Annotated in this window: 52 protein-coding genes, 2 tRNA genes and 1 pseudogene (2 of these 55 running past the window's edge); 29 read left to right on the forward strand and 26 right to left on the reverse strand. The window is 64.7% G+C overall.

All coding sequences use genetic code 11. The features are described 5' to 3' along the window. On the forward strand, positions 1-500 hold the 3' end of the coding sequence (locus tag XI03_RS24115; RefSeq protein WP_271593530.1) for a multidrug effflux MFS transporter. 751 nt of this gene lie to the left of the window's left edge; 500 of the gene's 1,251 nt are visible here — the last part of the coding sequence; its start codon lies beyond the left edge, outside the window; it ends in the stop codon at positions 498-500. A 205-nt stretch (positions 501-705) separates the two neighbouring features. Here XI03_RS24115 and XI03_RS24120 read toward each other — a convergent pair whose 3' ends face one another. After that, positions 706-2,301: a glycosyltransferase family 39 protein gene (locus XI03_RS24120; protein WP_333916511.1), complete on the reverse strand. Its 1,596-nt coding sequence runs from the start codon at positions 2,299-2,301 to the stop codon at positions 706-708. Positions 2,302-2,532: 231 nt separating this feature from the next. After that, complete coding sequence (locus XI03_RS24125) at positions 2,533-4,143, reverse strand: ABC transporter substrate-binding protein (protein WP_028141174.1); 1,611 nt, start codon at positions 4,141-4,143, stop codon at positions 2,533-2,535. A gap of 269 nt (positions 4,144-4,412) precedes the next feature. Between XI03_RS24125 and XI03_RS24130 the strand changes: the two genes are divergently transcribed. The 8 genes from XI03_RS24130 (at position 4,413) to XI03_RS24165 (ending at position 14,800) form a co-directional block, all read left to right on the forward strand. Continuing rightward, complete coding sequence (locus tag XI03_RS24130) at positions 4,413-5,543, forward strand: M20/M25/M40 family metallo-hydrolase (RefSeq protein WP_152102740.1); 1,131 nt, start codon at positions 4,413-4,415, stop codon at positions 5,541-5,543. Between the two features lie 207 nt (positions 5,544-5,750). Continuing rightward, complete coding sequence (locus tag XI03_RS24135; protein ID WP_028141176.1) at positions 5,751-6,692, forward strand: ABC transporter permease; 942 nt, start codon at positions 5,751-5,753, stop codon at positions 6,690-6,692. A 19-nt stretch (positions 6,693-6,711) separates the two neighbouring features. Then, positions 6,712-7,599: an ABC transporter permease gene (locus XI03_RS24140; RefSeq protein WP_028141177.1), complete on the forward strand. Its 888-nt coding sequence runs from the start codon at positions 6,712-6,714 to the stop codon at positions 7,597-7,599. 128 nt (positions 7,600-7,727) lie between these two features. Next, positions 7,728-9,377: an ABC transporter ATP-binding protein gene (locus tag XI03_RS24145; RefSeq protein ID WP_095426169.1), complete on the forward strand. Its 1,650-nt coding sequence runs from the start codon at positions 7,728-7,730 to the stop codon at positions 9,375-9,377. Between the two features lie 267 nt (positions 9,378-9,644). Continuing rightward, the gene (locus XI03_RS24150) at positions 9,645-11,150 is read left to right on the forward strand and encodes a M81 family metallopeptidase (protein WP_271593532.1); all 1,506 of its coding nucleotides are present in this window, start codon (positions 9,645-9,647) and stop codon (positions 11,148-11,150) included. A gap of 13 nt (positions 11,151-11,163) precedes the next feature. Beyond that, positions 11,164-12,327, forward strand: coding sequence for a M20 aminoacylase family protein (locus XI03_RS24155; protein ID WP_038949932.1), 1,164 nt, complete (start codon positions 11,164-11,166; stop codon positions 12,325-12,327). Between the two features lie 2 nt (positions 12,328-12,329). Further along, entirely contained in the window at positions 12,330-13,751 is a 1,422-nt protein-coding gene (locus XI03_RS24160; RefSeq protein ID WP_271593533.1) for an amidase, read from the forward strand. 158 nt (positions 13,752-13,909) lie between these two features. Continuing rightward, entirely contained in the window at positions 13,910-14,800 is an 891-nt protein-coding gene (locus XI03_RS24165; RefSeq protein WP_028141182.1) for a crotonase/enoyl-CoA hydratase family protein, read from the forward strand. 104 nt (positions 14,801-14,904) lie between these two features. Here XI03_RS24165 and XI03_RS24170 read toward each other — a convergent pair whose 3' ends face one another. The 3 genes from XI03_RS24170 to XI03_RS24180 form a co-directional block, all read right to left on the reverse strand. Continuing rightward, complete coding sequence (locus XI03_RS24170; RefSeq protein WP_271593534.1) at positions 14,905-15,882, reverse strand: NADPH:quinone oxidoreductase family protein; 978 nt, start codon at positions 15,880-15,882, stop codon at positions 14,905-14,907. Beyond that, positions 15,882-16,490 carry a 2-hydroxychromene-2-carboxylate isomerase gene (locus XI03_RS24175; protein ID WP_271593535.1) on the reverse strand — a complete coding sequence of 203 codons (609 nt, stop codon included), beginning with the start codon at positions 16,488-16,490 and terminating at the stop codon, positions 15,882-15,884. Before XI03_RS24175 ends, XI03_RS24170 begins: the two co-directional genes overlap by 1 nt. Positions 16,491-16,646: 156 nt before the next feature. Further along, positions 16,647-17,348, reverse strand: a complete 702-nt coding sequence (locus tag XI03_RS24180; RefSeq protein ID WP_038949935.1) for a glutathione S-transferase N-terminal domain-containing protein — start codon at positions 17,346-17,348, stop codon at positions 16,647-16,649. Between the two features lie 131 nt (positions 17,349-17,479). Between XI03_RS24180 and XI03_RS24185 the strand changes: the two genes are divergently transcribed. Next, entirely contained in the window at positions 17,480-18,502 is a 1,023-nt protein-coding gene (locus XI03_RS24185; protein WP_097668546.1) for a methionine synthase, read from the forward strand. Between the two features lie 25 nt (positions 18,503-18,527). On the opposite strand, the gene XI03_RS24190 is transcribed toward XI03_RS24185, so the two are convergent. The 3 genes from XI03_RS24190 to XI03_RS24200 all read right to left on the reverse strand — a co-directional run bounded on the left by XI03_RS24190 (position 18,528) and on the right by XI03_RS24200 (position 20,554). After that, a complete protein-coding gene (locus tag XI03_RS24190; protein WP_038973674.1) occupies positions 18,528-19,145 on the reverse strand; it encodes a hypothetical protein in 618 nt (205 codons plus the stop codon). Positions 19,146-19,252: 107 nt separating this feature from the next. After that, complete coding sequence (gene gpt, locus XI03_RS24195; protein ID WP_028141188.1) at positions 19,253-19,780, reverse strand: xanthine phosphoribosyltransferase; 528 nt, start codon at positions 19,778-19,780, stop codon at positions 19,253-19,255. Positions 19,781-19,816: 36 nt separating this feature from the next. Further along, positions 19,817-20,554: a competence/damage-inducible protein A gene (locus tag XI03_RS24200; RefSeq protein WP_038949938.1), complete on the reverse strand. Its 738-nt coding sequence runs from the start codon at positions 20,552-20,554 to the stop codon at positions 19,817-19,819. 276 nt (positions 20,555-20,830) lie between these two features. Between XI03_RS24200 and XI03_RS24205 the strand changes: the two genes are divergently transcribed. The 6 genes from XI03_RS24205 (at position 20,831) to XI03_RS24230 (ending at position 26,348) form a co-directional block, all read left to right on the forward strand. Continuing rightward, complete coding sequence (locus tag XI03_RS24205; protein WP_028141190.1) at positions 20,831-22,249, forward strand: circularly permuted type 2 ATP-grasp protein; 1,419 nt, start codon at positions 20,831-20,833, stop codon at positions 22,247-22,249. A 4-nt stretch (positions 22,250-22,253) separates the two neighbouring features. Next, positions 22,254-23,198: an alpha-E domain-containing protein gene (locus XI03_RS24210; RefSeq protein ID WP_028141191.1), complete on the forward strand. Its 945-nt coding sequence runs from the start codon at positions 22,254-22,256 to the stop codon at positions 23,196-23,198. Between the two features lie 168 nt (positions 23,199-23,366). Beyond that, positions 23,367-24,215 carry a transglutaminase family protein gene (locus XI03_RS24215; RefSeq protein WP_271593536.1) on the forward strand — a complete coding sequence of 283 codons (849 nt, stop codon included), beginning with the start codon at positions 23,367-23,369 and terminating at the stop codon, positions 24,213-24,215. Between the two features lie 69 nt (positions 24,216-24,284). Then, positions 24,285-24,692 (forward strand): carboxymuconolactone decarboxylase family protein, encoded by a 408-nt coding sequence (locus XI03_RS24220; RefSeq protein ID WP_028141193.1) that lies wholly within the window; start codon positions 24,285-24,287, stop codon positions 24,690-24,692. Positions 24,693-24,806: 114 nt separating this feature from the next. Then, on the forward strand, positions 24,807-25,565 hold the full coding sequence (locus tag XI03_RS24225) for a proteasome-type protease (protein WP_028141194.1): 759 nt from the start codon (positions 24,807-24,809) through the stop codon (positions 25,563-25,565). Between the two features lie 24 nt (positions 25,566-25,589). Further along, positions 25,590-26,348 (forward strand): SDR family oxidoreductase, encoded by a 759-nt coding sequence (locus XI03_RS24230; protein WP_038973676.1) that lies wholly within the window; start codon positions 25,590-25,592, stop codon positions 26,346-26,348. Between the two features lie 234 nt (positions 26,349-26,582). On the opposite strand, the gene XI03_RS24235 is transcribed toward XI03_RS24230, so the two are convergent. Beyond that, the gene (locus tag XI03_RS24235; RefSeq protein ID WP_271593537.1) at positions 26,583-27,821 is read right to left on the reverse strand and encodes an MFS transporter; all 1,239 of its coding nucleotides are present in this window, start codon (positions 27,819-27,821) and stop codon (positions 26,583-26,585) included. Positions 27,822-27,981: 160 nt separating this feature from the next. Between XI03_RS24235 and XI03_RS24240 the strand changes: the two genes are divergently transcribed. Continuing rightward, the gene (locus tag XI03_RS24240) at positions 27,982-29,232 is read left to right on the forward strand and encodes a NupC/NupG family nucleoside CNT transporter (RefSeq protein ID WP_038949944.1); all 1,251 of its coding nucleotides are present in this window, start codon (positions 27,982-27,984) and stop codon (positions 29,230-29,232) included. Positions 29,233-29,255: 23 nt separating this feature from the next. Here the strand turns inward: XI03_RS24240 and XI03_RS24245 are convergent, their stop codons facing one another. After that, positions 29,256-30,473: a rhomboid family intramembrane serine protease gene (locus XI03_RS24245; protein WP_038973679.1), complete on the reverse strand. Its 1,218-nt coding sequence runs from the start codon at positions 30,471-30,473 to the stop codon at positions 29,256-29,258. Positions 30,474-30,745: 272 nt separating this feature from the next. Next, a complete protein-coding gene (locus XI03_RS24250; protein WP_028141199.1) occupies positions 30,746-31,273 on the reverse strand; it encodes a cupin domain-containing protein in 528 nt (175 codons plus the stop codon). 218 nt (positions 31,274-31,491) lie between these two features. Here XI03_RS24250 and XI03_RS24255 point away from each other — a divergent pair, with 218 nt between their 5' ends. Continuing rightward, complete coding sequence (locus tag XI03_RS24255) at positions 31,492-33,621, forward strand: O-linked N-acetylglucosamine transferase, SPINDLY family protein (protein WP_212428682.1); 2,130 nt, start codon at positions 31,492-31,494, stop codon at positions 33,619-33,621. A 199-nt stretch (positions 33,622-33,820) separates the two neighbouring features. Here the strand turns inward: XI03_RS24255 and XI03_RS24260 are convergent, their stop codons facing one another. After that, positions 33,821-34,108 carry an usg protein gene (locus XI03_RS24260; protein ID WP_028141201.1) on the reverse strand — a complete coding sequence of 96 codons (288 nt, stop codon included), beginning with the start codon at positions 34,106-34,108 and terminating at the stop codon, positions 33,821-33,823. A gap of 377 nt (positions 34,109-34,485) precedes the next feature. Here XI03_RS24260 and XI03_RS24265 point away from each other — a divergent pair, with 377 nt between their 5' ends. The 3 genes and pseudogenes from XI03_RS24265 (at position 34,486) to XI03_RS24275 (ending at position 36,918) form a co-directional block, all read left to right on the forward strand. Further along, the gene (locus tag XI03_RS24265; RefSeq protein ID WP_014494241.1) at positions 34,486-34,800 is read left to right on the forward strand and encodes a co-chaperone GroES; all 315 of its coding nucleotides are present in this window, start codon (positions 34,486-34,488) and stop codon (positions 34,798-34,800) included. A gap of 42 nt (positions 34,801-34,842) precedes the next feature. Then, on the forward strand, positions 34,843-36,483 hold the full coding sequence (gene groL, locus XI03_RS24270; RefSeq protein WP_095426158.1) for a chaperonin GroEL: 1,641 nt from the start codon (positions 34,843-34,845) through the stop codon (positions 36,481-36,483). A 147-nt stretch (positions 36,484-36,630) separates the two neighbouring features. Next, positions 36,631-36,918 (forward strand): annotated as a pseudogene (locus XI03_RS24275) (GIY-YIG nuclease family protein). A 97-nt stretch (positions 36,919-37,015) separates the two neighbouring features. Here the strand turns inward: XI03_RS24275 and lepB are convergent. The 5 genes from lepB to XI03_RS24300 form a co-directional block, all read right to left on the reverse strand. Further along, a complete protein-coding gene (gene lepB, locus XI03_RS24280) occupies positions 37,016-37,765 on the reverse strand; it encodes a signal peptidase I (protein WP_271593538.1) in 750 nt (249 codons plus the stop codon). 161 nt (positions 37,766-37,926) lie between these two features. Continuing rightward, a complete protein-coding gene (locus XI03_RS24285) occupies positions 37,927-39,090 on the reverse strand; it encodes a slipin family protein (protein ID WP_038948003.1) in 1,164 nt (387 codons plus the stop codon). Positions 39,091-39,422: 332 nt separating this feature from the next. Then, positions 39,423-39,488: transfer RNA gene (locus tag XI03_RS24290), tRNA-Lys, on the reverse strand. A 7-nt stretch (positions 39,489-39,495) separates the two neighbouring features. Beyond that, positions 39,496-39,567: transfer RNA gene (locus XI03_RS24295), tRNA-Leu, on the reverse strand. 188 nt (positions 39,568-39,755) lie between these two features. Then, a complete protein-coding gene (locus tag XI03_RS24300; RefSeq protein ID WP_271593589.1) occupies positions 39,756-40,595 on the reverse strand; it encodes a LysR family transcriptional regulator in 840 nt (279 codons plus the stop codon). Between the two features lie 130 nt (positions 40,596-40,725). On the opposite strand from XI03_RS24300, the gene XI03_RS24305 reads away from it, so the two are divergent. From XI03_RS24305 to XI03_RS24315, 3 genes are all read left to right on the forward strand, one after another. Beyond that, positions 40,726-41,319: a cysteine hydrolase family protein gene (locus tag XI03_RS24305; protein ID WP_028142930.1), complete on the forward strand. Its 594-nt coding sequence runs from the start codon at positions 40,726-40,728 to the stop codon at positions 41,317-41,319. 11 nt (positions 41,320-41,330) lie between these two features. Continuing rightward, positions 41,331-41,960 carry a glutathione binding-like protein gene (locus XI03_RS24310; protein ID WP_271593539.1) on the forward strand — a complete coding sequence of 210 codons (630 nt, stop codon included), beginning with the start codon at positions 41,331-41,333 and terminating at the stop codon, positions 41,958-41,960. 111 nt (positions 41,961-42,071) lie between these two features. Continuing rightward, positions 42,072-43,421, forward strand: a complete 1,350-nt coding sequence (locus XI03_RS24315; protein ID WP_271593540.1) for a caspase family protein — start codon at positions 42,072-42,074, stop codon at positions 43,419-43,421. Positions 43,422-43,457: 36 nt separating this feature from the next. Here XI03_RS24315 and XI03_RS24320 read toward each other — a convergent pair whose 3' ends face one another. Continuing rightward, entirely contained in the window at positions 43,458-44,549 is a 1,092-nt protein-coding gene (locus tag XI03_RS24320) for a DUF2778 domain-containing protein (protein WP_028142927.1), read from the reverse strand. A 660-nt stretch (positions 44,550-45,209) separates the two neighbouring features. Here XI03_RS24320 and XI03_RS24325 point away from each other — a divergent pair. Both XI03_RS24325 and XI03_RS24330 read left to right on the forward strand, forming a co-directional pair. Continuing rightward, positions 45,210-45,728, forward strand: coding sequence for a FecR domain-containing protein (locus tag XI03_RS24325; RefSeq protein ID WP_271593541.1), 519 nt, complete (start codon positions 45,210-45,212; stop codon positions 45,726-45,728). A 61-nt stretch (positions 45,729-45,789) separates the two neighbouring features. Then, complete coding sequence (locus XI03_RS24330; protein ID WP_271593542.1) at positions 45,790-47,676, forward strand: CHASE2 domain-containing protein; 1,887 nt, start codon at positions 45,790-45,792, stop codon at positions 47,674-47,676. Between the two features lie 193 nt (positions 47,677-47,869). On the opposite strand, the gene XI03_RS24335 is transcribed toward XI03_RS24330, so the two are convergent. The 4 genes from XI03_RS24335 to XI03_RS24350 all read right to left on the reverse strand — a co-directional run bounded on the left by XI03_RS24335 (position 47,870) and on the right by XI03_RS24350 (position 51,467). After that, positions 47,870-49,372 carry a glycosyltransferase family 39 protein gene (locus XI03_RS24335; protein WP_097668928.1) on the reverse strand — a complete coding sequence of 501 codons (1,503 nt, stop codon included), beginning with the start codon at positions 49,370-49,372 and terminating at the stop codon, positions 47,870-47,872. A 6-nt stretch (positions 49,373-49,378) separates the two neighbouring features. Continuing rightward, on the reverse strand, positions 49,379-50,512 hold the full coding sequence (locus tag XI03_RS24340) for a glycosyltransferase family 2 protein (protein ID WP_028142923.1): 1,134 nt from the start codon (positions 50,510-50,512) through the stop codon (positions 49,379-49,381). A 242-nt stretch (positions 50,513-50,754) separates the two neighbouring features. Next, entirely contained in the window at positions 50,755-50,958 is a 204-nt protein-coding gene (locus XI03_RS24345) for a hypothetical protein (protein ID WP_028142922.1), read from the reverse strand. Positions 50,959-51,086: 128 nt separating this feature from the next. Continuing rightward, on the reverse strand, positions 51,087-51,467 hold the full coding sequence (locus tag XI03_RS24350; protein ID WP_271593543.1) for a hypothetical protein: 381 nt from the start codon (positions 51,465-51,467) through the stop codon (positions 51,087-51,089). On the opposite strand from XI03_RS24350, the gene XI03_RS24355 reads away from it, so the two are divergent. Genes XI03_RS24355 through XI03_RS24365 form a run of 3 tightly spaced genes read left to right on the forward strand, consistent with a single transcriptional unit; the run spans position 51,415 to position 52,877 of the window. Further along, on the forward strand, positions 51,415-51,546 hold the full coding sequence (locus tag XI03_RS24355) for a hypothetical protein (RefSeq protein ID WP_256375077.1): 132 nt from the start codon (positions 51,415-51,417) through the stop codon (positions 51,544-51,546). The two genes, XI03_RS24350 and XI03_RS24355, sit on opposite strands and share 53 nt — an antisense overlap. A 24-nt stretch (positions 51,547-51,570) precedes the next feature. After that, the gene (locus XI03_RS24360) at positions 51,571-52,407 is read left to right on the forward strand and encodes a DUF72 domain-containing protein (protein WP_085967720.1); all 837 of its coding nucleotides are present in this window, start codon (positions 51,571-51,573) and stop codon (positions 52,405-52,407) included. 8 nt (positions 52,408-52,415) lie between these two features. After that, positions 52,416-52,877, forward strand: a complete 462-nt coding sequence (locus XI03_RS24365; protein WP_271593544.1) for a DUF488 domain-containing protein — start codon at positions 52,416-52,418, stop codon at positions 52,875-52,877. A 132-nt stretch (positions 52,878-53,009) separates the two neighbouring features. On the opposite strand, the gene XI03_RS24370 is transcribed toward XI03_RS24365, so the two are convergent. From XI03_RS24370 to XI03_RS24385, 4 genes are all read right to left on the reverse strand, one after another. Continuing rightward, positions 53,010-53,924 (reverse strand): PhzF family phenazine biosynthesis protein, encoded by a 915-nt coding sequence (locus tag XI03_RS24370; protein ID WP_271593545.1) that lies wholly within the window; start codon positions 53,922-53,924, stop codon positions 53,010-53,012. A gap of 184 nt (positions 53,925-54,108) precedes the next feature. Then, positions 54,109-55,416, reverse strand: coding sequence for an adenylate/guanylate cyclase domain-containing protein (locus tag XI03_RS24375; protein ID WP_028142917.1), 1,308 nt, complete (start codon positions 55,414-55,416; stop codon positions 54,109-54,111). A gap of 30 nt (positions 55,417-55,446) precedes the next feature. Beyond that, entirely contained in the window at positions 55,447-56,610 is a 1,164-nt protein-coding gene (locus XI03_RS24380; protein WP_038948008.1) for an ABC transporter permease, read from the reverse strand. Further along, positions 56,607-56,770: the 3' end of an ABC transporter ATP-binding protein gene (locus XI03_RS24385; protein WP_028142915.1), read on the reverse strand. 769 nt of this gene lie beyond the right edge of the window; the window shows 164 of its 933 coding nt (coding positions 770-933); its start codon lies beyond the right edge, outside the window; its stop codon occupies positions 56,607-56,609. The genes XI03_RS24380 and XI03_RS24385 overlap by 4 nt, the downstream gene beginning before the upstream one ends.

Raw genomic sequence — 56,770 nt, forward strand, 5'->3', positions numbered from 1 at the left:
TCTTCACCGACATCTATCACCTCGGCCATTACTTCCCACTCGCCTTTGCCGCGATTGCAGCCGGCACGGCCGTCGCCGGCTTCCTCAATGCGAGACTGGTCGGGCGACTCGGCATGCGCGTGATCTCGCATGGCGCGCTGACGCTCTACACAATCGTAGCTGCCGTGATGCTGCTGACGGAAATGCTCGGCATCCTGCCGCTTGCCCTGTTCATGGTGCTCTCGGCTCTGATGATGTTCTCGTTCGGCATGATGGTTGCCAACTTCACGGCGCTCGCGATGGAGCCGCAGGGCCACATCGCCGGGACCGCCTCCTCGCTCTACGGCTCGATCACGACGCTGATCGGAATCGTGGTCGGCATGGCGATCGGACAGAGCTTCGACGGAACGCTATTGCCGTTCTCGATCGGCTTCTTCCTGTCGACGCTCGCTGCGCTCGCGATCGTGCTGGTGGTGGAAAAGGGCCGGCTGTTCAAGCCGCATCATCGTCCCGTCGCTTAAGGAACTTCCCGATCGCCTCGATGTTGTCCTGCAGCAATTCGAGAGGTCACATTCAATGGAACCGGAACACCGGGACGACCACCACGACGTCGAACGGCGGAAGACGGAACGTTCGGAGCCGAGCGCAGAGCAGGCCACGTTGACGACGCCTTTGGCGAGCGAGGGCCTCGAGCAGATCCGCGACAGTCATTGCTGAGCGCGGAGCCTATTCCGAACCGCGCCTGCTGGCGCTGAAATCATCCGCAGCGCTCTTGGGTATCATCCGCATTCCCCGGGGCCGCACGATCAGAGCAACCACCTCCCGCGAGAGACCGGGCCGCCCCCACAGGGTGGCCCGCACGGTGAACTCGCGCCTGACGAAGTGCCCGGTCTGCGAGGACGCCCACGCCATCCACCGCGTGCAAGATTCCTGGTCGCGGAAACACAGCGCGGCCCAGCCGCGGTCGAGCGACGTCTTGCGCGGCAAGCCCAAGGTCTGTTCGTACTCGAAGGGCGCCGCATGACGTGGATGGTCGGGGCTGTAGAACGCGGAGGCGAAGGCCAGCGAACCATCACCACTCACCGCGCTCAGCGGCACGCCGGTCTGCTCCCGCCACTCGCGCGTCAATTCACTAGCCGCCTGGGCGTAAAGATTCCGGCCCTCCTCATACCCGTGATCATTGCGATAGACGGCATGGATCGGCGCGGCGATCAGGACGGCCGCGAGCGCGACGCCGGCCACGATCACGGTGAGGTTGACCGTGTAGAAGCGCTCGATCGGGTAGCTCGTCCCGCAGACCACGAGAACGGTGAAGAGGAACAGTCCCTGCAGCGCCCATAGCGACGGCAGATCGGTGCCCATCACGAGCGACGTCACCACCGGCAGCACGATCGTGCCCATCGTGACGTAGAACAAGAGCCGCAGGCCCGGGCCCATTGCGGCGAAGTCCGCGGGAAACCGCTTCAAGCGCGTTCCTGCGACGAGCACCCAGAACACGGCCGACATGCTCATCGCCGCCGCCAGCCCCAGCAGAAAGTTTCTCGCCTCGCCGAGTGAGGTCGCAGCGTTGCCGCCGGTGTGCGCCAGCGCGTAGGTGAAGGTCGACGCGCCCGTCGTCGCGAGCCAATAGACGTGAGGTGACAGCGCCGCGAGCCCGACGACGACCGAGATCCAGGGCGAAGCGGAGGTGAAATAAGCGCGCCGCGCCGGGTGCGCCAGCGCGGCAAACGCGAAGCTCGTGACGAGAAAGATCGAATAATATTTGCCGACCATCGCCAGCGCCGTCGTGCATCCCATTGCGACCGCCCACAGCGGGGCGCGCGTCTCGAATGCGCGCAGGAAGCACCAGGTCGCCAGCGGCCAGACCGCCAGCAGCACCGAATTGGCATTGAAGCGCTGGGCATGGAATTGATAGACCGGCGTCAGCATCAGGAGCAAAAGCACCAGGATGCGCTTGTGCCCGGTCACGAATTGCCGCGCGATCCGATCAACAAAGATCAGCGCAAGCCCGGCATTGGCCATCGCCATCAATTGCAACGACCAATCGCTGAGCGGAAAGACAGAGGTCCAGCTGGCGGCAATCCAACCGGTCAAGGGCGGATGCTTGTGATAGCCCCAGGCGAAATGCTGCCCCAGCATCCAGGCCTCGAGCGTATCAGGGTGCAGGCCGCCGCCGGCATAGGCGATCGCCAGATAGAGCGTCCAGATCGCGACGAAGCAGCCGATGAGGAGCGGAACGGCCCAGCCCGCCTCGACGCCATCGAGCCAATGCAGGAAAGGCCGCCGCCAACGTGCCGGCGCGCGATCGGACCGTTCGGCCATCGCCTGGAATGCAAAATCGATCGGCACGGGAACCAGGTTGAGGAGGGAAAGTGATGCGTAAGGACGACGCATCTATTTCAAGATTGAAACAAATAGCAATGACTGGAAACTGGAAAGGTTAAAAGCCGCAACGCCTTTTCCGCCGTCGCAAGACCACAAAAGACAACGGCGCCGCTGATGACAGCGGCGCCGCGTGGTGAAGACGACGAAGGCTACGTGAATTCGCCTCCCTTACTCCGACTTGTCGACGTTCCAGAACAGCGGCGTCGCCGGGCCGTCGAGCACGCCGGTCAGCGATTTGCGCCAGCCGCTCGGCAGCAGGTATTGCCCCAGCGGGATGTAGATCACCTGCTCATAGGCTTCCTTCTGGATGTCGGCGGCGATCTTCTTCTGCTCGTCGATCGACGGCGCGCGGACGAACGCGTCCTTGAGCTGCTCGATCTTGGCGCTTTCCGCCCAACCGAACCAGCCGCCCTTCTTGCCCTGGCCGCCGATCGAGAGATTGGCGATCGGGTTGGAGACGTCGGCCGCGACCCAGTTGGTGAAGAACATGTTCCAGCCACCCTCCTTCGGCGGCTTCTGACTGGCACGGCGGCTCACCACCGTCTGCCAATCGGTCGCTTGCAGATCGACCTTGAAGCCGGCTTCGCGCAGCAGCTGGGCCGCGACGATGGGCTGGGCCTTGAGCGTGGTGACGTCGCCGGGCGCCATCACCACGACCGGGGTGCCGTCATAGCCTGACTCGGCGAGCGCCTTCTTGGCTTCCGCCATGCCATTGCCCTTCACCAGGGTCTCGGCGCCGACCTCGGTCGCGAACGGCGTATCGCAAACGAAGAACGCACCGCAGATCTTCTGGTACTTGGCATTGCCGACCAGCGCGTCGAGAACGTCCTTCTGGTTCATCGCCAGAAGAGCGGCACGTCGCACCTTCACGTTGTCGAACGGCGGATAGAGGAAGTTCATCCGGCCGAGCGTCTGAAAGCCGAACTTGTTCGAGACCTCGATCGTGATCTCCTTGTTTGCCTCCAGCACCGGCAGCATGTCGTAGGGCAGGTTTTCCATGAAGTCGATGTCGCCCGACTGCAGCGCGTTCACGGCGGTCTGCGAGTCCGGCATGGTGATCCATTCGACGCGGTCGACCTTCGCCACCTTGCCGCCGGAGGTCCAGCTCGCCGGCTCCTTGCGCGGCACGTAGTCGGTGTTCTTGACGTAGACGGCCTTCACGCCGGGCTGGAATTCCGATGCCACGAACTTGAAGGGGCCCGAGCCGATCTGCTCGGGGATCTGCTTGTCCGGCGGCGTCTCGGCGAGGCGCTTCGGCATCATGAAGGCGACGCGCGAGGACGGCTTGCCGATGGAATCGAGCACGAGGCCGTAGGGCTCCTTCAGCTTCAGCGTGATGGTCTTGGCGTCGGTCGCCTCGATGCTCGCGGTGAAGTCCAGGAGCTTCTGGCCCATGCCGTCGACCGCGGCCCAGCGCTTCAGCGAGGCGACGCAATCTTCCGCCGTCACCGGCGCACCGTCATGCCACTTCAGGCCGTCGCGCAGCGTGAAGGTGTAGGTGAGCTTGTCGTCGGAGATCTTCCAGTCCGCCATCTGCGGCTGGATCTTGAAGCTCGAATCGGGAGCCACCAGCGTGTCGTAGACCATGTAGCCATGGTCACGCGTGATGTAGGCCGTGGTGAAGATCGGATCGATGATGCGCAGATCCGAATGCATCACCGCCGTAATGGTCTTGCCGGCTGCAAGCACTGGCGAGGCAAGCGCCGTCGAAAGCGCAACGACAGACAGCGCAAGTTTGGAGGCAAACGCGCGAGGCCCCCGGCGCATGAAGTGGAACATAAAAAGTTTCTCCTGACGTGAAACTGTTCAAAGGCAGGTTATTGGTTAAGCATGCGGCTCGTTCCTTGGGCGAACTAACCTCATGCAATGCCTTTATCTTTCGAGACTTGCAGACAGTGCCGAGCGCGTCAATCCGGTTTCGCTGCAAGCCCTGGCGGCGCGGGCACGGGCTCCACAAGGATCGGTTTGGCTCTACAACACTCTCCACTCGTCCTGCCCCGCAGCAATGCAATGCGCATTCCATCTTTCGAAGCTTGAGAGACATTGAGATGAATCCAGCCAATCTTCCTTTCGATTCCGAGGCGATGCTCCAGGGTCTGCGCGGCTGGGTCGAATGCGAAAGCCCGACCTGGGACGCCGGTGCGGTGAATCGCATGCTCGATATCGCAGCGCGGGATATGGCGATCATGGGTGCGACGATCGAGCGCATCGCCGGCCGGCAAGGTTTCGGCGGCGTGATCCGCGCGCGCTTTCCGCATCCGAAACAGGGCGAGCCGGGCATCCTGATCGCCGGCCATATGGATACCGTCCACCCGGTCGGTACCATCGAGAAGCTGAAATGGCGGCGCGAGGGCAACCGGTGCTACGGCCCCGGCATCTACGACATGAAGGGTGGCAACTACCTCTCGCTGGAAGCGATCCGGCAACTGGCGCGTGCATCCTTCACCACGCCGCTGCCGATCACCGTGCTATTCACGCCGGACGAGGAGGTCGGCACGCCCTCGACGCGCGACATCATCGAGGCCGAGGCTGCGCGCAACAAATATGTCCTGGTGCCCGAGCCCGGCCGTGCCGACAACGGCGTCACCACCGGACGTTACGCCATCGCGCGCTTCAATCTCGAGGCGACGGGCCGGCCGAGCCACGCCGGCGCGACGCTGTCGGCGGGACGCTCGGCGATCCGCGAGATGGCGCGGCAGATTCTCGCTATCGACGCGATGACGACGGAGGACTGCACCTTCTCGGTCGGCGTCGTGCATGGCGGGCAATGGGTCAACTGCGTTGCCACGACCGCCACCGGCGAAGCGCTCTCCATGGCCAAGCGGCAGGCCGATCTCGATCGCGGCGTCGAGCGGATGCTGGCGCTGTCGGGCACGGCCAACGATGTCGCCTTCAAGGTGACGCGCGGGGTGACGCGTCCGGTGTGGGAGCCGGATGCCGGCACCATGGCGTTGTATGAGAAGGCGCGCGGCATCGCCAAGTCGCTTGGCGCCGAGCTGCCGCATGCGAGTTCCGGCGGCGGCTCCGACGGCAATTTCACCGGTGCGATGGGAATCCCGACGCTCGACGGCCTGGGCGTGCGCGGAGCCAATGGCCACACGTTAGAGGAGTATATCGAAGTCGAGAGTCTCGTTGAGCGCGGCCGGCTGATGGCCGGGCTGCTTGCGACGTTGGAGTGACCGGATTGGATGAGCGCGCCTGGCGCGCGGCGATATTTCGTCTGGCGGGCACGCTCCGCTGGCCCCCTTGAAGAGGGGTCGCCAAAACAGCTGACCGCACTGCAAAAACTGTGGCCCTGATGGCACGGGAATTGCTGAAATGTTAGGCTGGTGGCAGAACAGGCTATGACCGCTGCCGCCGATTTACTCTAATCTGACGGATCCAACTTGCTCGGATATCTCCTTCGCCGAATCTTCGCCGCCGTGCCCGTGATGGGCGTCGTCGCGCTGTTCGTCTTCCTCCTGCTCCGCCTCACCCCCGGCGATCCCGCCGCGATCCTCGCCGGCGACAATGCAACGCCGGAACGGCTCGAGCGCATCCGCACCTCGCTAGGCCTCAACGAGCCTTTGATCGTGCAGTTCATCACCTGGGTGAACAAGCTGCTGCACGGCGATCTCGGGACCTCGCTGATCTCCAATCTGCCTGTCATGAAGATGATCGGCCAGCGCGTCGAGCCGTCGATCTCGATTGCGCTGTGTACCATCATCCTCGCCGTGATCGTGGCGGTTCCCCTCGGCGTGATCGCCGCGTGGAAGCACGGCACCTGGATCGATCGCTTCGTGATGGGGCTTTCCGTGCTCGGCTTCTCGGTGCCGGTGTTCGTGGTCGGCTACATCCTGATCCAGATCTTCGCGATCGAACTGCGCTGGGTGCCGGTGCAGGGCTTCCGCAGCATCTTTAACGGCTTCGGACCGTTTTTCGAGCGCATGATCCTGCCGACCTGCGCGCTCTCCTTCATCTACATCGCGCTGATCGCGCGCATGACGCGCGCGGCGATGCTCGACGTGCTCGGCGAGGACTATGTGCGCACGGCGCGCGCCAAGGGCATCAACGAGGTCGCCGTGATGATGCGCCATGCGCTGCGCAATGCCGCCGTGCCCGTCATCACCGTGATCGGCACCGGCTTTGCGCTGCTGATCTCCGGCGTCGTCGTCACCGAGAGCGTGTTCAACATTCCCGGCATCGGCCGCCTCACCGTGGATGCGGTGCTGGCGCGCGACTATCCGGTGATCCAGGCGATGATCCTGCTGACGTCGCTGATTTATGTCGTCGTCAACCTTCTCATCGACGTCGCCTACACCCTGCTCGATCCCCGGATCCGGTACTGAGGCAAGGATAAGGACAAACATGTCGGTCGATACCCTTCCCCAGTCCTCCATTCCGATCACGTCGCCGCTGCGGCCGCGCTTCGGCTTCCTCACCTCGACGCCGATCATCGCCACGGCGACAGTCTTGCTCGCACTGATCATCCTGATCTCGATCCTGGCGCCGCTGATCGCGCCGCATGATCCGATCCAGCTCGCGCCGTCGCAACGGCTCAAGCCGTCGTCCGCGCAATTCCTGCTCGGCACCGATGCCTATGGTCGTGACCTGTTGTCGCGCGTCGTCTATGGCGGCCGCATCTCGCTGCTGATCGGTATCGGCTCGGCGATCCTGTCGATCGTCATCGGCCTTGCGATCGGCCTCGTCTCCGGCTTCTTCAAGCTGGTCGATGCCGTGCTGATGCGGGTCATGGACGGCCTGATGGCGATGCCGAGCATCCTGCTCGCGATCGCCGTGGTGTCGCTGTCCGGTGCCAGCCTCTGGACCGTGCTGATCGCGATCACGATCCCCGAGATTCCGCGCGTGGCGCGCCTGGTCCGCTCGGTCGTGCTGTCGGCGCGCGAGGAGCCTTACGTCGAGGCGGCGATCTCGGTCGGCTCGTCCTTGCCGAAGATCATGTGGCGGCATCTGATGCCGAACACGGTGGCGCCGCTGATCGTCCAGGGCACCTATATCTGCGCCAGCGCCATCCTCACCGAGGCGATCCTCTCCTTCCTCGGCGCCGGCATCTCGCCGGAGACGCCGACCTGGGGCAACATCATGGCCGAGGGCCGCCAGTACTTCCAGATCAAGCCGTCGCTGATCTTCTGGCCGGGCCTTCTGCTCTCGATCGCCATCCTCAGCATCAATCTGATCGGCGACGCCGCCCGCGACGCACTCGATCCGCGCATGAAGCAGCGGGAAGGCAAGTGATTTGTCTCGCCGGCCCTGCCCCTTATTCCGTCATTGCGAGCGAAGCCAAGCAATCCAGTCTGCATCCGCGGAAGGACTTCTGGATTGCTTCGTCGCTTCGCTCCTCGCCATGACGATGGAGTGACCTGATGACCAACACCGTCCTCGACATCAACAACCTCGTCGTCTCCGTCGGCAAGAAGCCGGGTGGCCCAAAGATCATCGACGGCATCTCGATCCAGGTCCGCGAGCGCGAGACGCTGTGCCTCGTCGGCGAAAGCGGCTCGGGCAAGTCGGTGACCTCGCTGACCACGATGGGCCTCTTGCCGAAGGGCACGCTGGTTCCGACCAGCGGCAGCATCAAGCTGGTCGGCGAAGAGCTGCTCACCGCGACCGACCGCCGCTTGCGGCAGCTCCGCGCCACGCAGATGGCGATGATCTTCCAGGAACCGATGACCGCGCTCAATCCGGTGGTGCCGGTCGGCCGCCAGATCGACGAGGTGCTGCGCGCGCATACCAATCTCGACGCCAGGGCCCGCAAGAAGCGCATCCTCGACATGATGGAGCAGGTCCACCTGCCCCAGGTCGAGCGCATCTTCGCCTCCTACCCGCACCGCCTTTCCGGCGGCCAGCGCCAGCGCATCATGATCGCGATGGCGCTGGTGCTGGAGCCGAAGCTCTTGATCGCGGACGAGCCGACGACCGCGCTCGACGTCACCACGCAGAAGCAGATCCTGTCCCTGATCCGCGAGCTCCAGCGCGATCACGGCACGGCCGTTCTGTTCATCACCCACGACATGGGCGTGGTCGCCGAGATCGCCGACCGCGTCGCGGTGATGCGGCAGGGCCGGCTGGTCGAAACCGGCCCGCTCGAGACCGTGCTGCGCAATCCGACCATGGAATACACCCGCAATCTGCTCTCGGCGGTGCCGAGCCTGGTGCCGCGGCCGCCGCGCGAGGAGAGCCGCGAACCGGTGGTGCTGGAGGCCAACGATCTCAGCAAGGTCTATAAAGAGCGCGCCTTCTTCGGCAAAGGCCGCGAAGTCGTCGCCGCCGACAAGGTGACGCTGACGCTGCGCAAGGGCCGCACGCTCGGCATCGTCGGCGAAAGCGGCTCCGGCAAGTCGACCGTGGCGCGCTGCATCGTCCGCCTGATCGATCCGACCTCCGGCGGCGTGCGCCTCGCCGGCCGCGAGATCGCCGGCATCTCGCGTCGCCTGCTGCAGCCGCACCGGCAAAAGATCCAGATCGTGTTCCAGGATCCCTATCGCTCGCTCAACCCGCGCGTCACCGTCGGCGAGAGTATTGCGGAGGGCCCGATCAATTACGGCGTCGCGCATGCCGATGCGATGAAACGTGCCCGCGAGCTGCTCGAGCTCGTCGGCCTGCCCGCTGACGCGGTATCGCGCTATCCGCACCAGTTCTCCGGCGGCCAGCGCCAGCGCATCGCCATTGCGCGCGCGCTCGCGCTCGATCCGGACGTGCTGGTCGCAGATGAGGCTGTCTCCGCGCTCGACGTCTCGGTGCAGGCGCAGGTGCTGGAACTCTTCGACGAGATCCAGAAGCGTCTCGGCATCGCGATCCTGTTCATCACCCACGATCTGCGTGTCGCAGCGCAGATCTGCGACGAGGTCGTGGTGATGCAGCACGGCCGCGTCGTCGAGCAGGGCCCGGCTGCCGAGGTGCTGACGCATCCGAAGGAGGCCTACACCAGGGCTCTGCTGGACGCCGCTCCGGGGCGCGACTGGGATTTTGCGAACTTCCGGCCGGTGTCGGAGGGCGTGGCGGCCACGGCGTAGCGACACTTACCGCTGTCATTCCGGGGCATCGCGAAGCGATGAGCTACGGTGCGCAATTGCGCACCTGAGAATCCATCGCGCCTCAGAGTCTGTCGTCGGATGGATTCCGGGCTCGCGCCCAAGCGGGCGCGCCCCGGAATGACGGCGGAGCAGCATTCCCAAAACAGCTTGACCCTATGCGCGGCGCGAGTGCGTCCCACCTTGCTCTCGCCGCAGGGCCAAGGCTAACTTCGCGCCCTCTTGATTGATTGGACTGGACTGAACTGAATGACACGCATCGCCGTCGGCGGCTTCCTGCACGAGACCAACACCTTCGCTCCCACCAAGGCGACCTTCGCCGACTTCCAGCATGGCGGCGGCTGGCCGGCGATGACTGAAGGCGCCGACGTGCTGAAGGTGATGCGGCGCATCAATGTCGGCCTTGCCGGCTTCGTCGACAGCGCCGAGGCCAACGGTTGGGAACTTGTTCCGACGATCGCCTGCGGCGCGAGCCCGTCGGCGCACGTCACCAGGGACGCCTTCGAGCGCATCGTGAAGGTGATGGTCGACGGCATCAAAGCTGCCGGCCCGCTCGATGCGGTCTATCTCGACCTGCACGGCGCGATGGTGACCGAGCATCTGGACGACGGCGAAGGCGAGATACTGGCGCGCGTGCGCCGCGTCATCGGCAAGGACGTTCCGCTGGTCACGAGCCTCGACCTGCACGCCAACGTCACGCCCGAAATGATCGCGCATGCCGACGCGCTGATCGCCTACCGCACCTACCCCCATGTCGACATGGCCGAGACCGGCCGCGCCTCTGCGCGACATCTCGCGCTGCTGCTCAAGTCCAAGCAGCGCTTTGCCAAATCGTTTCGGCAATTGCCGTTCCTGATCCCGATCAGCTGGCAATGCACCAACGACCAGCCGACCAAAGGCATCTACGAGAAGCTCGCCGTGCTGGAGAGCGATGCGGTTCCGACGCTGTCTTTTGCGCCGGGCTTTCCCGCCGCCGATTTCCGCGATTGCGGCCCCAGCGTGTTCGCCTATGGCAGGACGCAAGCGGATGCCGACCGCGCCGCCGATGCGATCGTGAAGCTGATCGAAAGCCATGAGGATGATTTCGACGGCAAGATCTGGTCGCCCGATGACGGCGTGCGCCATGCCATGGAGCTTTCGAAGAGCGCGAGCAAGCCGATCATCATCGCCGACACCCAGGACAATCCCGGTGCCGGCGGCGATTCCGACACCACAGGCATGCTGCGCGCGCTGGTGCGCAACAGAGCGAGCGCCGCGACCGGGGCGATCTACGATCCGGTCTCGGCCAAGGCCGCGCATGATGCCGGCGTCGGCGCCACCGTGACGCTGTCGCTCGGCGGCAAATCCGGCATCCCCGGCGACGAGCCCTATCGCGAGACCTTCGTGGTCGAAAAGCTGTCCGACGGCCGTTTCATCGCGCCGGGCCCTTACTATGGCGGCCGCGAGATGGAGATGGGCCCCTCGGCAGCCTTGCGCATCGGCGACGTCCGCGTCGTCGTCTCCTCGCACAAGGCGCAGCTCGCCGACCAGGCGATGTACCGCTATGTCGGCATCGAGCCGACCGAACAGAAGATTCTGGTCAACAAGAGCTCGGTGCACTTCCGCGCCGATTTCGAGCCGATCGCGGAAAAGCTGATGATCTGCGCCGCGCCCGGCGCGATGCCGGCCGACACCGCCACCCTGCCCTGGACGCGTTTGCGGCCGGGCATTCGCATCAAGCCGAACGGCCCCGTTTTCTCGCCTCCCTCAAGCTAACTGGACAGAACCCATGCCCACGATCGACCGCATCGACGGTTACGCCGACGAGCTCACCGCCATCCGCCGCGACCTGCACGCCCATCCCGAGATCGGATTCGAGGAAGTGCGCACCTCCGGCATCGTCGCCGACAAGCTGAAGAGCTGGGGCATCGAGGTGCATCGCGGTCTCGGCGGCACCGGCGTGATCGGCGTCATCAAGGGCAAGGGTTCGGGCAACAAGCGCATTGGCCTCCGCGCCGACATGGACGCGCTGCCGATGGAAGAGAACACCAATCTGAAGTGGAGCTCGAAAATCCCCGGCCGCTTCCACGGCTGCGGTCATGACGGCCACACCACCATGCTGCTCGGCACCGCGCGCTACCTCGCCGAGACCAAAAACTTCGACGGCACCGTGCATCTGATCTTCCAGCCGGCCGAAGAAGGTCTCGGTGGCGCCCGCGCGATGATCAAGGACGGCCTGTTCGAAAAATTCCCCTGCGACGAGCTTTACGGCCTGCACAACGCGCCCGACCTCAACCACGGCGAGATCGCGATCCTGCCCGGCCCGGCGATGGCCAGCGCCGACTTCTTCGACCTGCGCATCACCGGCTATGGCGCGCATGGCGCGATGCCCGAGCGGTCCAAGGACGCGGTGATCATCGCGACCACGCTGGCGCAGGCGATCCAGACCATCGTCAGCCGCAATGTCGAGCCGCTGCAGGCCGCGGTGGTGTCGATCACCCAGATCCACGCGGGCTCCGCCTACAACGTCATTCCCGGCGACGCGCATCTTTGCGGCACCATCCGCACCTTTTCGAAGGAAGTTCGCACCCTGGTCAGCGAACGCATCCGCACCATCTGCGCCGGCATCGCAAGCGCCTACCAGTGTGTGATCGACGTCGACATCCGCGACACCTTCGGCGTGCTGGTCAACCAGGTCGAGCAGTCCAAGGTGGTCGAGGACGTCGCGCGCACCATCGTCGACCCCGCCAACGTGATCACCCGCGCCCAGCCCAAGATGGGCAGCGAGGATTTCGCCGACATGCTGGAGACCATTCCCGGCGCCTATTTCTGGGTCGGCCATGATGGCAACGTGCCCGTGCACAATCCCGGCTTCGTGCTCGACGACAAGATCCTGCCGATCGGCGCCAGCATGTTCGCCCGGATCATCGAAACGCGCATGCCGGTGGGCTAGCGATGCATAAGAAGAGCGTCGAAGATGCCGTCACCTCGCTGCACGATCTGTCCGCGGTCGATCTGATCGCGGGCTATCGCGCCAAGCAGTTCTCGCCGAGCGAGGTGCTGGAGGATTTGCTCACGCATGTCGCTGCGTGGGAGCCGCATCTGAAGGCGCTCTATGCGTTCGGTCCCGACGACGCACGCGAGGCCGCCAAGGCCTCGACCGCGCGCTGGACCGGCGGCGAGCCGTCCGGCGCGCTCGACGGCGTGCCGGTCACGGTGAAGGACAACATCGCGACCAAGGGCGTGCCGGTGCCGCTGGGCGCCGCCAGCGTCAAGCTCGTGCCGGCCGAGAAGGATGCCCCGCCCGCCGCGCGCCTGCGCGAGGCCGGCGCGGTCATCTTCGCCAAGACCACCATGCCCGATTACGGCATGCTGTCGTCCGGACTCTCCAGTTTCCACGCACTCGCGCGCAATCCTTGGGATCTCTCGAAGAATCCCGGCGGCTCCAGCGCGGGCGCAGGCGCTGCGGCCGCGGCCGGCTACGGTCCGCTGCATCTCGGCACCGATATCGGCGGCTCGGTCCGCCTGCCCGCGGGCTGGTGCGGCCTCGTCGGGTTGAAGCCGAGCTTCGGCCGCGTGCCGATCGACCCCACCTATGTCGGCCGCGTCGCCGGTCCGATGACCCGCACGGTCGACGATTGCGCGCTGATGATGAGCGTGATCGCAAAGCCCGACCGGCGCGACGGCATGAGCCTGCCCGCCGAGCCGCTGAACTGGAAGGGAGCAGAGAAGTCTCCGCGCAAACTCCGCATCGGGTTGATGCTCGATCCCGGCTGCGGCCTGGCGCTGCAGAAACCAGTGCGCGAGGTCGCGGTGAAGGCGGCGAAAGCGTTCGAATCCGCGGGCAGCGTCGTGACCGAGGTCGACGGCATCCTCACCCGCGAGATGCTCGACGGCCTCGACAACTTTTGGCGCGCGCGGATGTGGGATGATCTGGCCAGGTTGACGCCGGCCGAGCAGGCGAAGGTGCTGCCTTATATCTTCAAATGGGGCGCATCCGGCGCAAAGCTGTCGGGCGTGGATGTCATCCGCGGCTTCAACCAGACCATGGCGATCCGCGCGGCGGCGTCGAAGCTTTTCTGCGAGCTCGATTACGTGATCTCCCCGACCGCACCGAACGTGAACTATCCGGCGGACTGGGCCTCGCCGACCAACGACCCCATGAAACCGTTCGAGCACATCGCCTATACCGTGCCATGGAACATGTCGGAGAACCCTGCCATCTCGATCAACGGCGGCTTCGACGCCAAGGGTTTTCCCATCGGCGTGCAGATCGTCGGCCGCCGCTTCGACGACATCGGCGTGCTCGGCATGGCCAAGGCTTTTGAGGGCCTACGCGGGCCGCAACGACCCTGGCCGAAGCCGCCGGCTAACTAATCGCACCGTCGTCATTCCGGGTTGCGCCCTCTTGGCGCAAGCCCGGAATCCATTCATCAGCACTACTGATGCCGAGAGATGGATTCCGGGCTCGCGCTTCGCGCGCCCCGGAATGACGTGGTAGAGAGACCGATAAAGAAACAAGGAAGGAAACCGCCATGGCGTATGAGACGATCAAATACGAGGTCGCCGAGCAGATTCTCACCATCACGCTGAATCGGCCCGACAAGCTCAACGCCTTCAACGCGCAGATGCAAGGAGAGCTGATCGACGCGTTCGACGCCGCCGACAAGGACGACAACGTCCGCGCCATTATCGTCACCGGCGCCGGCCGCGGTTTTTGCGCCGGCGCGGATCTGTCGTCCGGCGCCGACACGTTCGACCGCGACGCGCGGCGCGGCCCCGTCAAACGTTTCGCCGACGGCAAGGTGGACTACAGCGATCCGCAGGTGCGCGACGGCGGCGGCCAGGTGACCTTGCGCATCTTCAAGTGCCTCAAGCCCGTCATCGCCGCAGTGAACGGCCCTGCGGTCGGTATCGGCGTCACCATGCAGCTCGCGATGGACATCCGCATCGCTTCGGATGCCGCGCGGTTCGGCTTCGTGTTCTCCCAGCGCGGCATCGTGCCGGAGGCGGCCTCGAGCTGGTTCCTGCCGCGCATCGTCGGCATCTCGCAGGCGCTGGAATGGTGCTATTCGGGCCGCGTCTTCCCGGCGCAGGAGGCACTGGCGGGTCGTCTCGTCAGCAAGGTCGTCGCCCCTGACGATCTCCTGCCGACCGCCCGCGCGCTCGCCAAGGAATTCGCGGCGAAGACCGCACCGGTGTCGGTCGCGCTGATCCGCCAGATGATGTGGCGCATGATGGGCGCCGACGATCCCATGGAAGCCCACAAGGTCGACAGCCGCGGCATCTACGCCCGCGGCCGCTCCGACGACGTCAAGGAAGGCGTGGTGTCGTTCCTGGAAAAGCGCCCCGCGCAGTTCAAGAACAAGGTGTCCAGCGATATGCCGGACTATTTCCCGTGGTGGACGGAACGGGAGTACAAGTGACGCTCTCGTAGGGTGGGCAAAGCGAAGCGTGCCCACGCACTTTTCGCCATCGAGAGAGATGGTGGGCACGGCGCAAGAGCGCCTTTGCCCACCCTACGGCACTTTCACTCCATCATCAGCGCCACACGCCCGATCGCCTTGCGGTCCATCAAGAGCCGCATTGCCTTCGCGTAACCTTCCAGCGGCAGGCGATGCGAAACGTTGGGGCGCAGCTTGCCCTCCTCCGCCCATTGCAGCAGCGCCTTCAGGCGCGCCTCTCCCAGCGCAGGGTTCTTTCGTACCGCCTCGCCAGCGCGCACGCCGAGCACGCTGGCGCCCTTGATCAGCAGGAGGTTGGTCTTGGCCGAGCCGATGCCGCCGGTGAAGCCGATCACCAGCAGCCGCGCGCCCCAGGCGATGCAGCGCATCGAGTCTTCAAAAACCTGACCGCCGACGGGATCGAACACGACGTCCGCGCCGCGACCGTCGGTGATGCGTTTAACGGCGTCGCGAAACGGCTCGCGGTCATAGCGGACGAGATGATCGGCGCCGCGGGCCTTGGCGATGGCGAGCTTCTCGTCGCTGGACGCCGTCGCGATCACGGTCGCGCCCAGCATCTTGCCGATCTCGACGGCCGCCAGTCCCGTGCCGCCGCCGGCGCCATGCACCAGCAGCACCTCTCCCGGCTCGATCCGCCCGCGATCGATCAGCGCATGATAGGCCGTGCCATGGCCGGCAAGATAAGTCGCAGCCTCGGCGTAGTCGAACGTCGACGGCTTAAGGGTGAGCTGCGACGGCGCGACGATGGCTTCGTCGGTGAATGCGCCGTGCCGCATCTTCACGATGACCTTGTCGCCAACAGAAACGCCCTTCGCCTCCGCACCCAATTCGGTCACGTCACCGGCAGCTTCCATGCCGGGCGTGAACGGCAGCTCCGGCTTGAGCTGATATTGGCCGGCGACCATCAGCACATCGGGAAAATTCAGCCCGGCCGCGCGAATCGCGACCCGCACCTCGCCCGGCTTCAGAGCGCGCGACGGAAACTCTTCCAGCCGCAAGGTTTCGGGCTCGCCGAGCGAGTGGCAGACGACGGCGCGCACCATCAGGCCGCACTCGCCTTGCTGCGCTCGAGCGCCTCGCGGATCAGCGGCAGCCGGTCATTGCCGAAATACATGTCGGTCTTGTTGACGAAAATCGTCGGCGAGCCGAAGCCGCCGCGCGCGACGACCTCTTCCGTATTCGCCTTGAGCTGATCCTTGATCGCTTGCTCGGCGATGCCGGCGAAGAATTTCGGCTCGTCGATGCCGACCTTCCTGCAGATCTCGGCGAGCACGGAGTCCTGCGAGATATCCTTGTCCTCGCCCCAATAGGCCTCGAACACGGCGGTCGCGAACGGCACCATGTCCGCGGCCAACCAGATGCAGCCGCGCATCGCCTTGACGCTGTTCACCGGAAACACCGTCGGGGGCATCTTGATCGCAAGGCCAGCCGACCGCGACCAGTCCTGAAGATCCTTCTTCATGTAGCGCGCCTTCAGCGGCACCGGCGTCTCGCGCTGCGCGTAGACGCTCGGATTGACCGTGTTGAAGATGCCGCCGACCAGGATCGGCCGCCAGACGATCTCGACGCCCAGCTCCTTGGCGAGCGGCCGGATGTTGTGGAAGGCGAGATAGGTCCAGGGGCTGGAGCAGTCGAAGAAGAATTCGATCATGGCGTTTCCTTTGCTCTCGTCATTTCGGGGCGCGCCCTCTTGGGCGCGAGCCCGGAAACCATTCGCTCCTGGCTCTGCGGCCCGATGGATTCTCGGGTGCGCAATTGCGCACCATAGCTCGCGACTTCGTCGCGCCCCGGAATGACGGCGTGGCCGTCACTTCCTTCCCAACACTTCCTTAGCCCTTTGGCCGAACATGATCTTGCGTGATTCCTCGTCGAACGGCTCTTTCACGAATTTTCCGATCGCAAGCCCCGCCTGCACCTGCGGCCTGGCGCGGACCTCGGCATACCAGCGTTTGACGTTCGGATAGTGGTCGAGCGTAAAGCCCTGCGCCTTGTGGGTCATGGTCCAGGGGAAGCAGGCGATGTCGGCAATGGAATAGTCGCCGGCGACATATGCGCCGGTCTTCTCCAGCTGCCGATCGAGCACGCCGTAGAGCCGGGCCGCCTCGTCGCGGTAGCGCTCGATCGCATAGGGGATCTTCTCCGCCGCATAGAGCGCAAAATGCCCGTGCTGGCCGAGCATCGGCCCGAGGCCGGCCATCTGCCACATCACCCATTGAATTGTGGCGGAACGCCCGCGCAAGTCGGCGGCCAGGAAGCGGCCGGTCTTTTCCGCGAGATAAATCAGAATTGCGCCGGTCTCGAACACCGGGAACGGGCTGCCACCGTCGGCGGGTGCGTGATCGACGATCGCGGGGATGCGGTTGTTCGGGGAGATCGCCAGAAACTCGGGACTGAACTGCTCGCCGGCGCGGATGTCGACGGGCTTCACCGTATAGGGAAGTCCGAGCTCTTCCAGCATGATCGAGATTTTCCAGCCGTTCGGCGTCGGCGCGTAATGGAGATCGATCATGACCTTTCCCTCGGCATCCTTTGGCCTTCCCTGTCGATGCCGCCAGCTAAAATAACGACTTTTGTTGTTCTGTACCTCGACGTTAGGACATGGCAGGAAGGGGCGCAACACAACCTGCCGGGAGGGCCGCCATGCTGTTTCCAACCACGATCGCCGGCTCCTTGCCGAAGCCGGAATGGCTTGCCGAACCCAATATGCTCTGGGCGCCCTGGAAGTCGCAGGGCGAGGAGTTGCTCCGCGCCAAGCGCGACGCGACATTGATCTGGCTGAAGATCCAGGAGGACGCCGGAATCGACATCCTCACCGAGGGCGAGCAGGCCCGCCAGCATTTCGTGCACGGTTTTCTGGAGAAGATCGACGGCATCGATTTCGCGCACAAGGTCGAGATGGGCATCCGCAAGGACCGCTACAAGGCGATGGTGCCGCAGGTGGTCGCCCCGCTCCGGCTCAAGGGCCGCGTCCATGCCTTCGAGGCGCGCGCGGCGCGCACGCACACGAAGAGGAAGCTGAAGTTCACCCTGCCCGGCCCGATGACCATCATCGACACCATTGCCGATCGCTACTATGGCGACCGCGTCAAGATGGCGTTTGCCTTTGCCGAGTTGCTCAACGAGGAGGCCCGGGCGCTGCAGGCCGACGGCGTCGATCTCGTGCAGTTCGACGAGCCCGCCTTCAATGTCTACATGGACGAGGTCAACGATTGGGGCATCAAGGCGCTGGAGCGCGCTGCGCAGGGCCTCACCTGCGCCACCGCCGTCCACATCTGCTACGGCTACGGCATCAAGGCCAACACCGACTGGAAGGAAACGCTAGGCAGCCAATGGCGGCAGTATGAGCAGATCTTTCCGGCGATCGACGCCAGCCCGATCCAGCAGGTCGCGATCGAATGCCGCAATTCGAAAGTGCCGCTCGATCTGCTGGCGCTGCTCAAGAACAAGATCGTGCAGGCCGGCGTGATCGACGTTGCCAGCGACACCGTGGAGACCGCAGAGGATGTCGTGAAGGTGATCGACGCGGTGTCGAAATTCGTGCCCAAGAGCAACATCATCGCCACCACCAATTGCGGCATGGCCCCGATGCGGCGCGAGATCGCCGAAGCCAAGCTGATGGCGCTCGGCGCAGGCGCCGCGCTGGCGCGCGAGAAGCTGGGGTGATGGCGGTGATCCGCCGGCCGCCCTGCTAGTCCAGCGCGGTCGGATGCAGCGCCGGTTGATATCCGGCGCGCAACGCATGCAGTGTGGACGGGGGCGTCAGCAGCATTGGGCTGTCCAGCTCGGTCCTTGCGCGGGCATAGCCGGCTGGCGACCATAACAGCGCCCTTCCCTGCACCACCAGAAAGCTCTCCTCGCCCCGTTGAACCATCGCGCCGTCGGGCAATTCTGCCAGCGGCACCGGCACTGCGTGCAGGCGCTTGCGGCCATGATCCAGACGCTCGAGGTGGAGCTGGGCGTCCATCGCCTTCGCACTCACCTTGCTGACGCCATTCCCCGTCTCCCACGCCGCGCGGAAGCGGTTGGCATCCTCGCGCCGGCAGAAGAAGCAGGGCCGGTGACCTGCGGCAAAGGCGGTGGCCTCGTCGAGAAAGAACAGCTCGGTCCAGCTCCGCCGCGCCATCACCGGCCGGCGCCAGCCGCGGAATTCACACAGGCATGTGATCCAGGCCGGCGACGACCAGCGCTTCTTCAGGAGCGTCTTCGTCGCGGGATCGTGGATGATGCCGCGATTGCCGGTGAACGTGCCGCGATGCGGGGTGGCGATGATGTCGCCGAGCGGTGTGACGCGGTTTTGCAGGGGCATGGCCGTCTCTCCCCGTCATTGCGAGGAGCGAAGCGACGAAGCAATCCAGACTGCTTCTGCGGATACATCTCTGGATTGCTTCGCTTCGCTCGCAATGACGACGGCAGTCACGCCGCGCCGTCGCGCAGCGGCGGATGGTAGGACAGCGCGGTGTCCCAGGGGAAGAAGATCCAGGTATCCTGCGAGACTTCCGTGATGAAGGTGTCGACCAGCGGGCGCCCCTTCGGCTTGGCGTAGACCGTGGCGAAGTGCGCGTCGGGCAACATCTCGCGCACCAGCTTGCCGGTCTTGCCGGTGTCGACGAGATCGTCGACGATCAACAGCCCCTTGCCAGTGCCACCACCAAGCTTCATGGCCTGTTCCGAAATACCCTTGAGGACCTGGAGGTCCCCCTGCTTGTCGTGGTCGTAGCTGGCGACGCAGACCGTATCGATGATGCGCACGCCGAGCTCGCGCGCCACGATCGCGGCCGGCACCAAGCCGCCGCGGGTGATCGCGATCACGGCGTGGAACGGGCCGACCTCGTTGAGCCGCCAGGTCAGCGCCCGGCAGTCGCGGTGGAACTGGTCCCACGAGACCGGGAAGGCCCTGCCCGCCCGCTCCTGCGCACTCAGTTCCGGTGCTTCACCTGCCATTGTCGTCTCCTGCTTCGCCTGCCGGCAAATTCCCTGCTAACGAGTGATGTTCAATCCTGCCAGCATTTCCTTCACCGCGCTCATGGCTGCCGCGAGCTTGTCAGCATCGCGCGAGCGCACCACGAGGTTCGTATTCGGCTTCTGCTCTTCGTCCATGAAGGGGTAGCTGCCGATGATGGTGTCGGGATGGGCGGCGGCGATCGCGCGCAAGGGGCTGCCGATGTCGCCTTCCCGCGCATTGGCGCGGACCGATTCGGAGAGCATGCGCACGCCCGATTTCAGCTTGGGCGAGACGATGTCCATCATCGCCTGCATGATCGAGGGCACGCCGGCCATCACGATGACATTGCCGATCTTGAAGCCGGGCGCGAGGATGGTCGCGCTCTGGATCAGCTCGGCACCGTCGGGGATGCGGGCCATGCGCAACCGGGCCTCGTTGAGATCCTGCTCGCTCCAGCGCTCCTTGAAACGGGCGACCACCTCCGGATGGTGGTCGATGCCGACTCCGAACGCCTTGGCGACGCTGTCGGCGGTGATGTCGTCATGGGTCGGCCCGATGCCACCGGTGGTGAAGACGTAGGTGTAGCGATGCCGCAGTGCATCCAAGGCAGCGATGATATCGGACTCGTCATCGGAGACGACCCGGACCTCCTTCAGGTCGATGCCGATATTGGTCAGGTATTCGGCGATGAAGCCGATATTCTTGTCCTTGGTCCGGCCGGACAGGATTTCGTCCCCAATGACCAGAATGCCCGCCGTGACGATCTCGCTCATAACTTAAGTCCCTCACCTGTGGCGCCGACTTTGCCGAGGTAACGCGTTGAAGTCACGCGGTTTTGCTGTCGAAATAAGCAGTCCTCAGCCATTTTTTCAGGCAAGCCGCCGGCCATCCCCGACAAATGCTGCCAGTCCATGCTTATCGCGCTGGCCCGGCCCTTGCTACCACATGAAAGTCATGCACTCTTGCCGCATGGTCAGGACGTTGCGGCTTCACCAGGGCCTGGCGACCTGTCCATTGGCGCAACGCCTTGCGGAGAACAGTCGGCATCTATGGCAGTCGCGTTTGATGAAATGAATATTCCGGGCGGGGACCTTCGCCCCGCCTACCAGGAGCTGGCGCGCTGGCTCAAGGAGACGCCTCCCGAGGCGCTTGAATATCGCCGCCAGGAGGCCGAGCTGCTGTTCCGCCGCATCGGCATCACCTTCGCGGTCTATGGAGAGGCCGAATCCACCGAGCGCCTGATCCCCTTCGACGTGATCCCGCGGATCATGTCGGGCAAGGAATGGGCACTGCTGGAGAAGGGCCTGAAGCAGCGCGTGCGCGCGCTCAACATGTTCCTGCGCGACATCTATCATGGCCGCGACATCCTGCGCGCCGAGATCGTGCCCGACGATCTGATCTTCCAGAACCCGGTGTTCCGGCCCGAGATGAACGGCCAGCAGGTGCCGCACGACGTCTATGTGCACATCGCCGGCATCGACATCGTCCGAGTCGATGCCAACGACTTCATCGTGCTCGAGGACAATGCGCGCACGCCGTCCGGCGTGTCCTACATGCTGGAAAACCGCGAGATCATGATGCGGTTGTTTCCGGATCTGTTCGCCCGCCACAAGGTGGCGCCGGTCGAGCGCTATCCGGACGAATTGCTCTCGGCGCTCCGCTCCGTCGCGCCGCTCAGCGCCTCGGGCGAGCCGACGGTCGCCCTGCTCACCCCCGGCGTCTACAACTCGGCCTATTACGAGCACTCCTTCCTCGCCGACAAGCTCGGCATCGAGCTGGTCGAGGGCCGCGATCTCATCGTCAAGAACAACGAAGTGTTCATGCGGACGACGGAAGGGCTGAAGCGGGTCGACGTGATCTATCGCCGCGTCGACGACGACTTCCTCGATCCCCTCACCTTCCGTCCCGATTCCGCGCTCGGCGTGCCCGGGCTGATGTCGGCCTATGCGGCCGGCAACATCACGCTCGCCAACGCCGTCGGCACCGGGATTGCTGACGACAAGGCGATCTACTCCTACATGCCGGACATCGTGAAATTCTATCTCGGCGAGGAGCCGATCCTGAAGAACGTGCCGACCTGGCGCTGCCGCGAGCCGAAGGACCTCGCCTATGTGCTGGATCATTTGAGCGAGCTCGTCGTCAAGGAGGTGCACGGCTCCGGCGGCTACGGCATGCTAATCGGGCCCGCCGCGACGAAGGCGACGATCGAAGCGTTCCGCGAGAAGCTCAAGCGCGAGCCCGAAGGTTTCATCGCGCAGCCGACGCTCGCGCTCTCGACCTGCCCGACTTGCACCGCAAGCGGCCTCGCCCCGCGCCACGTCGATTTGCGCCCCTTCGTGCTCACCGGCAGCAAGAGCACGACCATCGTGCCGGGCGGCCTGACACGCGTCGCGCTGAAGGAAGGCTCCCTGGTGGTGAATTCGAGCCAGGGCGGCGGCACCAAAGACACCTGGATCCTGGACGAGTAGTCAGATGCTGTCGCGTACCGCCGAAAACCTCTACTGGCTCGCCCGCTACGTCGAACGGGCCGAGTATCTCGCGCGCACCATCGATGCGACGCTGCGCGTCACCGCGCTTCCCGCCGCCTATATCGGCAAGACCAATGAATGGGACTCGGCGCTGCTCACCGCCGGCGTCGCTGCCAGCTTCTATCAGACCTACGAGGAAGCCAACGAGCACAACGTCGTCGACTACCTCTCCTTCTCCGTGGACAACCCATCCTCGATCAGGAACTGCATCGAGGCGGCGCGGCTGAACTCGCGCTCGGTCCGCACCGCGCTGACCAGCGAGATGTGGGACACCATCAACTCGGCCTGGATCGAGCTTCAGGCGGTCTGGAGCAAGGGCACCTCGACGCGCGAGGACCTCGCAAAATTCCTGCGCTTCGTGCAGGAGACCTCGCTGCGCTTCGACGGCTCGGCGTACCGGACCATGCTGCGCAACGACGCCTACTGGTTTTCGCGGATGGGCGTGCATCTGGAGCGCGCCGACAACACCGCGCGCATTCTCGACGTGAAGTATCACGTGCTGCTGCCCGAGGAGGAGCATGTCGGCGGCCCGCTCGATTTCTATCAGTGGAGCTCGATCCTGCGCTCGGTCTCGGCGCTGACGGCCTATCACTGGGTCTATCGCGAGACGCTGAAGCCATGGCTGATCGCGGACCTGCTCATCCTCAACGACACGCTGCCGCGCTCGCTGGCCAGCTGCTATGGCAATCTCGTGCGCAACCTCGACCAGATCGGTGTCGCCTATGGCCGCCAGGGCCCGGCCCAGCGCCACGCCCGCGGCATCCGCAACCGGCTGGAACACAGCAATATGAACGACATTTTCCAGCATGGCGTGCATGAATTCATTCAGGAATTCATCACCGACAATTCCAGGCTGGGCGAAATCATCACGAAGCAGTATTTGATCTGATGTCACCCGGCTGACGACATGGGATACCGTCATGGCCGGGCTTGTCCCGGCCATCCACGTTCTTGCTTTCGCGCGACGAGGAAGAACGTGGATGCCCGGGACAAGCCCGGGCACGACGAGCTTCTTTGCGGCGACAGTCGGGCCTAACCACTAACGACACGGTCCACCATGCGCCTGCGAATCCTGCACACCACGACCTATCGCTACGAGCTGGCGGCCACCAGCGTGATCCAGATCCTGCGCATGACGCCCGGCAGCCATGACGGGCAGTATGTGGCGGAATGGCAGATCGACGTCTCCACGGACACCAAGCTCGACACCCACGAGGACGCCTTCGGCAACGTCACCCATGTGCTGTCCTGCGGGCCTGTCGGCGACATCAAGATCACCGCAGAAGGCCTGATCGAGACCCACGACACCGGCGGCGTGCTGCGCGGGACCGACGAGCGCTTTCCGGCCGGCATGTTCCTGCGCGCCACCGATCTCACCTCGGTCAATCCGGCGATGATGGCGGTTGCGCGCCAGTTGCGCAGCGAGGCCGAGAGCGACACGCTCGGCTTCCTGCATACGCTGATGACCGAGATCGGCGATCACATGACCTTCGACGAGGACCCGACCAACAGCGGAACCTCGGCGGCGGAGGCGTTCACGCTCAAGCGCGGGGTCTGCCAGGACTACGCGCACATCTTCATCGCCTGCGCCCGCACCGGCGGCGTACCGGCGCGCTTCGTCTCCGGCCACTTCCTGCGCTCGGACGGCACGGTGCATCAGGACGCCGGCCATGCCTGGGCTGAAGCCTACGTTCCCGATCTCGGCTGGGTCGGATTCGATCCCGCCAACAGCATCTGCGCCACCGACGCCCATGTCCGCGTCGCGATCGGCCTCGACTATCTCGGCGCAGCCCCGGTGCGTGGCACCCGCTATGGCGGCGGCGCTGAGACGCTGGCCGTGGCCGTGAAGGTCGAGCAGGCCGGCCGCGGCGGGCCGTCGCAATCGCAATCCCAACGGCAGAGCTAGGCGCAGCCGTCCGAACGCATGGGTCGTGCTACACTCGCGGGGATCGAAGCTGCCCCCCGCGAGGTACCAATGGCCACTGTAAAGCTGCTTTCGGACGATGAACTCTCCACCGAAGCGCGCGCCGTCTTCGACGATATCCGCAAGGTGCGGAAGTCGGACTTCGTCAACAATTTCTGGCGCGCGTTGGCGCATGATCCGAAGACGCTGCGCAGGACGTGGGAGAGCATCAAGGAGGTGATGGCTCCCGGCGCACTCGATCCCAAGGTCAAGGAAATGCTTTATGTCGCGGTTTCCATCGCGCATGGCTGCAGCTACTGCATCCATTCGCACACCGCCGCTGCGCGGGCCAAGGGCATGACGGAGGCCGAATATGCCGAGATGCTCGCCATCGTCGGCATGGCCGCGGAGACCAACCGGCTGGTCACGGCGCTCGGCGTGCCGGTCGACGAGGCGTTTCTCGTGGATGCGGCGGATTGAGTGACAGAGCTAGCTGCCGCTCCCCGGAATGACGACCTTCCCATGGGAATCGGGGGTTGGACCGGCCTCCGAAATTGGCTAGTAATTCCGCGCAAACGCGTTCGGGGACTGGAAATGACCTATTGTTGCGGAATCCTGGTTCGGGACGGTCTGGTGATGATCGCCGACACCCGCACCAATGCCGGCCTCGACAACGTCTCGACCTTCCGCAAGCTGCACATCTTCTCGAAGCCCGGCGAGCGCATCATGGCGATCGCCAGCGCCGGCAACCTCGCCATCAGCCAGTCGGTGCTGTCCACGCTGACCGAAGGCCTGGAGGACCCCAACACGGGTGAGGTCGAGACGCTAATGAACGCGCCGACCATGTTCCAGGCCGCCCAGCGCATCGGCCGGGCGATCCGCGCCGTGCACGCCACCGAAGGTCCCGCGCTGAGATCCGAGGACGTCTCGTTCGACGTCTCGTTCCTGTTCGGCGGCCAGATCAAGGGCTCGCGCATGCGCCTGTTCATGATCTACACCGCCGGCAATTTCATCGAGTGCACCACCGATACGCCGTACTTGCAGATCGGCGAGCACAAATACGGCAAGCCCGTGCTCGACCGCGCCATGCATTACGACGTCGAGCTGTACGAGGCGCTGAAGACCGGCCTGATCTCGATGGATTCGACCATGCGCTCCAATCTCGGCGTCGGCCTGCCGATCGACGTGCTGGTGGTGCGCGCCGATGCCTGCGAGGCCGATCTCAACCATCGCATCGAGGCGGGCGAGCCCTATTTCCACGATCTGCGCTCGCGCTGGTCGGCGGCGCTGCGCGCGGCGCACCAGAACATTCCGCGGCCGCCCTACAAGAACGAAAAAGAACCCAAAACCTGACAGCATGAGAAAAGGCAGGAAACAATGAGCGAAGCAAAGAAGATCGCAGTGGTGACGGGCGCCGGCACCGGTGTCGGGCGCGCCGCGTCGCTGGCATTGATGAACACCGGCTTCACCGTGGTGCTGGTCGGGCGCCGGCTCGACATGCTCGAGGAGACGGCAAAGCTCGGCCCCGCCGGCAAAAGCCTGTGCGTCACCGCCGACATGACCAAGCCTGATTCGATCGCGGCACTGTTTGACAAGGTGAAGGCGACCTACGGCCGCCTCGACGTGCTCTTCAACAATGCCGGCATGGGCGCCCCCGCCGTCAACTTCGAGGACCTCGGCCTCGAGCAGTGGCAGGCGGTGGTGAACACCAACCTCACCGGCCCGTTCCTGTGCACCCAACACGCCTTCCGCATCATGAAGGACCAGAGCCCGCGCGGCGGCCGCATCATCAACAACGGCTCGATCTCGGCGCATGCGCCGCGGCCGTTCTCGGCGGCCTACACCTCGACCAAGCACGCCATCACCGGCCTGACCAAGGCCAGCAATCTCGACGGCCGCATGTACGACATCGCCGTCGGCCAGGTCGACATCGGCAACGCCGCGACCCCGATGACCGATCGCATGGTCAACGGCCCCGGCGTGCTGCAGCCTGACGGCACCACCAAGCACGAGCCGCGCATGGATGCGAAAGCGGTCGGCGATGCCGTGGCCTACATGGCCGGCCTGCCGCTCGATGCCAACGTGCTGACCATGACCGTCATGGCGACCAAGATGCCGTTCGTGGGGCGGGGCTGAACTCAAAACTGCGAAAACAACCCCATGCACAGTAGGGATCTCTTTGATTCCTCTGTGCTTTGTCCGAGACTTTCGGGGGGCATCCAGTCCCGTGCCCCGGACGCTGCGCGGCATGCAATGACGCGCTGCTGAGCCGGGGCCAATGCCTCCGCGATCTCGTGCTTGGCCTCCTGGGTCCCGGCTCAGCGGCGCGTCACTTCGTGCCGCACCGCGTCCGGGACACGAGAAATTCCCCTACTCCAAGCTCTCCACCTGCCGCAGGCTCGGAAACAGCTTCATCCACAAAAGCGCCACCGCAACGGTGGCAACGCCGCCGAGCACGGCGGCCGGCATGGCGCCGAGCAGTGCGGCGGCCACTCCGCTTTCGAACTGGCCGAGCTGGTTCGAGGCGTTGATGAAGAGGAAGTTCACCGCGCCGACCCGGCCGCGCATCTCGTCGGGCGTGGACAGCTGCACCAGCGAGAAGCGGATCACGACGCTGATCGTGTCGGCAGCACCGAGCACGGCGAGCGCGAGCACCGACAGCCACATCCAGGAGGACAGCGCGAACACGATGGTGGCGAGGCCGAACACGATCACGGCCTGGAACATGCGCAGGCCCACGTGCCTCGAGATGGCGTGACGTGCCAGCACCATGGTCATAAGGAGCGCACCGACCGCCGGCGCGGCACGGAGCACGCCGAGCCCGACCGGACCGGTCTGCAGGATGTCGCGGGCATAGATCGGCAGCAGCGCGGTGACGCCGCCGAACAGCACCGCGAACAGGTCCAGCGAGATGGTGCCAAGGATCGCCGGATTGCTGCGAATGAAGCGAACGCCGGCAAAGATGTTGTCCGAGTCCATCCCCTGCTTCGCGATCGCCTGCGGACGCGGCCGGATGAAGCCGGTCAGGATCATGCCGAAGATCCAGAACAGCACCATCATGGCATAGGCAAGATGCGGGGCGACCGCATAGGCGAAGCCGCCGAGCGCCGGGCCGGTGATGGTCGCGACCTGCGCCGCCCCGCTGGAGACTGCGGTGGCACGCTGAAGCGAGCCCTGCGGCGCGATCAGCGGCAGCAGCGCCGCCGTGGTCGGGCTCTCGAACGCGCCGGCAATGCCGAGCACGAAGGTCGCGATGAAGATCTGGACTTCGCCGACCGCGCCGAGATAGGTGATGATTGCGAGATAGAGCGCGGTCGCCGCTTCAACGAGCTGGCAGAGCTGGACCACCCGCTTGCGCTCATAGCGGTCGGCGGCGTGGCCGGCGACGAACACCAGGAGCGCGGTGGGCAGGAACTGCACGAGGCCGACCATGCCGAGGTCGAAGGCCGAGCCGGTGAGATCGTAGATCTGCCAGCCGATCGCGACCGCCGCGATCTGGCTGGAAAAGCGCGACAGGCTGCGCGAGAGCAGGAAGAACAGGAACGCGCGGTGGGCGAGGAGCGCGCGGGCGCTGACCGGCGGATGTCCGGAATTTAGCTGCTCTGGCATCGCCTTTTGGGTCACCCTCGGACCGCTCTCCCCCTCACTGTCGAAGGCCCCCGCGTGGCCGAGGTGGCCCCGCTTGTCAACAGTGGGGCGCTTCTGGCGGCTCCCGGCATTGCCTTTGCAGCGCCGGCCCGGCCATAATCATTGAGGGTTTGGGGACATCATGCTGCGTTTGCAATCGGCACTCGGCATTTTCGCATTGCTGTTGATCGCCTTCGCATTGGCGGAGAATCGGCGCGCCGTGTCGCTGCGGCAGGCGGCGATCGGCCTCGTCGCCACGTTCGTCACCGCGATCGTGCTCCTGAAGCTGCCGGTCGTCGCGCACGCCTTCGGCGCCATCAACGATGCGGTCGGCGCGATCTCCGCGGCCTCGCGCGCCGGCTCCGCCTTCGTGTTCGGCTATGTCGGCGGCGGCGCCCTGCCCTTCGACCTCAAGGTGCCTGGCGCCGATTTCATCCTGGCGTTCCAGGCGCTGCCGATCGTGCTGGTCATGAGCGTGCTGACGACGCTGCTGTTCTATTGGCGCGTGCTGCCGCCGATCGTGCGCGGCATGGCCTGGCTGCTGGAGCGGACGCTCGGCGTCGGCGGCGCGGTGGGCCTCTCGACCGCCGCCAATATCTTTCTCGGCATGGTCGAGGCGCCGCTGTTCGTGCGGCCGTATCTGAAGCAGATGACCCGCAGCGAATTGTTCCTGGTGATGACCGGCGGCATGGCGGGCATCGCCGGCACCGTGCTGGTGCTCTATGCGACGCTCCTTGCTCCTCTCATTCCCGACGCGGCCGCGCACTTCGTCATCGCCTCCGTGCTGGGCGCGCCGGCCGCGATCCTCGTCAGCCTGATCATGGTGCCTGAAACCTCCAACACGCGTACCGGCGGCACGCTCGAAGATCCGGAGATGGAAGTCTCCAGCACGATGGATGCGATCGTGAAAGGCACCAGCGCGGGGATCGAGTTGCTGATCAATATCGTCGCCATGCTGCTTGTGCTGGTGGCGCTGGTCTATCTCGTCAACGCCATGCTCGGCCTGCTGCCGAATGTTGGCGGCGCCGCGATCTCGTTGCAGCGCCTGCTCGGTCTCGTGATGGCGCCGGTGTGCTGGCTGATGGGGCTGCCATGGGATCAGGCGGTGACGGCCGGTAGCCTGATGGGCACCAAGACCGTGCTCAACGAATTGATCGCCTATGTCGACTTTGCGAAGCTACCGGGCGATGCGCTCGACCCGCGCTCGCGACTGATCATGCTCTACGCGATGTGCGGCTTCGCTAACTTCGCCAGCCTCGGCATCATGATCGGCGGCTTGGGCGTGATGGCGCCGGAGCGGCGCGAGGAGATCAACGCGCTGGGATTGAAGTCGATCGTATCAGGAACGCTGACGACGTGCTTGATGGGGGCGGTGGTGGGGGTCATCACGTGACCCGTGGTGATGCCGTAGCCTGGTCAACTGCACAATTTCGACTTCTGCAAGATGCGGCGCACCTCGGCCAGCTTGGCACGGCAGGGCTCGACCGCCATGGCCTTCGCCTCGCTCGTTCGTCCCTGCGCCCACAGCAACACCGCCATCAAGCCCTGCGCCCCGGAGCGCACCGGCCCACCCGCCACATCTGAAGCGGCGAGCGACAGGGCGGTTCGCGCTTCCGTCTCGGCGGCACTGAGGTTGGCTTGTTCCAGGAAGAAGACCGCACGGAACACGTGGGCCCGCGCGTCTTTTGGGTAGCGGGTGACGAGATCGAACGACCGGCTGACCATCTCGTCAGCCTTCGCCGGCACTTCCGACGCGCGGATATAGTGCACGGCATCGGCCATGTAGGACGAATAATGAACGGCGGCGAAGCCGGCGCAGATCAGAGATCCGAGGGATGCTGCAAGCAACGTCATGCCGGCGCTCCGCGGCAGGCTGTCATAGGACCAGAAGGCGAGCCACGGCGTGATCGCAAGCGCGGCACCGGCCACCGCACCGCCTGCATGGGCATAATAGTTGACATTGCCCGAGGCGCCGAAGGCCAGCGGCAGCAGTGCGGGAACACCGAAGAAGAGCGACGTCTTCAGTCTCGATATGGTTTGATCGGCGTCCGCTTCGGGCTCGAAGCTCGCGACGAACAGCGCGGCGATGAGCCCGGTGATGGCGCCGGACGCGCCCACGCCCACCGTGCCGGGGCCATTGCCCAGCAGAGAGCCGACCTCGCCCGCCACTGCACTGGCGACGAAGATCAGCGCAAACCAGCCACGGCCGATCAGAGACTCCAGCCTGACGCCGACGATGAACAACCCAATGCAGTTGCTGACGAGGTGCCACCCGCTGCCGTGCAGCAGCGGCGCAAGGCCAATCCTCCACCACTCTCCTCGTCCGACAACGAGATCGTAGCCCGACGCGCCCTGGGCGATCAGCGAGCGGACGTCGAGGTCACCATCCCGCGCAACGTCGATGGCCAGGCTGCGTTGCAGAGCGAAGATCAAAAGCAGACCGAAAATCAGGCCAATGGTGAGGAAAGGGATATCGGCCAGAAGCCTGTTATCGCCAAAAAGCGTCCCTTCGCTGGGCAAGGGCCGAGCGGGGTCGCGCACGATCTCCCGCACGGTCGGCGCGGCGACGGGTTGAAACGACGCTCTTGACGGCGGCGCCGTAACGCCGCGTCGGCCAAAAGTGTTGGTCGCCATGAAAGCACTCCCGCGTTTTCACATCCTTGAGTTGCCGCGAGAGGTATTTTCGATTGGTTAGCGCCCGCCCTGCAGGTCAGCCGAAACCATCCGACTGGTAATTGCCCGGTTTCCCAGATCGCGTGCTTTTTAGCGATCGTGACGGGAACGCTGACGACGTGTTTGATGGGCGGTGTGGGGGCTGGAGTCGCGACGGTCCTGCAGCCCGGATGGAATGCAGCGCAATCCCGGCTACGTACCCGTCACAGCAATGACGAAGGAGAGAGATCGGCCTACGCCTTCAACTCCACCGTCCTGAACTCCGCCGGCAGGATCACCTCCAGCAGTTCGACGTCATCCGAATAATCCAGGATCATGTGCTTGATCTTCGGCGGCTGGGTCCAGGCGCTGCCTTCTTTCATCAACGTCTCGCCCTGCCCGTCCATATAAGTCTTCACCCAGCCCTTGAGCACGTAGACCATCTGGAAGTCGACGTCGTGAAAATGCAGCTTTGACACCTCGGCCGGATCGCAAGGACCTTGCAACCGGATCACGTGCGCTTGCGCGAGGCCATGGCTAGCGTCGGCGATGCCGAGGTCGCGGTATTTCGCGTAAGCGCGCAGGCCATCGGCCTTGAAGTCTTCCTCGCGGTGATGGCTGATCGCGATGCGCTGCCTGGGACGTGCGGGCTTCTTCGGTACGGCAGTGCGAGCCTTTGCCTTCACCGCCTTGCGTGCCGAGGATCGCGCCGCCGCTTTGGCGCCGCTCCGCTTCTTCACTGCGGTCTTCGTTGCGGGTCTTGATGCCTTTTGCTTGGCCATTGTCTGCCTCCCTGATCTGAGCGCGCCCGCCGGACGGGTACAACCCGAGCACAGATTATCCAGTCTTGGATGAGGCGGCAATTGCCGGGCGCAAGGCTAGCGGCTCGATGAGCCGATCGGTCGTAGCTTGTCCCAAGCTGTCGTGGCGAACGGCCGTCGTCTCGTATTCGTTCTCCCGCTGAATTAATCTCGAAGAGAGATTCTGGGGGATTGAAGCCATGGGCAACAGCGTAGGTCAGCGTGCATTTCAAAATGCCCGGCTTCAGAAACGGCAAAAGGCCGAAGTGCTGCCGTTGCTCGGGCATGCGCTCCAGCTACACAAGATGGGGCTTCTCGCCGAGGCCCAGGCTGCCTATCGGCAACTCCTGCAGCTCGCGCCCAACCAATTCATGGCGCTGCACATGCTCGGTGCTTTGGAGTCCGACGCCAAGAATTTTCAGCAAGCCGAAATCCTGCTGAGCCGGGCGGTCGCCGTGGATCCGCAATCTGCCGATGCTCATATGAGGCTGGGCGTCGCGCTCAACGGGCTGCGGCGTCACGACGAGGCCTGCGCGAGCTATCGAAAGGCCCTCGCCTTGCGGCCCAACCACGCCGCAACCCTCTCCAATCTCGGTAACGCGAGCGTGGCCCTCGATCTTCACGAGGAGGCACTTCACAGCTACGACAAGGCGATCGCACTCGACGCAAGCCTTGCCGAAGCCCACAACGGCCGGGGTTGGGCGCTGTGCCGTCAACGCAATTATGACGAGGCCGTCGCAAGCTTGAACCGCGCGCTGTCGATCAAGCCCGACTATGCCGCGGCGCTGGCGAACCGTGCCACGGCTTTACGGGAACTTCAGCGATTTGACGAAGCGCTGGCAGACGGCAATCAGGCAATTGCGCTGGCACCCGACGACGCGAATGGGTGGCTCGCGCGGGCCAGTGTCCTGCTCCAGATCCAGCAAATTGCCCACGCATCCCACGACTGCCAGCAGGCGCTGGCGATCGATCCCGATTCCATTCAAGCTCATCTGGTGCTGGGTCTTTGCCTCGCCGGACTTGGCCGGGTCGACGAAGCCCTCGCCAGTTTCGACAGAGCCCTCGACATCCAGCCTGACCTGCAGAGCGCGATCTCCAACAAGATATTCACGCTCGATTTTGCGGGGGACGCCACCGTTGAACGGCATCAGCAGGCGCGTCAGGTGTGGTGGGAGCGTGTCGGCGCGAAAATCGCTTCAGGCGCGGCGGGCCCGCATGACAACAACCGCGATCCGGACCGCCGTCTGGTGCTCGGCTATGTCTCGTCGGATTTCAACGCGCATTCGGCTGCGTTGATTTTCAAGCCGGTGCTCCAACACCATGACCGGGCACAGTTCGAGGTCGTGTGCTACGCTTGTTCGTCGAAAGTGGATGCGACGACCGGCGAATTTCAGGGGATCGCCGATCGCTGGCGCGACGCCTCGCAATGGACCGAAGATCGCCTCACCGCCGAGATCCGCGCCGACGGCATCGACATCCTGATCGATCTGTCCGGCCATACGAGAGGCAACCGCCTCGGCGTGTTTGCGCGCAAGCCTGCACCGATCCAGGTGCACGGCTGGGGTCACGGCACTGGCACCGGGCTGCCGACGATCGATTATCTGTTCTCGGACCCGGTCGCGATTCCCTTCGAGGTTCGGCATCTGTTTGCGGAGACCGTTGTCGACCTGCCGTGCTTCGTGACGCTGGCCTCGCTGCCGACCGAGATTCCACGGGCACCTACGCCGGCGATCTCGAACGGCTTCGTCACCTTCGGCGTCTTCAACCGCATCAGCAAGATTTCGGACGAGGCGGCGCAAGTCTGGTCCAGGATTCTCGAGCGGGTGCCGGGCTCGCGACTGCTGATCAAGGATGTTGCGCTGGACGACCAGCTGGTCCGCGAAAATTTGTTGGCGCGGTTCGAGGCTTGCGGATTGCCGGCCGAACGCGTCGATCTGCTCGGCGCCACCTTGCGAAGCGAACATCTGGCATCGTTCAATCGCGTCGATATCTGCCTCGACCCGTTCCCGCAGAACGGCGGCGTCAGCACGTGGGAAGCCTTGCAGATGGGCGTGCCGGTGGTGGCGAAGCTCGGCAACAGCCTGCCCAGCCGTGCTGCCGGCTCCATCCTCACCGCACTCGGCTTGCCGGACTGGGTCACGGACAGCCATGAGGCATATATCGAAATCGCAACGAGCCGAGGTTCTGAGATCAGCGAGCTCGACAGGTTGCGCCGCGAGCTGCCCGACAAGATCCGGGCCGCAGCCGCCAGCAACCCCGTCGCATACGGGCGAGCGGTCGACGACGCCTATCGCGCGATGTGGAGACGCTATTGCAGCGAGGGCGCCTGATCGCCCCTCAGGCGATCCCGGGAATAGTGCGTTCGTCCGACGACCTGCAACTGAGATATCGTAGGGTGGGCAAAACGACTGGTCCGCCATAGCTCGAAGAGCGACGGCGGAAGCGTGCCTACCTTCCGCGCGCGATCATGGAGAGATGGTGGGCCCGGCGCTAAGCGCCTTGGCCCACTCTACGAGACCGATATTCGTCTCAATGCAGCCGGAACACGCCATCCACGGCGCGCAGCTCGGCCGGCTTGATCAGCTTGGAGTGCGCGACGGTGACCGAATGGAGGGGGCCGTCGAGCTTTTCCTGCCAGAAGGCCAGGAAATCCTTCAGCGCCGGGAATTTCGGAAACATGTCGTAGTTCTGCCAGACGTAGGTCTGGAGCAGCGAGGGATGATCCGGCATCCGGTAGAGGATTTGTGCCGTCGTCAGCCCGTAACCTAAAAGCTGTTTCCGAAAGTCCTCGGAAACGCCCCCACTCCGCACGCCCATGCCAACCTCCTTTGCAGGAGCGCATTCAAGGGGCGGCCTGGTCGGTGTGCGCCTTACGAGCCACCCGGTACTGATGCGCTCACATGAGAGAAATGTGACGCAAACTGACAACCCATCTCAAGCCCAAAAGTTTAACAAGCTGTTGAAATTCAATGCGTTAGCAGCAGATGGGTCACCGTGCTAATACGGCTCGGCCTCGGTTAACGATGGAAAAGAGATTCTGGCAGTCCGCGCTTCCGGGTGCTGATTTTTCTGCTAGAAGCCCTTGCTCCCGCAAAATTCCTGTCCTATTTCAGCCTCGCCTGTGCTAGCACTCGCGGGCACAGATTGCTAACAAACGAAAATCATCAACTCGTGCAAATGCTTAGGAGAGCTGCATGAAATTCCGTCCGCTTCACGACCGCGTCGTGGTCAAGCGCATCGACGCAGAAGAGAAGACCGCCGGCGGCATCATCATCCCCGACACTGCCAAGGAAAAGCCCTCCCAGGGCGAAGTCGTCGCCGTCGGCCCCGGTGGCCGCGACGAAGCCGGCAAGCTGATCCCGATCGACCTCAAGGTTGGCGACCGCGTGCTGTTCGGCAAGTGGTCCGGCACTGAAGTCAAGATCGACGGCGTCGATCTCTTGATCATGAAGGAAAGCGACATCATGGGCGTCCTCGACGTCCCCGCTTCCAAGAAGAAGGCGGCCTAAGAGCCCCTCTCTCCCTCCAGTCAACCTCAAGGAAAATTCCAGATGGCAGCCAAAGAAGTCAAATTCTCGGTTGAAGCGCGCGACAAGATGCTGCGCGGCGTCGACATCCTCGCCAACGCGGTGAAGGTCACGCTCGGTCCGAAGGGCCGCAACGTCGTGCTCGACAAGTCGTTCGGCGCTCCCCGCATCACCAAGGACGGCGTCACCGTCGCCAAGGAGATCGAGCTCGAGGACAAGTTCGAGAACATGGGCGCCCAGATGGTGCGCGAAGTCGCCTCCAAGTCCGCTGACGCGGCCGGCGACGGCACCACCACCGCCACCGTGCTGGCCCAGGCGATCGTGCGCGAAGGCGCCAAGTCGGTTGCCGCCGGCATGAACCCGATGGACCTCAAGCGCGGTATCGACCTCGCGGTCGAGGCCGTCGTTGCGGACCTCCAGAAGAACTCCAAGAAGGTCACCTCGAACGACGAGATCGCCCAGGTCGGCACCATCTCGGCCAACGGCGACCAGGAGATCGGCAAGTTCCTCTCCGACGCCATGAAGAAGGTCGGCAACGAGGGTGTCATCACCGTCGAGGAAGCCAAGTCGCTCGAGACCGAGCTCGACGTCGTCGAGGGCATGCAGTTCGACCGCGGCTACATCTCGCCCTACTTCGTCACCAACGCCGACAAGATGCGCGTTGAGATGGACGACGCCTACATCCTCATCAACGAGAAGAAGCTCTCCTCGCTGAACGAGCTGCTGCCGCTGCTCGAGGCCGTGGTGCAGACCGGCAAGCCGCTGGTCATCGTCGCCGAGGACGTCGAAGGCGAAGCCCTCGCGACCCTGGTCGTGAACCGCCTGCGCGGCGGCCTGAAGGTCGCGGCCGTCAAGGCTCCGGGCTTCGGCGATCGCCGCAAGGCCATGCTGCAGGACATCGCGATCCTGACCGGCGGCCAGGCGATCTCGGAAGATCTCGGCATCAAGCTCGAGAACGTCACGCTCAACATGCTCGGTCGCGCCAAGAAGGTGATGATCGACAAGGAGAACACCACGATCGTCAACGGCGCCGGCAAGAAGGCCGACATCGAGGCGCGCGTGGCCCAGATCAAGGCGCAGATCGAGGAGACCACCTCGGATTACGACCGTGAGAAGCTCCAGGAGCGTCTTGCCAAGCTCGCTGGCGGCGTCGCGGTGATCCGCGTCGGCGGCGCGACCGAGGTCGAGGTGAAGGAGCGCAAGGATCGCGTTGATGACGCGATGCATGCGACCCGCGCGGCTGTGGAAGAAGGCATCGTTCCGGGCGGCGGCGTCGCCCTGCTCCGTGCCTCCGAGCAGCTCAAGGGCCTGCGCACCAAGAACGACGACCAGAAGACCGGCGTCGAGATCGTGCGCAAGGCGCTGTCGGCTCCGGCTCGCCAGATCGCGATCAACGCCGGTGAAGACGGCTCGGTGATCGTCGGCAAGATCCTGGAGAGCAAGACCTACGCTTACGGCTTCGACTCCCAGACCGGCGAATATGCCGACCTCGTCAAGAAGGGCATCATCGACCCGACCAAGGTGGTCCGTACCGCGATCCAGAACGCTGCCTCGGTGGCCGCGCTGCTGATCACCACGGAAGCCATGGTCGCCGAGCTGCCCAAGAAGGGCGGCGCCGGCCCGGCGATGCCCCCGGGCGGCGGCATGGGCGGCATGGACTTCTAAGGTCCAACGACCTCAAGAACTACGAAACCCCGGCAGCGATGCCGGGGTTTTTGTTTGGGGGTGATACACGCTAAGATGGTGGTGGGTTCGTCATTCCGGGGCGGCGCGTAGCGCCGAGCCCGGAATCCATAACCACAGGCGGATGGAATGGCCTATTATGTCTACATCCTCGCAAGTAAGAAGCACGGCACCCTCTACATCGGCGTGACCAGCGATCTCGTTCGCCGTGTGTAAGAGCACAAGACAAAGGCCGTTCCCGGATTCACGACGAAGTACGACGTTTCGAAGCTCGTCTTGTTCGAGATCTACGACGATGCAGTTACCGCCATCGCCCTCGAGAAAGAACTCAAGAAGTGGCGTCGCGACTGGAAGACGCGGCTGATCGAGGAGCAGAATCCAAACTGGGATGATCTCTATCCCGGGATAGCCAACTAAGGCCTGTGGTTATGGATTCCGGGCTCGCGCCCAAGTGGGCGCGCCCCGGAATGACAGTGCGGCACAATCAAACGCTTCGCGCCCATGACGGTCGCCCTCACTCCACCTTGCCCAGCCGGTCCATGTGCGGCTCGCCGTCTTCGTCGAGCGACCAGAAGATGCGCGTCACCTTGCCGACGAGATTGTCCATCGGCACGAAACCGAACGTCGACATCATGCGGCTGTCGGTGGAATTGTCGCGGTTGTCGCCGAGCACGAAGAAATGGCCCGGGGGCACCGTGAAGACGTTGGTGTTGTCCAGGAAACCGTTGTCGAGGCAGTCGTTGGTGACATAGGACGCGCCGCTCGGCAGCGTCTCGCGCCAACGCTTGACCCTGACGCCGCCATCCCCACCGCAGGCGTTGTCGGCGAGCCCGTCCTCGAGCGCGACGCGCGTCACCGGCCGGTCGTTGAGGATGAGCTGGCCCTGCCGCATCTGGATGCGGTCGCCGGGCAGCCCGACCACGCGTTTGACGTAGTCGACCGAGCTGTCCTTTGCCGTCCGGAACACGACGATGTCGCCGTATTCCGGGTCGGCAGCAAAGACGCGGCCCGAGATCCAGGACGACGCGAACGGCAATGAATACCGGCCGTAGCCATAGGCATATTTGGCGGCGAAGACGTAGTCACCGACCATCAGCGTCGGCGCCATCGAATTGGAGGGGATGCTGAACGGCTGATAGAGGACGAAGCGAAACAGGATCAGCGGGGACCACAGCACCGGGACCAACAGGATCAGGATGACGATCACCTTCCATTCCCGCGATTGCGCTCGCGACGGCCGGATGGAGTCCTGAAGAATCGTCATGCGCCTGCCCTGATCAAACCCGTGGTCTTCGCGAGTTTACGCAACCTTCGCGCGCGCGCAATCCCGGCTCCGTGATTTTGGTCGCACAGGCGCGGTTCGGCGTTCATTGCAAGCGACGACGACGGATATGTGAAGGGCCGCCCGTGGGCGGCCCTTCGGTTTTACGCACTCTCGGGGGCCTTCAGGCGCACGAGCCGGGTCAGAAGGGCATCGAGGCCCTCGCCGTTGCCGGCGTGGAGATCGATGCGGCCGACCTTCTCGACCAGCCGCTCCAGCGACTCCAGCTCCTTGAGCCGCAGCAGCAGGGGGTTCTCCTCCATCAGGCGGGCGGTGTTCAGAAGCGAACGCGTCGCCGCAGTCTCTTCCTGCCGGCGGATCAGGTTCGCCTTGGCGACCCGCTCCGCCTCCACCACCTTGTTCACCAACTCCCGGATCTCGCCGGGCAGGATCACGTCCTTGACGCCGAGCTCGGTGACCTCGACACCGGACTCCGCGACGCGTGCCCGCACATAGTCGCGCAGCTCCGCATCCAGCGCCGCCTTCGCAGACAGCACCTCGTCCAGCGTCCGGCCCGCAACCGCCTCGCGGATCGCGAACTGCACCAAGCGGTACAGCCACGCATCCACGTCGGGCACGGTCGCAACCGTGCGCTCGGGATCGACCACCTTACGGAACGCCGTCAGCGTCACCCGCAGCGCGATGCGATCCTTGGTCAGCATCTCCTGCGCGGTGATCTCGACCGCCTGGGGCCGCAGGTCGAGGCGCTTCACCTCGATCTTGCGGCCGACGGTCCAGAAGGCGTGCCGACCGGGCACGAGCCGCTCGACGAGCCGGCCCTCGACATAGAGCAGGCCCGCCTCGTGGTTCTCGACCACCGTCTCCGACGTCACGGCCGAGCGGTTACGCTCGATCATGGCCAGATGCCGCGCACCAACCCTGACATCGCTGGACACGTCGATGCGCTCGACATCGACGCTCGTTGCGACCTTCCAGTAGACGCGCACCTGCCAGGGCGTCATCAGATGCACGGGCCGGCCGTCGAGGCTGACGATGGCGATCTCGTCCGCCTTGGTCTCGACCGCCTCGAACAGTTCGGCGGCGAGATCAGGCCGTGCGGCCTTCAGCACCGCGTAGCGATCCGCAGAGAATTCGCTGCGGACCACATCGAGCACCTCGGCCTTGAGCTCGTGCAGGGGATCGAACAGACGATGCCTGCCGGGCGCGAGCACGCGCACGAGCTGCCCGTTGCGCGTGAGCAGCGCACGCTCGCCATCCTTGACCGTCACGTTCAGCATCAGCAAATGCCAGCCCTTGTTCGAAGTCATGGCACGCCTCCATCGTTTTGCGTCCGGCCGGATGCCGGACAACAGGTTTCGTTTGCAAAGGATTTGAGGACGCGGACGACGCTTCCTGAGAGATGACGGACCGAGGCTTGAGCTCGCATGACGACGGGCGCACGCGCGCGATCGCGCGACGGATGTCGCGCGGCCGAGCGGAGCCACCCGGCATCAACGCAAGCGGTATCTACCCGCGGCGCAAAGCCGGTCTCATAGTGTCTAGGTTCGGACGGAAAGCCTTGCGGCAAAACGGCCGGACTGCGACTGAAGCGCGCGTCCGGTCCTCGTCAGAGGTGTCAGTTTTTCAGGCTGACCCGTAGCGCTGGAGCGGGATTCGAACCCGCGTCACGATGATTAAACGTCATCTGCTCTACCACTGAGCTATCCTTTGGTTGGTACAAGAAATCGGAATCGAACCGATGCCTCCGGATTTTACTCCGGCGCTCTCCATGAGCTACATCCTGCGTCTTCATTCGGCGGAACACGAAACCGGAGACCGGCTCGCGCCAGCCGGGATCTCAACGAGCCCGGACACATGGCCTAGCGAAGGAGCGGGCTAATAGACCAGGCACGTTCGGGTTGCAAGGGGGAGCTCGAAGATTTTTCGACACAGCTTGCGCAGTGTGACGCGAGGATCACAGCGCCATGTGACGTCAAGGGCGCGAAGTTTCCTGGAAACACGCCCTCACCCAGTCGATCGTCACGCGCGTCGCGGGATCGCGCTTGAGATGGTTCTGCACCAAGAGCCAGACGTCGCGCCGCCTCGGCAGCAGCGTCGCGCGCAGGCTGCGGTCGGCGAACAGGCCTTCGCAGCTGTGCTCGGGCAGCACGCCGACGGCCTGATGCGACTGGATCAAGGTCCTGATGATGCGGACATTGTCGGTGATGCAGCGAACGTTCGTCAGCCGCTTCGCGCGCAAGAACTGCTGTTCGGGAATGGTGTCGAGCTCATCGGGATAGATGCAGGCGACCGGCTCGCCGCCGGCGCGGTCGGCGGGCTCGAAGAAATACAGCCTGACATCGCCGAGCTTGGAGATGGTGAAGTCGCCCTTCTCCGGCTTGCGCAGGCGAATGGCGAGGTCGGCCTGCCAGCGCGAGAATTTGACGTTGCCGCTGGACGTCAGGAATTGCAGGGTCAGGCCGGGATGATCGCGCAGGAAGCTGCTCGCGTGCGGCGCCAGCAACTCTTCGGCGACCGCGTTGGTCGAGGCGATGCGCAGGCGGCCGACCGGGCCGGGCTGGCTCTCCTTGATGCGGTCGATCGCCGCGACATGGACGGCCATCGCGCCGACATGCTCGAGCACCGCCTCGCAATGGCGCGTCGGACGGCGCTGGCCGTCCACGGCATCGAACAGCAGCACGCCGAGATCGCACTGGATGCGTGCGAGCCGGCGGCCGACGGTGGTCTCGTCGATGCGCAGCCGCGCGCTGGCGCCGGCATAGGTGCCCTCGTCCCTCACCGCGGCAATGATGCGCAGATCGTCCCAGTTCATCCGGGCGAGCCTAGCAGGCGATGCCGCGTCCTGCAAATCTGCAGCCATTAGCTGCAATAGTCCTGCACAATGGCAGGCCCATGCTGCGCTAATGTGACGCCATCCGATCTCCCTGGAAGGCCTGACCAGCATGACCGCTCCCAAGACCCTGCTCGAACTCGCCGGCGCCGATCTCAATCCGCCGAAGCTCAACGAGGCCTGCCTCGTGCTGATCGACATCCAGAACGAATATTGCGCCGGCCCGTTGGCCCTTCCCGATGCACAGCCGGCGATCGCCGCGGCGGCGCGCCTGCTGGCGCGGGCACGGGAGAGCGGCGCTGCGATCATCCATGTCGCGCACAAGGGCCGCGCCGGCAGCCTGTTCGATCGCGAGGCGGCGCGCGGCGCGATCGTCGATCGCCTGACGCCGCAAGCAGGCGAGCCCGTGATCGAGAAAGCGCTGCCGAACTCATTCGCCGGCACCGATCTGCAAGCCCGGCTTGCCGCGACCGGATGCAAGAACATCGTGCTGGCCGGCTTCATGACCCACATGTGCATCTCCTCGACCGCCCGCGCCGCGCTCGACCTCGGCCTGCGGACGACGATCGCGGCCGATGCCTGCGCCACCCGTGACCTGCCGGATGGCCGCGGCGGCACACTGGACGCCCGGACGATTCACGAGGTCGCGCTGGCCGAGCTCTCGGACCGCTTCGCGATCATCGCGCGCAGCGATGCGCTGATTTGACGGAGCATCCGATGCTGCAACTCTATTTCTTTCCGATGGCCTGCTCGCTCTCGAGTCGCATCGCGCTGATGGAGGCCGGTATCGAGGCGCAGTATCACCTCGCCCATATCTGGACCAAGCAGATCGTGGACGACGGCAGCGATTTCCTCGGCGTGTCGCCGAAGGGCGCGGTGCCGGTCCTGGCGCTGGAGAACGGCGAACGGCTGACCGAGAGCGCGGCAGTGCTGCAATACATCGCAGACGTGAAGCCGACGGCGGGCCTTGCGCCGGCGTTCGGGGATCCCGATCGCTATCGCTTGCAGGAGTGGCTGAGCTTCGTCGGCGCCGAGATCCACAAGGCGTTTCTGTTTCCGGCCTTCTGGTACAAGGACGACGGCTCGCTCGCCAAGCCGCGCGCCAGAATCACGCAGACATTGTCGGTGCCGTCGGCGCATCTGGCGGAGCGCGAATTCCTCGTGGGTGACGGCTTCACCGTCGCGGATGCCCACCTCACCTGGGCCTTGCTGCTGCTCCGTCCCGCAGGCGTCGACATCGCGCAATGGCCGTCTCTGTCAGCCTATCTCGGGCGCATGCAGGCGCGGCCGGCCGTGCGGGAAGCGATTGCGACCGAGATGGCCCTGCGCAAGGCGATGGCAGCGTGACCGGACGTCACGGTCGCGAAATCTGATCGTTTTCCCGGCGAGGGCATTGAAGTCGGCGCGGCTTACGCTAATCTGGAGGGATATTTTTCGATATTTTCTTGGAAGGCATTCATGCGTGCTCTTTCCAGATTGTCCTCATCTTTATTTTGCCTGGGCCTCCTCGCCGGCTGGCTGTCTCCCGATACTGCATCTGCGGACACGCGCGTGGCATTGGTGATCGGCAACGGCGCCTATACATCGACGGCGCAGCTGCCCAACCCGTCACACGATGCCGAGGACGTCGCAGCCTCACTCAAGCGCAGCGGCTTCGAGGTAATCCAGGGCATCGACCTGCGCCAGGCCGACATGCAGGATCTGACCATCCGCTTCGCGCGCGCCGCGAGCAGAGCTGACGTCGCCATATTCTATTACAGCGGCCATGCGATGCAGTACAACGGCGTGAACTATTTGATGCCTGTCGACGCCACGCTCACCGATGAGGCCGACCTGAAGCGCTTCGTGCGGGTCGACGACATCGTGAACGATCTGCAGCAAGCCAAGAACCTGCGCATCCTGGTGCTCGATTCCTGCCGCGACAATCCGCTGGCGGAAACTCTCAAGCGCTCGGCGACGCGGGCCGCCTCGATCGGGCGCGGCCTGTCGAAGGTCGAAGCTCCGCGCGGCACGATCGTGTCGTTCTCGACGCAATCGGGGCAGACCGCGGCGGACGGCGTCGGCCGCAACAGCCCCTACACGGCCGCGTTCCTCAAGCACATCGAAGAGCCGCAGGAGATCGGCGATGTGTTTCGCGACATCAGCAGCGACGTCTATGATGCCAGCGGAAAAACGCAGCTCCCGGAGCTGTCGCTGTCGATCATCGGCAAGTTCTACCTGAACGGACCGGTGTCGGTCACGATCGCACCCGCAGCTCCGCAGGCCGCGCCGCGGGCCGACCCGTGCGCATCCGCGGAGGCGCACTGGAAGGCTGCCGACACCATCGGCACCGTCAGCGCCTTCGAGGACCATCTGACGCGTTTTTCCAGTTGCAGCTTCGTCAGTCTCGCCAAGGCGCGGATCGAGGGCCTGAAGCAGAAGGTGGCGCTGGCGCCTGCGACCAATACCCGCGCCGGCGGCAGCAAGGACTTCGACGGCACTTGGGACGTGACGCTGAACTGCCCGGCTTCCGGCAAGGCGCAGGGCTTCACCAGGCCCCTCGCCGGCACCGTGACCAACGGCGTGTTTCACGCCGAGGCTCAGAACAAGGACGGCGTCAACCGCCTGGAGATCGACGGCCAAATCCAGGCCGACGGCAAGACGACGTTGAGCGCGCGCGGCACAACGGGGGCAAGCGCGTACACGCTCAACAACCTTGCGCCCGGCTCGCCCTACGCCTTTACGGTCGACGCGCAGTTCGATCGCACCCGCGGCACCGGCAAGCGCAACGAGGCGCGCGCCTGCAACCTGGTCTTCGTCAAGCGCTGATCATGCAGAGAAGTGAGCGGTGAGGCGCGCTGCGCCTCACTCCACCCGCGCCAGCACCGCGAGCTTGCGGATGCCCTTGTTGCGGTAGGCGTCGAGGAACGCGTAATAGTCCTTGAACGACACGCAGCCGTTGGAATCGCCGTTCGGCCCGAGCATGAAGGTGTGGGCAAGCAGGCCGTCACGGCCGTAGATCGCGCTCTCGCCGCCGATCGGGGTCAGGCGCAACGCGGGCACGCCGTGGAACAGCGCTTCGCGCGGCTTCAGCGTGTAGATGTGCGGCGGCGTCACGCCGCGCATGCGCGTGCGCTGGGAGCGCGGATCGTCGAGACTGGAGCCGAGGCCGGAATGCGCCTCGAGCTTGGTGCCGTCGGGCAGATACACCGTCTTGGCAGTGATGTCGTAGACCGCGGTGTCACGCTCATAGGGCGGCGCGCCGCCGAACATCGGGTTCTGCTCCTTCGGCGCGATCGACGCGGTCACGCTGGCATCGGCCGAGGCGTAGGCCAGCAGCCCGCCGGACGGCTCGCGCTTGCCCCAGAGTTTTTCGACCATCGACTGCCGCGGACCGGTGATCGACATCACCGCGGCCTTGGCGCGATCGGCGAACGACTTCTTCGCTTCCGGTGCCGGCACGATCTGGGCCGGATCGGCCGAGGCGAGCTGCATCTGGGCATCCGGAGCGCGCTTGGCCTTGTCCCCGGTCTTGTCAGCGGACTTCTCAGCAATTTTGGCCGGGGCCGACGGCTTCAGTGCTTCCGCGACCTTCGCGATCACGCTCTGCTTCGGCGCGTCCTTGGCCACCGCAACCTGGGTCGCTGGCGCCGCGCTGGCCGCGTTCGATGCCACGCCTTGGGTCGCAGCGGCAGCAAAGCGCTCGTTGAACATCTCACGCGAGATCGGGGCGGCGACCTGCAACCGGTCAGGCAGGAGCGCAAAAGCTTCCTTGATGGCGTCGCCGGCCTCGCGCAGCGCGACCTTGGGCGCACGCTTGATCACCGGCTCGTCGTAGCCAATGCCGCCGACGGTCGGATAGACGCTCGCGCCGAAGACGTTGCTGTAGATGGTCCAGCCGGCACCCATCACGACGCAGCCGATGGCCGCGGCGCCAAGCCAATTGGTCGTGGTCATTTTCCGGGAAGACTTCCGAAGAGAATTCTTGGACTTCCGTGCCGCGTTACTCTGCGCAGCGATACTCTTACTCATTCGCCTTGCGTCCAGGACGGTGTCACTCAGTCCCCCTTCGAAGTGCCGCTGGTCACGATCCGGGAACAGCATCTCGCAGAGGGTCGGAGCGTCATTAAGGCGACTTTTAGTTAAATGCGGATTAAGTTCGGGCAGATGTGCGGCAGCTCGTTAGCGTCGTCCCATTTCGAGAAAAAAGCCCGCAGAACTACGGACTTAGCCGCGTCTGTTAACTATAATTCTCGGCAGGAGCGGCGCATTCAGCGATCGTCTCCCGCCGCCTCTCTAGGGCCACCCAACCAAGTCGTTTTCGTGGCCTTCGATACCCGGAAGATAGCGGGGAAGCGTTGCGCGAGGCTGGTGCGCCGGCCTTCCCGCCGGCGCGTGGGTGACACGAGAACGGCGGGCAAGATCACGCACATCACACAGCGCTCGGACCGCCCACACGGCGACCGCGCCCTGACCGAAAGTTGATCGCACCGCTCTGGAAAAGGCCTCGGCAAGAAAATAGCTCGTAAAGCGGCACTTTTCAGCAGCCTCTGCGTGTGATACGGTACCGTATCAACATCGCCTTGAATTGTGCCGGGCATGCAAACGGAGGCTGGCATGAGAAGGTTCGCGCGCGCCGGATATCTTGCTCTGGCGTCGTCGTTGTTGATGGGATACGCGGCCGCGCAGCCTGCCAATGCAGCTTGCACATCGTCGGCCTCGGCCGGCGGCACGCAGACCTGGCGCTGCGACAACGGCATCACCATCGTTGCAGAAAACGGCGCCAGATTTGAACTAAAGGACGCCAACCGCGACGGACATATTGACTCCGTCGAGTTGAGCAGCAAAGCCCTGCTGGTCGAAGTGCCCAGGAAGCCGGGCGGCAATCCCTTCAAGGTGCTGACGCCGCAGGCGATTGCCGCGGTGCGCGGCACCAGATGGGCCGTCGACGTCGCTGAGGCCAAGACCTCCGTCTTCGTCGCCGACGGCCGTGTCGACGTCAGCCGCAGGGCTCGTGGGCGCGGCGTCGTGCTGGGCCCCGGCCAAGGCGTCGACGTGGAAGCGACCGGACCTTTGACGGTGAAGCAGTGGGGCCAGCCGCGCATCGACGCTCTCATGGCAAGACTTGGTCAATAAGACTTGGTCAATAGACCTCGGCTCTCAGGCCCGAAGAAAAAGAAGATTGCAGTACGACGTAATGACGAGACGCGTTCAGATCCTGGTGGCACTCGCCCTCACCGCGCTGTGGGGCGCGGGCATCTTTGCCGCGCACGCAGGCGGCCATCTGCGCTTTCTCGACCGCCTCGAAGCAACGCTGACCGATTGGCGAACACAGGTCCGCGGGGTGCAGCGTCCGCCCGATCTCGTCACCATCGTCGCGATCGACGACACCGTGGTGAAGCGCGGCGGCAGCTATCCGCTGCCGCGCGCCGATCTCGCCCGCGTCGTCGACACCATCGTGCAGTTCAAGCCGAAGGTCGTCGCGATCGATCTCCTGCTCGTCGACCGCAGCGCTGCGATCGGCGACGCCACGCTCGCAAACACGCTCGCCACCGGCCCCATGGTGCTCGCCGCCGCGGCAATCTTTCCTTCCGCCAGCGAAAATGTGGCGCCCGGCAGTGCAGGTCCCCTCGCCGTGCTGCCGCAAGCCGAACGTTTCCTGCTGCCGCTGCCAGCGTTCGCCGACCACGCCGAGGTCGGCATCGTCAATGTCGCAACCGGACAATCGGGATCGCCGCTCTCGGTGCCGATGCTGTTCCGGACCCGCGACAAGGTCGAGCTGTCGTTCCCGTTGCGCGTCGCGACGCGCGCGCTCGACAAGCCGCTGACGATCGCGCCGGATCACCTCATGCTCGGCGATCGCGCGGTGCCGACCGACACCGATTTCGCGCTGCCGATCACCTATTACGGTCCCCGCCGCACCATCCGCACCGTAAGCGCGCAGAGCATTTTCGACGGCACGCTCAATCGCGATGCGATCGAGAACCGGATCGTCGTGATCGGCGCCTCGGTCGCCGGCGGCGGCGACTTCTACCCGACACCGTTCGATTCCCTGATGCCCGGCGTCGAGGTGGTCTCGACCGCGATCACCCACCTCGTTTCCGGCGACGGCATCGTGCGCGACCACAGGGTCCATATCGCCGACGCGCTCGCTGCGATCCTGCTGCCGATGCTGCTGGTCGGCTTGCTGGCCTGGCGGCGTAGCGCGCTCGGCATCATGGCGGCGGCCGCGGTGATGATCGCCTGGGCCGGCCTCAATGCCTTCGCGTTCACGCATGGCGTCTGGCTGAATGCGGCAACCACGCTCGCCGCCGCGGTGCCGCCGGTTGCGATCTTTGCCGGTGTGCAGCTGTGGGCCGGGGGCCGCCGCACGCAATATCTCGCCGCCAAAAGCAGGTCTCTCGCACAATTCCAGGCACCGGCCGTGCAGGAATGGCTGGCGCGCGATCCGAATTTCCTGTCCAAACCGGTCCGGCAAGACGCCGCGATCGTCTTCATCGATCTCTCCGGCTTCACTTCCTTGAGCGAACGGATCGATCCGGACGCGCTTCAGGAGATCCTGCAGGCGTTTCACGCGCGGATCGACAAGGCCGCGGTCGATTGCGGCGGCATGATCACCGGCTTTCTCGGCGACGGCGCCATGATCCTGTTCGGTCTGCCGGCCGCGATGCCCGATGACGCCGCGCGCGCGCTCAAATGCGCGATCGACCTGCATCGCGGCGTCGACCACTGGATCGCCTCGCTGCCGTCAGCGATCGGCGGTCAGCTCGGCTTCAAGATCGGCGCGCATTTCGGCGAGATCGTCGCCTCCCGCCTCGGCGAAAGTCACCAGCACATCACGGCGACAGGCGACACGGTCAACGTCGCGAGCCGGCTGATGGAAGTCGCCGTCCAGAACGATGCACGACTCGCCCTGAGCAATACGCTGCTGGATACGGCCGACTTCCACGGGGCTCCCGACGGCGTCCTGTCGGGCCCCCTGCTCGCCCAGGTCCGTGGCCGCTCCGGCGTCGTGACCGTGTGGTTCTGGCGGGATCACAGTGGGCCGGGCCAGGGTGCGACAAAGGCTGAGATGATCGACTGATAGTCGTTGCTATCGACCCAGCACTCGGCTGTCGTCCCCGCGAACGCGGGGACCCATACCGCGTGATCTGTCGCTGAGCACAGCTGGCCATACCAACTGAAAGATCGCCCACGAACAGTCTTCGCCAAACTGCTCCCTGGGGGTATGGGTCCCCGCGTTCGCGGGGACGACGCTGTGGAAGCAGTGCGGCCTACTACCGCGCTTCCGGCGGCGGCGAGCGGTCGAGGACGTCGCCCTTGGCGCCCTCCAGCAGATCGACGCTGTAGGTCTCGACCACGAGGGGCCCGCGCTTGCGCTGCAATTGCGCGACCTGCGTCACCTTCGCAAAGAGGTCGTTGAGGACGGGATGACCGTCCGGGCGCAGCTCGTCGATATAGAGCAGCTTGCCCGCGAGCAGCTTTGGATCGGGCTCGCCCATGTTGACCCAGCGGATGCGTTGGTTCTGCTGCACCACACAGGTGCCGCGGGGCAAGTAAAAGGCCAGCCAGCCCGTGGTGCCGTAGTCCTGCGCGAGCACGCAGGTCGCGCCATGGCGCGCGCGCACGGCTTCGATTTCGGCAGCGAGCTCGCGCCAGCCGACGCCGACGCTGCGCACGGTGGCATCGCGGCGATAACCCGAGAGCCAGCCGGTGTTGGCCTGCACGATGAGTGCTGCAAACATCACGATGCCGACAGGCGCGGCCCAGCGCAGGCAGAAATCCACCAGGCGGCGCTGGCGCGGCTTCCATTGCACGAGGTTGGCGGCAGCAGCCGCGGCGACGACGAAGGGCGGATAGACCGGCGCGAACCAGTTGGCCTCGACGCGGGCATGCAGCGAATGCCAGACGAAATAGGCGACGATGGTCCAGAACATCGCCTCGATCAGCACACGCGAGGCCAGTGCGCCGGCCCGGCGCCAGGTCAGCGCGTGCAGACCCATCGCGCCGAGGATGAAGACCAGCGGGGTTGCGAACGCGATCTGGGTGGGGATCAGCTCGGCGATGAAGACGGGTCGGAAGTCCTCGATCTTCGCGCGCCCGAGCTGCTTTGCGAACGAGACCCATTGATGGTCCGCATTCCAGAGGATCACCGGCGAGAACAGCGCCAGAGCAACGAGACCGCCGAGATAGGGCCAGGGCGAGAGGAACCAGCGCCTGAGCTTCGGCACGCAAGCGAGCCAGATCAGGATCCCGGCGCCAAAGAACATCGCCGTGTATTTCGACAGCAGTGCCGCACCGACGGCCGCGCCGACCGCAAGCCACCAGACGCCGCGGCCGGTCTCCAGTACTTTTGCGAGGAAGAACAGCACGAAGCTGGATGCGACCAGGAGCGGCGCATCCGGCGTCACGATCAGCGTGCCGACGGAGGCCATCATGGTTACGTTGAGCAGGACGGCGCTGGTCGCCGCCACGCGCGCGCCGCCGAACAGGATCGCAGCGGAGCGGTAGATCGCATAGCTCATCGGCAGTGCGAGCAGGATCGAGACGAGGCGGACGCCGAGTTCGGTATCGCCGGCGATCATGGTGCCGGCGCGGATGACATAGGCGACCATCGGCGGATGGTCGTAGTAGCCCCCGGCGAGGTTGTTCGACCACATCCAGTAATAGGCTTCGTCGAAGGTGATCGGCGTGAACGCGGCCGCGACGAGCCGCAGGGCCACCAGCGCCAGAATCAGCAGCACGGTATTGCGGACGATCCGCGCGTCAGCCCCGCCCATCGTGGGTTATTTCTTGCGCCAAACGAACAGGCCTGACATCGCGTAGTTCCACACCACACCCATCAGCGCACCGGCCATGCCGGCCAGCCACCAGATCGGCTCCTGGTCGTAGACCGAGAAGGCGACGCCGACATTGGCGAGCAGGCCGACGCTGCACACGATGTAAAAGGCGATCAGGCCGCGCAGCAGCGCAAAGCCCTTCAGCCGCTGGTCGCGATAGGTGAGGAAGTTGTTGAGGATGAAATTGCTGGTCATGGCGACGATGGCGCCGGCGGCCTGCGCCTCCGCGAACGGCACCTTGAACAACTGAAGTCCGATGAACAGCGTGGTGAGATGCACCACGAGGCCGATGCCGCCGACCATCGCGAACAGGATGAAGCGCAGCGAGACGATGTCGTTGCTCAGCTTGGCCAGCACGAGGCCGAGGAAATCGAGCGCGACCATGGAATCGAGCTTGCTCTCGCCGTGCTGACGGGCGCCGAAAGTGTAGGGAATCTCGACCGCCCGCAAGCCGCCGTGCGCGGTCGCGACGACGTCGAGCAGGATCTTGAAGCCGTGCACGGAGAGCTTCGGCGCGAGCTGCTCGAAACGATCGCGGCGGATCATGAAGAAGCCGCTCATGGGATCGGCGATCTCGACCCGCAGCATCTTCCTGGCGAACTCGGTTGCCAGCGCGCTGGCGCCGGCGCGCTGCTTGTTGAAGCCCTCGCTCTTGTAGCCCTCGATGTAGCGGCTGCCGACCACGAGGTCGGCCTCGTCGCTTGCGAGCAGCAACAGCATTTTCGGCAGTTGCGTCTCGTCGTGCTGGAGGTCGGCGTCGATCACGGCCACAAAGGGCGCGCTGGACGCCAGGATGCCCTCGATGCAGGCGCCCGACAGGCCGCGGCGGCCGATGCGGCGGATACAGCGCACGCGGCTGTCCTGCTGCGCCAGCGCGCGCACGACGTCCCAGGTGCCATCAGGTGAATTGTCGTCGACGAACACGACTTCCCAGGCGACGTTGGCGAGCACCGCCTCCAGCCGCCGGTACAGCACCGTGACATTGTCGCGCTCATTGAAGGTCGGGACGATGACCGACAGTTCCGGCCCTGCTTGAGCCTGCAGCGGATTGTCGGAGCCCGGTCTGATCGCTTCATTCATGACGGCAGCGTATATCCGCCGCGTCCTGCGCTGCCAAGCCGGGGTTTCCAAGGGAATTTGGCCAAAAGAGGCCTTAAAATGCCAACGACCCCGGAACGGCGGGCCGCGCGTACATCCGGCGCGAGCCCAAGCTATTCCAAGGTCGTTCCAACGCCGGAGTTTTTCGCTCAACGGCGCCGTTAAAAGCTAGATAGGAATGACAAGACCGCTTCGCAAGGGGCGAAAACCACGATTTTCGTGCCTTATTGGTTGGGCACTTCCCGGATGATCGGCCCGCGCGGCGCCGGCGCGGCGGGAGCCGCGGGTGCGGCAGCCGGCGCCGGCTCGACTTTCGCCGGCTTAGGCGGCTTGCCGTACTGGCCAATCGGCCCGAACACGACGGCGACTGCAAGCACGATCGCGGCAGCGATCACGCCCAAAATGCCCCCTACCGACTCAGACGCCATGGAAACCCATCCCCGTTCCAGATACGCCCCGTGATATCACGGATGCGCGCGGAGCCGGAAGGGCTGCCGAAAGGCGAATGGCGGATGAGGCGGTCCAGGCTTCTCCCCTGCTCGCTATTGGCCATTGCCTACTTCGCCGGCGGCCTCTGCTTGACGAAGGCCGTCACGATGTTCTTCTGCGCGGCCTCCACTGCCCTGTTCGCGGTAGCGAGATGGGCGCCGGCATCGATGCTCGGGTACTGCGTGGTGAGATAGTCGAGCAGCGCCACCCGATAATATTGCCGCTCCGACGAACAGGCGCCCGCGACCGAGCGGCCAAAATCCTGTTCCGTCATTCCCCGATTGCTGTCGCGCGAATATTCCCGCGCCAGGCAATGCCAGTAATCGTCGCGGCCCTGCATGGCGAGCTTCTGCGCGCCCTTCGCATCGTCGTCATCCGCAACAACTGGAGATATCATGGCAGCAGATGTCATCATGACGAGCGCCGCTCCCACCATCAGCATCCGCATCTTTTTCTCCTTTTTCGCAGATCCTGCCGCGACCTTAGACGGGACGCAGCAACTGGCCAATCACAACTGGTTTGACTAGGATGACGGCATCCCCTCCACGTCGATGCGAGATCCTTCCGTGGCCAAAGCAAAAACTGCGTCCAAAAAGTCAGGCAACATCTTCATCGGCATCGGCGGCTGGACGTTCGAGCCGTGGCGCGGCGTGTTCTATCCGGAGAAGCTGACGCAGGCGAAGGAGCTGTCCTACGCGGCCTCGAAGCTGACCTCGATCGAGATCAACGGCACCTATTACGGCTCGCAGAAGCCGGAGAGCTTTCGCAAATGGGCGAGCGAGGTGCCCGACGGCTTCGTGTTCTCGGTGAAGGGACCGCGATTCGCCACCAACCGCCGGGTGCTGGCGGAAGCCGGCGATTCCATCAAGCGGTTCTATGATTCCGGCGTGCTGGAGCTCGGCGACCGTCTCGGGCCGGTGCTGTGGCAGTTCGCGCCGACCAAGAAATTCGACGGCGCCGATTTCGGCAAGTTCCTCGAGCTATTGCCGCGCAAGCTCGAGGGACGCGCGCTGCGCCACGTCGTCGAGGTCCGCCACGACAGCTTCTGCACGCCGGACTTCGTGGCGCTGATCCGCGAGTTCGAGACGCCCGTGGTGTTCGCCGAGCACGGCAAATATCCCGCCATCGCCGACGTCGCCGGTGATTTCGTCTATGCCCGGCTGCAGAAGGGCAATGACGAGATCAAGACCTGCTACCCGCCCAAGCAGCTCGATGCCTGGGCCGAGCGCCTTCAGGCCTGGGCTTCGGGCGGCGAACCGGACGACCTGCCCAAAGTTGACAAGGCCAAGCCAAAGAAGGAGCCACGCGACGTGTTCGCCTACGTCATCCACGAGGGCAAGGTGCGCGCACCGGCCGGCGCCATGGAACTGATCGCAAGGGTGAGCTGAGGTGCGCCATGGCAAAGGCGAAAAAGCTGTTCACCATCGGCTATGAGCAGACGCCGCCCAAGGCGGTGCTGGATGAGCTGGTAGAGGCTGGCGTCAAGCTCGTGGTCGACGTGCGCGCGGTGACGTCGTCACGCCGGCCGGGCTTTTCCAAGAAGCAGCTTGCCGCGGGTCTCGACGAGCGCGGCATCGCCTATGTCCATCTCGCCGCGCTCGGCACGCCGAAGGAAGGCCGCCTCGCCGCGCGCAGCGGGCAATACGACGTGCTGGAGAAGATTTTCTCAAAGCACCTGAAGGCGCCCGAGGCCAGGGAAGCGATGGACGAGCTCTCGGCGCTGGTGAAGAAGGCCGGTCCCGTGTGCCTGCTCTGCTACGAGAGGGATCACACGCATTGCCACCGCCAAATGATCGCGGAGATCATCGAGGAGCGCGATGGGGTTGCGGTGAAGAACTTGGCGGGACGGCAGGTGTAGCCGGAGCTCGGGCGGGGAACGAAACCACGACGGCGTGCCCCAGGTTGCACCTCGGCCGCGCATCCTTCGAGGCTCGCAAGGGCTCGCATCTCCAGCGACAACGGCTTCGCCATTGCGCGGGGATGATGGTTCCTATCCCTCCCCTGCCAGCTTGAACGTCCCCTCCATCATTTGCACGCAGCTGCCGCCGACATGGGCGGAGATGATCTTGCCGTCCTGCTTGCGCACGCGCGTCAGCAGGATGCTCGGCCGGCCCATGTCAAAGCCTTGGCCGACGGTGAGCTTCAACTCGCCATCGCGCGCGGGATCGAGGTCGGCGAACAGCGCGGCCGCGGCAACCGTCGCGCTGCCGGTGGCGGGATCCTCAGCGTAGCCGCCGGCGCCGCGCATGAACATCCGCGCCTGGATCTCGCTAGGCGCCTCTGCCGCGGGCACATCGCGCGTATAGAACCACACCGAGACTGCACCGTCGCGCGGCAAGAGCCTGCCGAAGGCCGCCGCGTCGGACCTGGCCCGCTTCAGCGCATCGCGCGAACGTACTTCCGCCACCACGAAGGGCGTTCCGACGCCGACGACCTGCGGCGCATGGCGATCGGTCCTGATGTCATCGGCGCTCAGGGAAATGCAGGCCGCGACGTCTTCGGCAGAAAGTTGCGCAAGCCGTGACAGCGGCTGCGGCGCGGTGAGCTCGGTGCTGACCACCCGTCCCTGCTCGCGAAAAATATCGACCGGCACGAGCCCGGCCTTCTCCTCGAATAGCAGGCGCGGCTTCGGCTCCTTGGCGAGGCTCGCCAGCACGAAGGAGGTCCCGATATTGGGATGGCCCGCAAACGGCATCTCCCGGACCGGTGTGAAGATACGCACCTCGGCATCATGGGCCTTGTCGCGCGGCGGCAGCACGAAGGTGGTCTCGGAATAGTTGAACTCGGTCGCGATCGTCTGCATCTGCGCCGTCGTGAGCCCGCCGGCGTCGAGCACCACGGCGAGCTGGTTGCCGCCGAAGGCGCGGTCGGTGAACACGTCGACGGTGATGTAGCGGCGCTGCATCGTCACTTCCTCATGCAAGTCGCGGCCGCGACCGGCCGCATCGGGCGGCAGTCTATAGGCCGGCGACATCGCTCGTCATGCCCCAAAATTCGGAGCAATCGGAGCAATCGCGGAAGAGATTCTAGAAGCCTTCAACGAACCGCGGCTCGCTTCAACGAAACGCGACTCACATTTGAAGGCCCCCTCAGCCGAGCTGAAACACCGCCACCTTCCGCTCATAGCCGCGCACCTCGACCTCGCCGAGCGCAACGGCATCGTCACCATCGTTGCCCAGCGCCTCGCGCACGGTCGCGGAAATCAGCAGTTGCGAGCCGAACTCCTTGTTCAGCGCCTCCAGGCGCGATGCGAAGTTCACGGTGTCACCGATCACCGTGTACTCCTTGCGCCGGGGCGAGCCGATATTGCCGGCGACGACCTCGCCGAAATGAATGCCGATGCCGATGCGCAGCGGCCAGCTCGTCTGTGCGTTGATGCGGTCCATCGCACTCAGCATCTCGCGGCCTGCGGCCACCGCGCGATGCGCGGCGTCGGAGGCTTCCAGCGGCGCGCCGAACAGCGCGAGAAAGCCATCGCCGAGAAACTTGTTCACGATGCCGCCGTGGCGATCGAGGACGTCGACCAGCACCGCAAAGGCGCCATCGAGCCGGTCGACCACCTCCTGTGGGGTGCGCGACTGCGCGCCCGCCGTGAAGCCGCGGAAATCGACGAACATCACAGCGACGCGGCGGACGTCGCCGCCACCACTGGTTCCCGCCGCCATCAGCCGCTCCACCACCTGCGGAGAGACGTGCTGGCCGAACAGGTTCGTCACCCGGTCGCGTGCGGTCGCCGCCGCGATGCTCGCGGCGAACTGGCGGCGCAGCTGAGCGCCGACCGCGCCCGCCAGCGCGCCACAGATCAGGATGACGATGCTGCGCACAGCGTGGAAATAGATCAGGGGCTCGCCGGCCTCGTCGGCCGCGTTGTAGAGCAGCGCGACAGACAGAAGCCCGGCTGCGGCGACGAAGCCTGTGAACGCAGAGAGCCAGAAGTCGAGCCGCAAGGTCGAGAGGATGACGAAGATGAAGTACATCAGCGGCACGGCGAAACCGAGCGCCTGGCTCGCGCCCATGGTCCGGGTTTGCAGGATCAGGATCACCGTTGGCAGCGAAGTCTCGATCAGCGTGCCGATATAGCGCCGGATCACCGGCAGATCGCGATCGAGCCGGAGGTTCTTCCTGATCTGGGTGTGGACCCAAACCTCGAACAGGATGAAGCCGCCGAGCAGGCCGTAGACCTCGACAAGCCCTTCCGTTCCGCGCCACACCCGGTTCACCACACTGGGGTCGATCAAATAGATCGCGGTGAGCAGCACCATCATGACGCAGCCCGTCATGATCAGCGCCCGCACCCGGAGCAGCTCGGTGCGAAGCACTTCGCGTGTCAGCTCGCGCTCGAAATCCTCCGATAGCACGGCGTGCTGCCGTGTCCTCCTGCTGGCAAATCTGACCATTCCCGCCCCTCGATTCCGGGGTATTGTGCCTCAATCCAGCGTGCGGCGGAAGCGCGTCACGGCGATGGTCATGGCGAGCGCCATCAGGATCGCCAGTGCCAGGGCGTCGAAATGTAGATTCTGCATGGTCGCGCCCTTCAGCATGATGGCGCGGACGATGCGAAGGTAATGCGTCAGCGGCAGGCATTCGCCGAGGTACTGCGCCCAGGTCGGCATGCCCGCGAAGGGAAACATGAATCCGGACAGCAGAATGCTCGGCAGGAAGAACATCATCGACATCTGCATGGCCTGGAGCTGGTTCTGCACCACGGTCGAGATGGTGTAGCCGATCGACAAATTGGTGGTGATGAACAGCGTCGAGAGCAGTGCCAGCAGGAACAGATTGCCGAGCACGGGGACGCCGAACAGGCCAACCCCGATGCCGATGATGAGAAACGCCTGCACGAAGCCGACGAGCACGTAAGGCACGATCTTGCCGAACATCACCTCGACCGGCTTGATCGGCATCGACAGCAGGCTCTCCATGGTGCCGCGCTCGACCTCGCGCGTGACCGACAGCGCGGTGAAGATCAGCATGGTCATGGTGAGGATGGTGCCGACCAGGCCCGGCACGATGTTGAGGCTGGAGGCGGCGGCCGGATTATAGCGGGCATGCGCGCGGATCTCGAACGGCATCTCCGGGGGATCGCCGATGTAGAGATCATGCTTGAGCGCGGTCTGCACGACCATGCCGAGCGAGCCGATCGCCGCGCTCGCCGCCACCGGGTCGGTGGCATCGGCCGCAACCAGCAGCGCCGGTCTGTCGCCGCGCCGCACCGCGCGCTCGAAGCCGCGCGGGATCTCGACACCGAACAGCACCTTGCCGGATTTCAGCAGATTGTCGAAATCCTCGACATCGTGCACCTCGTAAAGGAAGCGGAAATAGGCAGTGTTCTCCAGAGCTTTCAGGATCGAGCGGGCGAGATCGGAGTCCTCCTGGAGCAGCACCGCGCTCGGCAGATGATGCGGCGTGGTGTTGATGGCATAGCCGAACAGCATCAGCTGCATCACCGGCAGCATCACGATCATCGCGAACGAGACGCGGTCGCGCCTCAGCTGGATAAACTCCTTGATCAGCATCGCATAGGAGCGCCGCAGGAAGCCGAAGCGCTCGCGGATTTCGTGCTGTGGTGCGGGATGATCGACGGCACTCATTGGAAATTGTCCTTGGAGCGCCCCATCAGTTCGATGAACACGTCTTCCAGTGAGGGATGCGACTTCTGCCAGTGCAGGCCGCTTCGCTCGCGCCACGGCGCAATGCTGGCTTCGAGCGCGGCAACGTCCCGCCCCGAAACGTGCAGCGAGGTGCCGAACG

It is taken from the genome of Bradyrhizobium sp. CCBAU 65884 (assembly GCF_028128835.1).
Taxonomy (GTDB): domain Bacteria; phylum Pseudomonadota; class Alphaproteobacteria; order Rhizobiales; family Xanthobacteraceae; genus Bradyrhizobium; species Bradyrhizobium ottawaense.

Coding starts and splice junctions, on each gene's coding strand:
- XI03_RS24250 (WP_028141199.1), bottom strand. CDS start 31,273: ATGGCCAAGCAAAAGGCATCAAGACCCGCAACGAAGACCGCAGTGAAG.
- XI03_RS24145 (WP_095426169.1), top strand. CDS start 7,728: ATGACCAACACCGTCCTCGACATCAACAACCTCGTCGTCTCCGTCGGC.
- XI03_RS24245 (WP_038973679.1), bottom strand. CDS start 30,473: ATGGCGACCAACACTTTTGGCCGACGCGGCGTTACGGCGCCGCCGTCA.
- XI03_RS24220 (WP_028141193.1), top strand. CDS start 24,285: ATGGCCACTGTAAAGCTGCTTTCGGACGATGAACTCTCCACCGAAGCG.
- XI03_RS24140 (WP_028141177.1), top strand. CDS start 6,712: ATGTCGGTCGATACCCTTCCCCAGTCCTCCATTCCGATCACGTCGCCG.
- XI03_RS24360 (WP_085967720.1), top strand. CDS start 51,571: ATGCGAGATCCTTCCGTGGCCAAAGCAAAAACTGCGTCCAAAAAGTCA.
- XI03_RS24230 (WP_038973676.1), top strand. CDS start 25,590: ATGAGCGAAGCAAAGAAGATCGCAGTGGTGACGGGCGCCGGCACCGGT.
- XI03_RS24355 (WP_256375077.1), top strand. CDS start 51,415: ATGGCAGCAGATGTCATCATGACGAGCGCCGCTCCCACCATCAGCATC.
- XI03_RS24155 (WP_038949932.1), top strand. CDS start 11,164: ATGCCCACGATCGACCGCATCGACGGTTACGCCGACGAGCTCACCGCC.
- XI03_RS24240 (WP_038949944.1), top strand. CDS start 27,982: ATGCTGCGTTTGCAATCGGCACTCGGCATTTTCGCATTGCTGTTGATC.
- XI03_RS24190 (WP_038973674.1), bottom strand. CDS start 19,145: ATGCCCCTGCAAAACCGCGTCACACCGCTCGGCGACATCATCGCCACC.
- XI03_RS24185 (WP_097668546.1), top strand. CDS start 17,480: ATGCTGTTTCCAACCACGATCGCCGGCTCCTTGCCGAAGCCGGAATGG.
- XI03_RS24175 (WP_271593535.1), bottom strand. CDS start 16,490: ATGATCGAATTCTTCTTCGACTGCTCCAGCCCCTGGACCTATCTCGCC.
- XI03_RS24165 (WP_028141182.1), top strand. CDS start 13,910: ATGGCGTATGAGACGATCAAATACGAGGTCGCCGAGCAGATTCTCACC.
- XI03_RS24205 (WP_028141190.1), top strand. CDS start 20,831: ATGGCAGTCGCGTTTGATGAAATGAATATTCCGGGCGGGGACCTTCGC.
- XI03_RS24130 (WP_152102740.1), top strand. CDS start 4,413: ATGAATCCAGCCAATCTTCCTTTCGATTCCGAGGCGATGCTCCAGGGT.
- XI03_RS24235 (WP_271593537.1), bottom strand. CDS start 27,821: ATGCCAGAGCAGCTAAATTCCGGACATCCGCCGGTCAGCGCCCGCGCG.
- XI03_RS24305 (WP_028142930.1), top strand. CDS start 40,726: ATGACCGCTCCCAAGACCCTGCTCGAACTCGCCGGCGCCGATCTCAAT.
- gpt (WP_028141188.1), bottom strand. CDS start 19,780: ATGGCAGGTGAAGCACCGGAACTGAGTGCGCAGGAGCGGGCGGGCAGG.
- XI03_RS24160 (WP_271593533.1), top strand. CDS start 12,330: ATGCATAAGAAGAGCGTCGAAGATGCCGTCACCTCGCTGCACGATCTG.
- XI03_RS24210 (WP_028141191.1), top strand. CDS start 22,254: ATGCTGTCGCGTACCGCCGAAAACCTCTACTGGCTCGCCCGCTACGTC.
- XI03_RS24315 (WP_271593540.1), top strand. CDS start 42,072: ATGCGTGCTCTTTCCAGATTGTCCTCATCTTTATTTTGCCTGGGCCTC.
- XI03_RS24365 (WP_271593544.1), top strand. CDS start 52,416: ATGGCAAAGGCGAAAAAGCTGTTCACCATCGGCTATGAGCAGACGCCG.
- XI03_RS24330 (WP_271593542.1), top strand. CDS start 45,790: ATGACGAGACGCGTTCAGATCCTGGTGGCACTCGCCCTCACCGCGCTG.
- XI03_RS24225 (WP_028141194.1), top strand. CDS start 24,807: ATGACCTATTGTTGCGGAATCCTGGTTCGGGACGGTCTGGTGATGATC.
- XI03_RS24375 (WP_028142917.1), bottom strand. CDS start 55,416: ATGGTCAGATTTGCCAGCAGGAGGACACGGCAGCACGCCGTGCTATCG.
- XI03_RS24125 (WP_028141174.1), bottom strand. CDS start 4,143: ATGTTCCACTTCATGCGCCGGGGGCCTCGCGCGTTTGCCTCCAAACTT.
- XI03_RS24320 (WP_028142927.1), bottom strand. CDS start 44,549: ATGACCACGACCAATTGGCTTGGCGCCGCGGCCATCGGCTGCGTCGTG.
- XI03_RS24340 (WP_028142923.1), bottom strand. CDS start 50,512: ATGAATGAAGCGATCAGACCGGGCTCCGACAATCCGCTGCAGGCTCAA.
- XI03_RS24120 (WP_333916511.1), bottom strand. CDS start 2,301: ATGGCCGAACGGTCCGATCGCGCGCCGGCACGTTGGCGGCGGCCTTTC.
- XI03_RS24325 (WP_271593541.1), top strand. CDS start 45,210: ATGAGAAGGTTCGCGCGCGCCGGATATCTTGCTCTGGCGTCGTCGTTG.
- XI03_RS24380 (WP_038948008.1), bottom strand. CDS start 56,610: ATGAGTGCCGTCGATCATCCCGCACCACAGCACGAAATCCGCGAGCGC.
- XI03_RS24285 (WP_038948003.1), bottom strand. CDS start 39,090: ATGACTTCGAACAAGGGCTGGCATTTGCTGATGCTGAACGTGACGGTC.
- groL (WP_095426158.1), top strand. CDS start 34,843: ATGGCAGCCAAAGAAGTCAAATTCTCGGTTGAAGCGCGCGACAAGATG.
- XI03_RS24370 (WP_271593545.1), bottom strand. CDS start 53,924: ATGCAGCGCCGCTACATCACCGTCGACGTGTTCACCGACCGCGCCTTC.
- XI03_RS24215 (WP_271593536.1), top strand. CDS start 23,367: ATGCGCCTGCGAATCCTGCACACCACGACCTATCGCTACGAGCTGGCG.
- XI03_RS24335 (WP_097668928.1), bottom strand. CDS start 49,372: ATGGGCGGGGCTGACGCGCGGATCGTCCGCAATACCGTGCTGCTGATT.
- XI03_RS24345 (WP_028142922.1), bottom strand. CDS start 50,958: ATGGCGTCTGAGTCGGTAGGGGGCATTTTGGGCGTGATCGCTGCCGCG.
- XI03_RS24255 (WP_212428682.1), top strand. CDS start 31,492: ATGGGCAACAGCGTAGGTCAGCGTGCATTTCAAAATGCCCGGCTTCAG.
- XI03_RS24260 (WP_028141201.1), bottom strand. CDS start 34,108: ATGGGCGTGCGGAGTGGGGGCGTTTCCGAGGACTTTCGGAAACAGCTT.
- XI03_RS24170 (WP_271593534.1), bottom strand. CDS start 15,882: ATGGTGCGCGCCGTCGTCTGCCACTCGCTCGGCGAGCCCGAAACCTTG.
- XI03_RS24350 (WP_271593543.1), bottom strand. CDS start 51,467: ATGCGGATGCTGATGGTGGGAGCGGCGCTCGTCATGATGACATCTGCT.
- XI03_RS24310 (WP_271593539.1), top strand. CDS start 41,331: ATGCTGCAACTCTATTTCTTTCCGATGGCCTGCTCGCTCTCGAGTCGC.
- XI03_RS24265 (WP_014494241.1), top strand. CDS start 34,486: ATGAAATTCCGTCCGCTTCACGACCGCGTCGTGGTCAAGCGCATCGAC.
- XI03_RS24200 (WP_038949938.1), bottom strand. CDS start 20,554: ATGAGCGAGATCGTCACGGCGGGCATTCTGGTCATTGGGGACGAAATC.
- lepB (WP_271593538.1), bottom strand. CDS start 37,765: ATGACGATTCTTCAGGACTCCATCCGGCCGTCGCGAGCGCAATCGCGG.
- XI03_RS24150 (WP_271593532.1), top strand. CDS start 9,645: ATGACACGCATCGCCGTCGGCGGCTTCCTGCACGAGACCAACACCTTC.
- XI03_RS24180 (WP_038949935.1), bottom strand. CDS start 17,348: ATGATCGATCTCCATTACGCGCCGACGCCGAACGGCTGGAAAATCTCG.
- XI03_RS24300 (WP_271593589.1), bottom strand. CDS start 40,595: ATGAACTGGGACGATCTGCGCATCATTGCCGCGGTGAGGGACGAGGGC.